Origin of the sequence: Catenibacterium sp. AM22-6LB, from assembly GCF_003435615.1 — a bacterium.
Classification (GTDB): domain Bacteria; phylum Bacillota_I; class Bacilli_A; order Erysipelotrichales; family Coprobacillaceae; genus Catenibacterium; species Catenibacterium mitsuoka_A.
This window is the reverse complement of sequence record NZ_QTUM01000002.1, coordinates 50,546-108,216: the sequence shown is the minus strand read 5'-3', so window position 1 is coordinate 108,216 and position 57,671 is coordinate 50,546. Positions and strand designations below refer to the sequence as shown.

47 protein-coding genes, 1 pseudogene and 1 other annotated feature (1 of these 49 cut by a window edge) are annotated in these 57,671 nt (G+C 34.5%); of the genes and pseudogenes, 5 read left to right on the top strand and 43 right to left on the bottom strand.

From position 1 onward, the window contains the following. From DW269_RS01365 to DW269_RS01350, 4 genes are all read right to left on the bottom strand, one after another. A protein-coding gene (locus DW269_RS01365; RefSeq protein WP_117458213.1) for a dihydropteridine reductase crosses the window boundary here: on the bottom strand, window positions 1-217 show its 5' portion. The gene continues 137 nt to the left of window position 1, outside the view; 217 of the gene's 354 nt are visible here — the first part of the coding sequence; the start codon lies at window positions 215-217; its stop codon lies off the left edge, out of view. A 345-nt stretch (window positions 218-562) separates the two neighbouring features. Next, a complete protein-coding gene (locus DW269_RS01360; protein WP_117458212.1) occupies window positions 563-3,070 on the bottom strand; it encodes a hypothetical protein in 2,508 nt (835 codons plus the stop codon). A 502-nt stretch (window positions 3,071-3,572) separates the two neighbouring features. Then, window positions 3,573-5,117 carry a glutamine-hydrolyzing GMP synthase gene (gene guaA / locus DW269_RS01355; RefSeq protein ID WP_117458211.1) on the bottom strand — a complete coding sequence of 515 codons (1,545 nt, stop codon included), beginning with the start codon at window positions 5,115-5,117 and terminating at the stop codon, window positions 3,573-3,575. 24 nt (window positions 5,118-5,141) lie between these two features. After that, window positions 5,142-6,410 (bottom strand): adenylosuccinate synthase, encoded by a 1,269-nt coding sequence (locus DW269_RS01350; protein WP_117458210.1) that lies wholly within the window; start codon window positions 6,408-6,410, stop codon window positions 5,142-5,144. 136 nt (window positions 6,411-6,546) lie between these two features. Here DW269_RS01350 and DW269_RS01345 point away from each other — a divergent pair, with 136 nt between their 5' ends. After that, window positions 6,547-7,110 carry an alpha/beta hydrolase gene (locus DW269_RS01345; RefSeq protein WP_117458209.1) on the top strand — a complete coding sequence of 188 codons (564 nt, stop codon included), beginning with the start codon at window positions 6,547-6,549 and terminating at the stop codon, window positions 7,108-7,110. Here the strand turns inward: DW269_RS01345 and DW269_RS01340 are convergent. From DW269_RS01340 to DW269_RS01165, 36 genes and pseudogenes are all read right to left on the bottom strand, one after another. Then, window positions 7,099-8,148 carry a molybdopterin-binding protein gene (locus tag DW269_RS01340; protein ID WP_117458208.1) on the bottom strand — a complete coding sequence of 350 codons (1,050 nt, stop codon included), beginning with the start codon at window positions 8,146-8,148 and terminating at the stop codon, window positions 7,099-7,101. The genes DW269_RS01345 and DW269_RS01340 overlap by 12 nt on opposite strands. Next, window positions 8,145-8,624: a GNAT family N-acetyltransferase gene (locus DW269_RS01335; protein ID WP_117458207.1), complete on the bottom strand. Its 480-nt coding sequence runs from the start codon at window positions 8,622-8,624 to the stop codon at window positions 8,145-8,147. Before DW269_RS01335 ends, DW269_RS01340 begins: the two co-directional genes overlap by 4 nt. Window positions 8,625-8,703: 79 nt before the next feature. Next, entirely contained in the window at window positions 8,704-10,536 is a 1,833-nt protein-coding gene (locus tag DW269_RS01330; RefSeq protein ID WP_117458206.1) for an ABC transporter ATP-binding protein, read from the bottom strand. Beyond that, window positions 10,529-13,234: an ATP-binding cassette domain-containing protein gene (locus DW269_RS01325; protein ID WP_233502404.1), complete on the bottom strand. Its 2,706-nt coding sequence runs from the start codon at window positions 13,232-13,234 to the stop codon at window positions 10,529-10,531. The genes DW269_RS01330 and DW269_RS01325 overlap by 8 nt, the downstream gene beginning before the upstream one ends. After that, window positions 13,227-13,673: a MarR family winged helix-turn-helix transcriptional regulator gene (locus tag DW269_RS01320; protein WP_117458205.1), complete on the bottom strand. Its 447-nt coding sequence runs from the start codon at window positions 13,671-13,673 to the stop codon at window positions 13,227-13,229. The genes DW269_RS01325 and DW269_RS01320 overlap by 8 nt, the downstream gene beginning before the upstream one ends. A 93-nt stretch (window positions 13,674-13,766) precedes the next feature. Further along, window positions 13,767-15,005, bottom strand: a complete 1,239-nt coding sequence (locus tag DW269_RS01315; RefSeq protein ID WP_117458204.1) for a glutamate-5-semialdehyde dehydrogenase — start codon at window positions 15,003-15,005, stop codon at window positions 13,767-13,769. Next, window positions 15,005-16,129: a glutamate 5-kinase gene (gene proB / locus DW269_RS01310; protein WP_117458203.1), complete on the bottom strand. Its 1,125-nt coding sequence runs from the start codon at window positions 16,127-16,129 to the stop codon at window positions 15,005-15,007. Before proB ends, DW269_RS01315 begins: the two co-directional genes overlap by 1 nt. Before the next feature lie 121 nt (window positions 16,130-16,250). Then, the gene (gene thrS / locus DW269_RS01305) at window positions 16,251-18,008 is read right to left on the bottom strand and encodes a threonine--tRNA ligase (RefSeq protein WP_117458202.1); all 1,758 of its coding nucleotides are present in this window, start codon (window positions 18,006-18,008) and stop codon (window positions 16,251-16,253) included. Window positions 18,009-18,316: 308 nt separating this feature from the next. Beyond that, a complete protein-coding gene (pyk, locus tag DW269_RS01300) occupies window positions 18,317-19,747 on the bottom strand; it encodes a pyruvate kinase (RefSeq protein WP_117458201.1) in 1,431 nt (476 codons plus the stop codon). Between the two features lie 68 nt (window positions 19,748-19,815). Then, window positions 19,816-20,775: a 6-phosphofructokinase gene (pfkA, locus tag DW269_RS01295; RefSeq protein ID WP_006504907.1), complete on the bottom strand. Its 960-nt coding sequence runs from the start codon at window positions 20,773-20,775 to the stop codon at window positions 19,816-19,818. A 95-nt stretch (window positions 20,776-20,870) separates the two neighbouring features. Further along, entirely contained in the window at window positions 20,871-21,767 is an 897-nt protein-coding gene (locus DW269_RS01290; protein WP_117458200.1) for a hypothetical protein, read from the bottom strand. Beyond that, complete coding sequence (locus tag DW269_RS01285) at window positions 21,764-23,002, bottom strand: DnaD domain protein (protein WP_117458199.1); 1,239 nt, start codon at window positions 23,000-23,002, stop codon at window positions 21,764-21,766. The genes DW269_RS01290 and DW269_RS01285 overlap by 4 nt, the downstream gene beginning before the upstream one ends. A gap of 1 nt (window position 23,003) precedes the next feature. Then, entirely contained in the window at window positions 23,004-23,576 is a 573-nt protein-coding gene (gene coaE / locus DW269_RS01280; protein WP_117458198.1) for a dephospho-CoA kinase, read from the bottom strand. Further along, window positions 23,564-24,517: a Gfo/Idh/MocA family protein gene (locus DW269_RS01275; RefSeq protein WP_117458197.1), complete on the bottom strand. Its 954-nt coding sequence runs from the start codon at window positions 24,515-24,517 to the stop codon at window positions 23,564-23,566. The genes coaE and DW269_RS01275 overlap by 13 nt, the downstream gene beginning before the upstream one ends. 2 nt (window positions 24,518-24,519) lie before the next feature. After that, complete coding sequence (gene mutM, locus DW269_RS01270; protein WP_117458196.1) at window positions 24,520-25,332, bottom strand: bifunctional DNA-formamidopyrimidine glycosylase/DNA-(apurinic or apyrimidinic site) lyase; 813 nt, start codon at window positions 25,330-25,332, stop codon at window positions 24,520-24,522. Beyond that, on the bottom strand, window positions 25,332-27,935 hold the full coding sequence (gene polA / locus DW269_RS01265) for a DNA polymerase I (protein WP_117458195.1): 2,604 nt from the start codon (window positions 27,933-27,935) through the stop codon (window positions 25,332-25,334). Before polA ends, mutM begins: the two co-directional genes overlap by 1 nt. 1 nt (window position 27,936) lies before the next feature. Beyond that, window positions 27,937-31,002, bottom strand: a complete 3,066-nt coding sequence (dnaE, locus tag DW269_RS01260; RefSeq protein WP_117458194.1) for a DNA polymerase III subunit alpha — start codon at window positions 31,000-31,002, stop codon at window positions 27,937-27,939. A gap of 78 nt (window positions 31,003-31,080) precedes the next feature. Continuing rightward, the gene (locus DW269_RS01255) at window positions 31,081-31,800 is read right to left on the bottom strand and encodes a 1-acyl-sn-glycerol-3-phosphate acyltransferase (protein WP_117458193.1); all 720 of its coding nucleotides are present in this window, start codon (window positions 31,798-31,800) and stop codon (window positions 31,081-31,083) included. Further along, entirely contained in the window at window positions 31,797-32,261 is a 465-nt protein-coding gene (locus DW269_RS01250) for a dihydrofolate reductase (RefSeq protein WP_117458192.1), read from the bottom strand. The genes DW269_RS01255 and DW269_RS01250 overlap by 4 nt, the downstream gene beginning before the upstream one ends. Next, a complete protein-coding gene (locus DW269_RS01245; RefSeq protein ID WP_199409879.1) occupies window positions 32,258-33,118 on the bottom strand; it encodes a thymidylate synthase in 861 nt (286 codons plus the stop codon). Before DW269_RS01245 ends, DW269_RS01250 begins: the two co-directional genes overlap by 4 nt. A 119-nt stretch (window positions 33,119-33,237) precedes the next feature. After that, window positions 33,238-33,927 (bottom strand): hypothetical protein, encoded by a 690-nt coding sequence (locus DW269_RS01240; RefSeq protein ID WP_006504896.1) that lies wholly within the window; start codon window positions 33,925-33,927, stop codon window positions 33,238-33,240. An 82-nt stretch (window positions 33,928-34,009) separates the two neighbouring features. Further along, window positions 34,010-35,329 (bottom strand): NCS2 family permease, encoded by a 1,320-nt coding sequence (locus DW269_RS01235; protein ID WP_117458190.1) that lies wholly within the window; start codon window positions 35,327-35,329, stop codon window positions 34,010-34,012. A gap of 73 nt (window positions 35,330-35,402) precedes the next feature. Continuing rightward, window positions 35,403-35,912 carry a shikimate kinase gene (locus DW269_RS01230; RefSeq protein ID WP_117458189.1) on the bottom strand — a complete coding sequence of 170 codons (510 nt, stop codon included), beginning with the start codon at window positions 35,910-35,912 and terminating at the stop codon, window positions 35,403-35,405. Then, the gene (locus DW269_RS01225; RefSeq protein ID WP_117458188.1) at window positions 35,909-37,024 is read right to left on the bottom strand and encodes a bifunctional chorismate mutase/prephenate dehydratase; all 1,116 of its coding nucleotides are present in this window, start codon (window positions 37,022-37,024) and stop codon (window positions 35,909-35,911) included. The genes DW269_RS01230 and DW269_RS01225 overlap by 4 nt, the downstream gene beginning before the upstream one ends. Next, the gene (gene aroC / locus DW269_RS01220) at window positions 37,021-38,097 is read right to left on the bottom strand and encodes a chorismate synthase (RefSeq protein WP_117458187.1); all 1,077 of its coding nucleotides are present in this window, start codon (window positions 38,095-38,097) and stop codon (window positions 37,021-37,023) included. The genes DW269_RS01225 and aroC overlap by 4 nt, the downstream gene beginning before the upstream one ends. Further along, the gene (aroA, locus tag DW269_RS01215) at window positions 38,087-39,358 is read right to left on the bottom strand and encodes a 3-phosphoshikimate 1-carboxyvinyltransferase (RefSeq protein ID WP_117458186.1); all 1,272 of its coding nucleotides are present in this window, start codon (window positions 39,356-39,358) and stop codon (window positions 38,087-38,089) included. The genes aroC and aroA overlap by 11 nt, the downstream gene beginning before the upstream one ends. After that, window positions 39,358-40,416: a 3-dehydroquinate synthase gene (gene aroB, locus DW269_RS01210; RefSeq protein ID WP_117458185.1), complete on the bottom strand. Its 1,059-nt coding sequence runs from the start codon at window positions 40,414-40,416 to the stop codon at window positions 39,358-39,360. Before aroB ends, aroA begins: the two co-directional genes overlap by 1 nt. A 1-nt stretch (window position 40,417) precedes the next feature. Further along, a complete protein-coding gene (gene aroF / locus DW269_RS01205) occupies window positions 40,418-41,434 on the bottom strand; it encodes a 3-deoxy-7-phosphoheptulonate synthase (protein ID WP_117458184.1) in 1,017 nt (338 codons plus the stop codon). Between the two features lie 50 nt (window positions 41,435-41,484). Next, window positions 41,485-41,719 (bottom strand) — a binding site (T-box leader). 111 nt (window positions 41,720-41,830) lie between these two features. Beyond that, complete coding sequence (locus DW269_RS01200) at window positions 41,831-42,310, bottom strand: hypothetical protein (protein ID WP_117458183.1); 480 nt, start codon at window positions 42,308-42,310, stop codon at window positions 41,831-41,833. 159 nt (window positions 42,311-42,469) lie between these two features. Continuing rightward, window positions 42,470-43,177: a Cna B-type domain-containing protein gene (locus DW269_RS01195; RefSeq protein WP_158546276.1), complete on the bottom strand. Its 708-nt coding sequence runs from the start codon at window positions 43,175-43,177 to the stop codon at window positions 42,470-42,472. Between the two features lie 14 nt (window positions 43,178-43,191). Next, window positions 43,192-43,995: a class C sortase gene (locus tag DW269_RS01190; RefSeq protein WP_117458181.1), complete on the bottom strand. Its 804-nt coding sequence runs from the start codon at window positions 43,993-43,995 to the stop codon at window positions 43,192-43,194. Window positions 43,996-44,022: 27 nt separating this feature from the next. Continuing rightward, the gene (locus DW269_RS01185) at window positions 44,023-44,403 is read right to left on the bottom strand and encodes a SpaA isopeptide-forming pilin-related protein (protein ID WP_255413812.1); all 381 of its coding nucleotides are present in this window, start codon (window positions 44,401-44,403) and stop codon (window positions 44,023-44,025) included. 3 nt (window positions 44,404-44,406) lie between these two features. Then, window positions 44,407-44,931 (bottom strand): annotated as a pseudogene (locus tag DW269_RS01180) (isopeptide-forming domain-containing fimbrial protein); the annotation flags it as partial. 286 nt (window positions 44,932-45,217) lie between these two features. Further along, complete coding sequence (gene lepB / locus DW269_RS01175; protein WP_117458178.1) at window positions 45,218-45,712, bottom strand: signal peptidase I; 495 nt, start codon at window positions 45,710-45,712, stop codon at window positions 45,218-45,220. Window positions 45,713-46,048: 336 nt separating this feature from the next. After that, the gene (locus DW269_RS01170; protein WP_158546275.1) at window positions 46,049-46,786 is read right to left on the bottom strand and encodes a MurR/RpiR family transcriptional regulator; all 738 of its coding nucleotides are present in this window, start codon (window positions 46,784-46,786) and stop codon (window positions 46,049-46,051) included. Between the two features lie 330 nt (window positions 46,787-47,116). Further along, window positions 47,117-48,514, bottom strand: a complete 1,398-nt coding sequence (locus DW269_RS01165) for an alpha-amylase (protein WP_117458176.1) — start codon at window positions 48,512-48,514, stop codon at window positions 47,117-47,119. Between the two features lie 164 nt (window positions 48,515-48,678). Between DW269_RS01165 and DW269_RS01160 the strand changes: the two genes are divergently transcribed. Together DW269_RS01160 and DW269_RS01155 are read left to right on the top strand one after the other, a co-directional pair. Beyond that, complete coding sequence (locus DW269_RS01160) at window positions 48,679-49,467, top strand: hypothetical protein (protein ID WP_117458175.1); 789 nt, start codon at window positions 48,679-48,681, stop codon at window positions 49,465-49,467. A gap of 471 nt (window positions 49,468-49,938) precedes the next feature. Next, window positions 49,939-51,153 (top strand): IS110 family transposase, encoded by a 1,215-nt coding sequence (locus DW269_RS01155; RefSeq protein WP_117458174.1) that lies wholly within the window; start codon window positions 49,939-49,941, stop codon window positions 51,151-51,153. 180 nt (window positions 51,154-51,333) lie between these two features. On the opposite strand, the gene DW269_RS01150 is transcribed toward DW269_RS01155, so the two are convergent. From DW269_RS01150 to DW269_RS01140, 3 genes are read right to left on the bottom strand one after another with little or no spacing between them, the layout of a single operon-like run. Beyond that, entirely contained in the window at window positions 51,334-52,545 is a 1,212-nt protein-coding gene (locus DW269_RS01150; RefSeq protein WP_117458173.1) for a MalY/PatB family protein, read from the bottom strand. Between the two features lie 42 nt (window positions 52,546-52,587). Next, a complete protein-coding gene (locus DW269_RS01145) occupies window positions 52,588-53,178 on the bottom strand; it encodes a histidine phosphatase family protein (protein WP_117458172.1) in 591 nt (196 codons plus the stop codon). Between the two features lie 3 nt (window positions 53,179-53,181). Then, window positions 53,182-56,106, bottom strand: coding sequence for a glycoside hydrolase family 2 TIM barrel-domain containing protein (locus tag DW269_RS01140; protein WP_117458171.1), 2,925 nt, complete (start codon window positions 56,104-56,106; stop codon window positions 53,182-53,184). 134 nt (window positions 56,107-56,240) lie between these two features. Here DW269_RS01140 and DW269_RS01135 point away from each other — a divergent pair, with 134 nt between their 5' ends. Then, window positions 56,241-57,062, top strand: coding sequence for a PocR ligand-binding domain-containing protein (locus DW269_RS01135; RefSeq protein ID WP_117458170.1), 822 nt, complete (start codon window positions 56,241-56,243; stop codon window positions 57,060-57,062). A 287-nt stretch (window positions 57,063-57,349) separates the two neighbouring features. Continuing rightward, window positions 57,350-57,671, top strand: a 322-nt coding sequence (locus tag DW269_RS01130) for a hypothetical protein (RefSeq protein WP_199412120.1), incomplete at its 3' end; no start/stop codon positions are given.

The following is a 57,671-nucleotide window of genomic DNA, read 5'->3' as shown; positions in this document are numbered from 1 at the left end:
AAACAAACATAAAGGTTGTACCATCGCCGATTACCTTCATAGACAGGCACATTCCAACACCGGCAATCAAGGATGTAATAATCCCGAAAGTATAGGTGAAAACAGTTACCGGCAACTTTGCTCTTGCGTCTAATTTGCGAAGTGCAACTACCTTTGATGTATCTTTTGGTGCATACTCATTTGCAAGCTGTTCAGCATAAATTTTGTCTGTATTCATATAACAAACCTCCTGTAATTTGATGGATTTATTATACAAAGATAAAAACTAAGACTGAACAACACAAATTCCATTTTGTGTTGTTTTCTACTGTATCAAATTGAGAAATTCAATCTTTTACATTTTTAGATTTCAGCATTCCCACAAACACAGGAGTGCTATACCGCAATTCACTTATAGGTAAATTAATTCCACTCGCACAATTTTCCCTCACCGAATTATTCTACATGTCTAGTATAGCATCTTTCAATATTATCACCAATCTGGTTGATGACCACAAACAAAAACAGCCTATTGGAATCCAACAAGCTGTTTTATATTTAGAATATTTTTTATAGCTAATTACTATGCTCTGACTTTCTTCTTACGAAGCACATATGCACAACCAACTAATAATGCAAGTGAGCCAATAGTAGCAATTAATGATGTAGCTACATCAGTTGAATCACCAGTCTTAGCGGTACCCTTCTTATCATCAGTCTTAGTTGTTACTGTTGTAGTGTCTTTTTTATCTGATTCAGATGGTTTCACTGTGATGTTTGGTTTATCTGTTTCAGATGGTTTTTCTGGTTCTGATGGGTTTGGTTTTTCTGGTTCAGTTGGTTTTGTTGGTTCAACTGTCTTAGTTGGAGATGTCATCTTCCATAACTGTGTTCCATAGAATGGGTTAGCTGTACCAATAGCCATCCAATCATCACCTGTTGCGAAAGCACGTAAACCATGGTTGTATGGATCACCAAAACCATTTGTAGTAATTGCTGTGAATGATTCACCATCAGCTGATGTATACATATCAAATCCACGCTGAGCTTTAGATAAGTATTTTAATACCTTACCAAATGCGATTAAGTTATCTTTTTTAGTGATTGTCATGAAATCTTCAAATAATTTCTTTAACTTTTCAGGAAGCTGAGAAGAAATCTGAGTGTAGTATTCATATACTTCAGCGTATTCATCTGCGAATTCCTGAGAGCCCTTTTCATCTAAAGAAGATGATAATGGATCTAATCCTGAAACCATAGTAATAACATCATTTGACGCTTCATCGCTTAAGCTATTTGCTTTAATAGAACCATCTTCAAGACCATTCACTAAAGCCTTTACCTGATCATCAGAAAGTGTAACAGCTTCTGCATCACCATTATCTAAAGAATATGCTGATGTGCTATATCTTTCATTTGCAGTTTCAATTGCTTTCTGTACCTTTTCAGATGCAGTTAAGTTACTGTCATCTTCTTCATCAGAATCTGTTTCAGCAATCGGCTGAGTTGGATATTTAGAGTTCTTACTTAATACTAATTCAATGAAGACCTTAAGGTAATTCATCTGTGACTTCCATTCTTCTTTAGACATCTTTAATAAATCACCATTTGTAAACTGTCCAATAGGCTGCAACAAACTGCTGCTATCAAATGTACCAAAGTACATTTTGCCATCAAATACAGTAGACTGCCAGATATACTGGTTTTCATGATGTCCAAATCCAGAGCCAAGTCCTGAAATACCACCATTAGGGAACATCTTAGTTGCATCACCTACAACTAATTCCATGTTTTCATCCTTATCCATACGATAAAGACTTACAGACTGTTCTAAGTTCTTTGCTAAGAATTCTACATTCTTTTTGAATACTAAATCTTCTAATGCGATTTCGATATCTTCATATTCACCAATATAAAGATGATCATTGTATACTAACATATTACATGCACCAGCACGTGTACGTTCAGGATCGATACCAAATGTATATTTAGCACCATCTGCTTTATCACCTACAACTGGTCTCCATGTCCAAGAACCATCCGCTTTTTCTTCACCACACACAATCGCAAATGACTGCATTGTATGTTCATCAGGCTTGTTTTCCTGTGTACCAGTACATAAAGCAACATAAAGCTTGTTATTGAATTCTACCATTTCCCAGATAGAACCACCATAGATACTATCTGAATAATGATATGCAGGATAGTTAAATAAATCCTTCTTAGTTGCAATCTTCTTAAATGAAGACTGACCTGCTGATGGGTCTTTAGACTTTAAGATATAAGGTCCATCAACACCAACACAGCTTGCAATGAATTCACCATTGAATTCTGTCATACCACGGATACCAGTACTGATACCTTCTTTGTATGCAGCACCTAGTTCCTGTGGAGTGATACCAGTGTAGACACACTTGATATCATCTGTCTTAGGATCGATGCAGTAAATGCTAGGTAAACCAGCTTTTGCTCCTTTATTACGTACAGAACCGCAGAAATAAAGTTTATCCTTATAACGCATAGCGTTTCTGAAAAGTGGTCCTTTACCATTTAAAGACTTAGACATTAATAATTTAGTTTCACCAGTCTTAACGTTTACTTTTATAAGAATACCATCAGAATCTTCATCTGCAGTGCCATCTTCTTTTTCATGTCCATAGAAAAATGTTCCATTGAACATTGCTTTAAGTGCAGCAGTCATAACTTCCTTATCGAACTTATCACCAAGAGTAGTATCCATTAATGTTAATGTATTCCCCATTGCTGCATAACAAGTACCAACATACATCCAATCACCATAAGATGCTGCAGACCAAGCATAACTCTGTCCCTGATCACCTTGACCTGTTGCACCATCTTCTCCAGTGACACCAACATTTCCACCACCTAGATAATCAACAATACCATCAGGTGTAGATACTGCTTTGTCTGGGTGAGATAACTTGGCAAAAGTATAATTACCGTTGCTGTAAGTTACCTTTGGTTGAAATTCAGAAGTATCTCCAGCAGCACTTACTGCAGAAGTACAAGAAAATGCGAGTGTAAGTGCAACAAAAGAAGCCCCAAATTTCTTAAATAGGCTATGTTTCATAAATTCCCTCCTCAATATATATTGTTTGCCATTCCGTTCAATCTTGAATTTTATCACCATTCCTTCAAGTTGTAAAGCGTTTGCAAAAAATACAAATTATACAAAATGGCCAATTTGTACAAATAGTTACTTATAATTATATCGTTAATACATGTTAATATTTTTAAATCAATATTTATTTTGTGTATTTTTATGAAAAAGAGCGTTTATTTCATCTAAAATCACTGATATTTGTTATATTATTCCAGTAATACTCAATCATCTTCATTAGTGTATCTCTTTTATTCATTTTACTCTTTTTATGCTAGTATTATTTAGCAACAAATTCATTCACTTTTTTTAGCATTATCAGAAAGTTCCAGGATTATTATTGACCCTACACACTTATATTACATATCAAACAAATCTGAATGTCTTCCAGTATCGAAAAACGTAAGTACAAGAACATCTTTTTCTTTCATACAAATAAAAAAGAAGCGATAGTATCGCTTCTTCTAATGGTTTATTCAAACTCAATAGTTCCAGGTGGCTTAGATGTAATATCATACATTACTCTATTCACACCACGTACTTCATTGATAATTCTATTCATAGTCTTATTTAAGACTTCATAAGGGATTTCAGCTGCTTCTGCAGTCATGAAATCAATAGTATTAACGGCTCTTAATGCAACAGCATAGTCATAAGTTCTTTCATCACCCATAACACCTACTGACTGCATATTAGTTAATGCTGCAAAATACTGACCGATAGAACGATCTAATCCAGCATTCGCAATTTCTTCTCTATAAATCGCATCTGCATCCTGTACCATACGTACCTTTTCTGCAGTAACTTCACCAATGATTCTAATACCAAGACCTGGTCCTGGGAATGGCTGTCTGAATACTAAATATTCTGGAATACCAAGTTCAAGACCTACTTTTCTTACTTCATCCTTGAATAAGTCTCTTAATGGTTCAATAATTTCTTTGAAATCTACACAATCAGGTAATCCACCAACATTATGGTGAGACTTGATGACTGCAGATTCTCCTCCAAGACCGCTTTCTACAACGTCTGGATAAATAGTACCCTGTACTAAGAAATCAACGGCACCAATCTTCTTTGCTTCTTCTTCAAAGACTCTGATGAATTCTTCACCGATGATTTTTCTCTTGCTTTCAGGTTCAGTTACACCCTTAAGCTTAGAATAATATCTTTCCTGTGCATTCACTCTGATAAAGTTTAAGTCATAGCAGCCATCTTTACCAAATACAGCTTCAACTTCATCACCTTCGTTTTTACGAAGTAAACCATGATCTACAAATACACAAGTTAACTGATTTCCGATAGCCTTAGATAATAAGACTGCTGCAACAGAAGAGTCAACACCTCCAGATAAAGCACATAATACTTTACCATCGCCAACTTTTTCTCTGATTGCTTTAATAGATTCTTCTACGAAAGAATCCATCTTCCAGTCACCAGAACATCCACATACATCGATTACGAAGTTTCTTAACATCTTCTTACCTTCTGCTGTATGTAATACTTCTGGATGGAACTGAATACCATAAAGGTTCTTTTCTCTGTTTTCACATGCTGCAACTGGACATTCATCAGAATGTGCTACAGATTTGAAGCCAGGAGCTAGAGCTGAAATATAGTCATTATGACTCATCCAGCATACTGTCTTTTCAGATACATTTGAGAATAATGGTGAAGTTGTATCAACAACGATTTCTGTCTTTCCATATTCTCTAGTAGGTGCAGCTTCTACATTTCCACCTAATACATATTGCATTAGCTGAGCACCATAACATAAGCCAAGTACAGGAACACCACATTCGAAAAGTTCTTTTTCGCATGTTGCAGCTCCTTCTTCATAGCAGCTATTAGGACCACCTGTTAAGATGATTCCCTTAGGGTTGAGTTCTTTAATTTTCTGCATTGCAACTTTATATGAATAGATTTCACAATATACGTTGCTTTCACGAACTCTACGCGCTACGAGCTGATTGTATTGGCCACCAAAATCAATAACCAGTACTAATTCTCTCTTCATAAGTTCTCCTTTACTATTTATTTATTAAAATACTTCCTTAAGCACAATTGTCTGAGTACGATCAGGTCCAACTGAGAACATTATCACTGGGCAGTGAATAAGTTCTTCAATCTTCTTGATATAGTTCTGAGCATTGACAGGAAGTTCTTCAAATGAAGTGACATTTGTGATATCTTCCTTCCAGCCTGGTAATTCTACATAAACTGGTTCTACTCTTTCTAATTCTTCAATAGTAGAAGGTAAACCATGGATTTCTTTACCATCTAACATGTAAGCAGTACAAATCTTAATAGTATCTAAACCACTTAATACATCTAACAACATTAATGAACATCCAGTTAATGAAGCCATTCTTCTTGACTGGTTAACGACAACTGCATCGAACCATCCAATTCTTCTAGGTCTCTTAGTTACTGTACCAAATTCATGACCTGCATTTCTGATATAATCACCTAATTCACCTTCAATTTCAGTAGGGAAAGCACCAGAACCAACACGAGTAGTATAAGCCTTAATAACACCTACTACATCAGTTAAATAAAGAGGACCAATGCTTGCACCAGATGGTACACCATTAGCACCTGGGTTAGAACTTGTTACATATGGATAAGTACCATAATCAATATCAAGCATAGTACCCTGAGCACCTTCAAATAAGATTTTCTTCTTTGCCTGGAATGCTTCATCTAATAAGATACCAGTATCACAAACCATAGGTTTGATTACTTTAGCATATTCCTTATATTCTTCAAAGATTTCTTCTGCAGTACACTGTAATCCAGGATACTGTTTCTTCTTGAATGCTAATGTTTCTTCAAGTCTCTTCTTGAATAATGGTTCATTAATGAATTCACCAACACGAATACCGATACGGTCATATTTGTCTACATAAGTAGGTCCAATACCCTTCTTAGTTGTACCGATACTTGCAGCACCACGCATTTCTTCTTCTAATTCGTCAATTTCAATATGATAAGGTAAAGTGACATGTGCACGATCTGAGATGTGCATCTTATCAGTCTTGATACCTGCATCATTTAAATACTTCATTTCTTCAAGTAAAGCTTTAGGATTGATAACCATTCCGTTACCTAATACAACTTCACCAGTTGTAAAGATTCCGCTAGGAATAAGTCTTAAGGCAAATTTCTGGCCATTAAACTTAATAGTATGACCTGCATTATTACCTCCAGAATATCTCACTACTAGATCTGCCTGCTGTGCAAGATAATCTGTAACCTTTCCTTTTCCTTCGTCGCCCCACTGGCTTCCAACAACAACGACTCCTGCCATTTATGTTCATCCTTTCTTTCATTAAAATACAACTATATTATAGAGGATAAAGAACATTATGTAAAACATAAAACTATCGTTAAATCAATGAAATTATGTGAATAAGTGCTATAATCAAATCACACGAGGTGATTTGATGAAAAAACTAGCGGTTCTGTTTCCTGGAATTGGTTATCATTGTGATAAGCCACTCCTCTACTACTCTAAAAAATGTTTATCAGCCTATGGCTATGAGATCATTGAAGTGAACTATAAACACTTTCCTCATATGAAAGATAAAGATGAATTAATTAAGCAGGCTGAAGATATTGGTTATGCGCAGACTGAAGAAATTCTCAAAGATATTCCATTTTCTACTTATGATGAAATCCTATTTGTATCAAAAAGTATTGGTACTGCCATTAGTGCACGTTTTAATGAAGAACATCATGTGAATGCATATTCTATTTATTTCACACCACTTGTTGCGACTTTCAAGTATAGTTTAAATGGTATTGCCTTCCATGGTACAAATGACTCATGGGCCAAAACGAATCTCATTCAATGTGCATGTGACGAAGCACATATTCCACTTATTCTCTATCGTGATGCAAATCACTCATTAGAGTGTGGAGATGTGCTTGTTGATATTTCTAATCTTCATGACATCTTTCTTCATGTCATAGAAGCAATTCAAACAGTTTATCCACTACATAGGTAAACCTTTTTTTAAATAACGATAAAGATAAAGCTGTAATTTGCTTGTCAAACGATTCATTGAAAGATGATAATCCTTCAACATCCCATCTGTAAATCCTTTATCGTTATTCACATGGATAGTGACCTGATCACCTAAAGAGACATGCTCCACCTTAGAATAAATAACTAAGTCAGCATCTTCTTTTACATAAGGCTTAAACCATGTGGGGACATCTATATCCCCTATGAATTGAATAGGGACCATGATGTCTTTGAGGGCTTTTTCTATAGAACCTCCTGGAATCAGATAGCCTTTTAATAGTGTTTCTATCTCATTCCTCATTGGGGTCATATGTTGATATGCTTCTTCTTTTGTTTTGGCTTTATTCGCTATGCGTACTCTTACATAGCCTTCTCCTGCATACATCGCAAGAGTGACATCTGTCTGTTTATATTGGGTTTCTGTCAGTTTTTCATCAATCATACTTTCCCCAATACCCATCACTAGAAAGTCTTCTGTATAGATTTGTTCCTGGCGATAGTGTTCTAGATAGGGTTTTAAAGAATGTTCTACGACATAATTGAATTCCTTAGGTGGACCAGGAAGATTAATGATCATCTTACCATCCTTGCTCATCACACAGCCATTGGCTGTTCCTACATCGTTCTCTAATATATAAGCATTTTCCGGGAAATAAGCCTGTTTAAAGTTGTTGTCAGAAACAACATCGAGTCCTGTCACAAAGCGACATTTTTCATCCACCTTACGAGCTTCTTCTTCGTTATAGACAAGTTCTAGTCCTAAATATTCTGCTGAGAGTTCCTTAGTTAAATCATCCTGCGTTGGACCAAGTCCTGCAGTCGTGATGACACAATCTGTCCCTCTTTTAAACGCAATATCGAGACATTCCAATAAACGTTGTGGATTATCACCCACAGTCGTCTGATGATAAATATCAAATCCTAATTCTTTACACATCTTAAAGAGTACCGGAGCTTCTGTGTTGATGATTTCACCAAGAAGAAGTTCTGTCCCTACATTAATCACTTCTACATTCATATATCCATATACATATCATTCCATTTTGCTTCTCCATGAGTAGAAGAAGAGACACCAAGATGCTTATAGCCAAAACTTTCATAAAAGCCAATCAAGTGATCCTTGCATGTGAGAAATATTCCTTTTTTATTTCGCTCCTTCGCAAGAGTGATATAGCCATTCATAAGCATGTGTGCTAAGCCTTGATGCTGATAATCAGGATGTACATCTAAGCCAAAAACTGTCATATAATCACCACTAGGATCATGTAATGAAGCATCTTCATAGAATGCATCTGGTAAGCCTTTAATATTCGATGTATTCCCATTAATAAAGCCAATAACATCTTTATCTTCTAATACAAGAAAGTTCTCTGAAAAGGCATTAAAGCGTTCTTTAAACTGCTCATAAGTCGCTGCTTCAGCTTTAGGAAAACAAAGAGACTCTATACGAGAGATAGCTTCTATATCACCTATAACTGCTTGTCTTAATCTCATGACATGTTCCTCCTTTCAAAATATTTTTTGTATCTTATACAAAAAAGACTTGATAGTCAAGTGGCTATCAAGCTTTTTACTATCCATTTTCAAATTGTGAACGATAAAGTGTTGCATAGAAACCATTTTCTTTAAGTAGTCCTTCATGATTACCGATTTCTACAATATCACCATCACGCATAACAATAATTGTATCTGCATCTCTAATAGTAGAAAGACGATGCGCAATAACAAATGATGTTCTATTCTTCATTAATTCATCCATCCCCTGCTGAATTAATACTTCTGTTCTTGTATCAACTGAAGATGTCGCTTCATCAAGAATCAAAATCTTAGGATCCTTTAAGAAAGCACGGGCAATAGTCAATAACTGCTTCTGACCTGCACTGATATTAGAAGATTCTTCATTGATCATAGTGTTATAGCCATCAGATAATGTATGAATAAAGTGATCTACATGCGCACTCACGCATGCTTTTTTGACTTCTTCATCAGTGGCATCTAATCGACCATATTTTAAGTTATCCATGATAGTACCATTAAATAACCATGTATCCTGTAATACCATACCAAATAATGAACGAAGATCACTACGTTTCATTTGAGTGATATCTTCACCATCAATCATGATAGAACCACCATTGAGTTCATAGAAACGCATCAACAATTTAATAATAGTTGTTTTACCTGCACCAGTCGGACCAACAATGGCTACCTTCTGACCGGCATGAACATGGAGTGAGAAGTCATTGATGATGATCTTATCTGGATTATAACCAAAGTGAACATCCGCAAAAGTGACAGCACCCTTCATATTCTGTACTTCTTCAGTTGTAAGAGTAGCTGAATCTTCTGTCAATTCTTCTTCCTCTAAGAATTCAAAGACACGTTCTGCAGCTGCACCAGTACTTTGTAATAAGTTAGCCGCCTGAGCAATCTGAGAGATTGGCTGGTTGAACTGTCTAACATACTGGATAAATGCCTGGATATCACCAATAGTGATTGTTTTAGAACCTGCTAGAATACCACCAATAATACAAACACCTACATAACCGATATTACCGATAAAGTTACTAATTGGCATCATGAGTGATCCAAAGAATTGTGATTTCCATGCTGATGTATAAAGTGATTCATTATATTGTTCAAACTGTTCTACAGATTTTTCTTCACCATTGAACGCTTTGACGACCTGATGTCCACCATACATTTCTTCAATATGACCATTGACATCACCAAGTGAGTTCTGCTGCTGAGTGAAGTATTTCTGTGAATGCTTCATAACTAAACGCATCAAGGTCATTGATACAGGTAATACTACAACTGCAATTAAAGTCATCTGCCAGCTGATTGTAAGCATCATAATAAAGATACCTACAAGAGTAACTACGTTAGAAATAAGTGTAGATAAAGACTGGTTTAATGACTGAGCGATTGTATCAATATCGTTAGTCACACGAGAAAGAATATCACCACTTGTATGCTTATCAAAATAAGAAAGTGGTAAACGGTTCATCTTTTCAGAAATATCTTTTCTAAGTGAGAAGGCTGCATCCTGTGATACGCCAGAGATGATCCAGCTCATAATATAACTAAATAGAGAACTAGCTGCATATAACACGACAAGAATCAATAAAATCTTGACGATATAATTAAAATCAATACCACCGGTATTGGCTACTTTAGCCATGATACCTTCTGATAGTTTATCTGTTGCTTTCGCAAGAACCTTAGGACCTATAATATTAAAGATAGTAGAACATACCGCAAATACCATCACAAAACAAATCTTGAAATGATATGGTTTTAAGTATGCGAGTAACTTCTTTAATGTACCACCTAAATCCTTCGCTTTTTCATTATTACCACGGCCTCTGCCCATACCCATTGGAGCGCGACGATTTTTATTCATTGTCTAATTCCTCCTTTGATAACTGAGATAAGGCGATTTCCTGATAGACAGAACATGTTTTCATTAATTCTTCATGTGTGCCTTTTCCTACAATCTTACCTTCATCAAGTACGATGATCTGATCTGCATGCATGATAGATGCAATACGCTGTCCAACGATCAAGACAGTGTTATGAGTCTTGGCAGTCATTTCTCCTAGACGTTTTCTAAGTGTTGCATCAGTCTTGAAGTCAAGTGCTGAGAAGCTGTCATCAAAGATAAGAATTTCAGGATTTTTTGCAAGTGCTCTTGCAATTGCGAGACGCTGTTTCTGTCCACCTGATACGTTTGTACCACCCTGAGAAATAGGTTCTTTAACACCTAATGGTTTTGTTTCAATGAATTCTTTTGCCTGTGCAACATCAATCACTTCAGCCAATTCTTCATCAGATAAATCAGGGGCACCATATTTAATATTTGATTCAATTGTACCTGAGAATAATAATCCCTTTTGAGGTACGACACCAATACGGTCTCTTAAATCATGCATAGAGACATGTCTTACGTCCACACCATCTACTGTGACTTCACCTTCAGTTACATCGTAAAAACGAGGAATAAGGTTAATAAGCGTTGATTTACCTGAACCTGTTGATCCAATAAAGGCTGTTGTTTCACCAGGACGGGCTGTAAAGTCAATATCAGTTAAAACTGGTTCATCAGCACCAGGATACTTAAATGATACATGTTTGAATTCTATTAAACCTTTCTTGTCTTCATCAAAAGAAGTGCTCTGTTCTGGATTTTCAATTGTAGGTTCAGTATTTAATACTTCAGCTACACGGTTTGCGGCAACACTTGCACGAGGTAACATAACTGCAATCATTGCGACCATTAAGAAACTCATAACGATAATCATGGCATACTGTAAGAAGGCCATCATTTCACCAATCGCAATATTACCTAAATCAACCTGCTTTGCTCCAAAGTAGATAATGAGTAAAGTCATCCCCTGCATGATAAACATCATGATAGGCATTAATGAAACCATCACTCTATTAACAAATAAGTTTGTCCCTGTTAAATCTTTGTTAGCCTGATCAAAACGTTTTTCAGATTCTTCTTCATTTCCAAATGCACGAATGACAAGAATACCTGAAAGGTTTTCTCTCATTGCTAAGTTAAGTTTATCAATTAATTGCTGGATAATCTTGAATTTAGGCATTGCGATAGAGAAAGTGACACCAAGTACTCCAAAGATAATAATGACAACTAAGAAGATCATCCAAGTCATAGATGGTGAGTTCTTAACAGCCTTCATAATACCACCAATACCATTGATTGGGGCAAGCATACACATTCTTACGATTATCACAAGAACCATCTGGATCTGAACGATATCGTTTGTACTACGAGTAATTAAAGAGGCTGTAGAAAACTTATTGAATTCAGTATTAGAGAAGCTTTCAACCTTCTTAAATACAGCTAAACGTAAGTCTCTTGCCACTGATGCACCAAGTTTTGATGCTAAGAATGCAACACAGATAGAAGCCACAGCACCAAGTAAGGCAATAGCTAACATCTGAATACCTTTATGGGCAATATACTGGTTCTGTACTTTATTGATATCAGCACCAAGTTTCTTATATTCAGCTTTGACACCTTCACCAGCTGCAATCTTCATTGTAGATTCACCCATAGTCTTCATCTGCTTATCGACGCTTTCAAACATCTTATTACGTTCATCTTCACCCATTGAACCGATGAAATAATAAATATCTCCATTGTTTAAATGTGTTTCCATGTCATCAATCTGTGCTTTTGCATCATCTAGTTTCTTCTTAGATTCATCTAATTGAGGTTTTGCAGAAGCGACTTTTTCTTTAGCCTGATCAAGCTGTTTCTTGATTGTTGAAGACTGGCTCTTCATTTGTGCCATCTGACCTGCTGAAGCATTGAGTTTTTCATAACCAGCAACTGCCTGAGAAATACCAGCTAATTGAGCCTGAAACTTTGTTTTTGCGTCACCTTCAGGTAATGCATTATATTGTGCTGTTAAAGTGTTCTGCATTTCTTTGGCTTTTTCATATGAACCAAACTGAGTGTTTAATGTATTTAGTGCACTATCATATTGCTTAATTGCAGTCTGCATCTGTTCATACTGCTTCACACCCTGATTGTATTTAGCCATGCCAGCATTATACTGTTCTAAACCTTTATTATAGCCATCTAAGCCTTTTTGATAGCCTTCCTTAGCAGAATTAATAGCTGAATCAATCTTTGTCTCAAATGACTTATACTGCTTTGTACCAGGTTTCATTTTATTCATAGAATAAACAATCAACATAGGCTTAGTTAATACTTTATTGAGTTTTTCTTCATCTACATCTTTCTTTAAGATATATAAAGTCTGATTCTTTGCTTTTTTGAATGTCTTATAATAAGACTTGTCCACATCCTTTGCAGGAGTTTTCTTATACGCATTTTCTAATACTTTTTGATCTTTTGAAGAGACAAATAATAATAAATGATTATAAGTTTCTTCACTTAATACAGGAGATATAGCTGAATCGAAACCTCCTGCCTGAATACCGCTAGATACGATATCAGACATATAATCAGGAAGTGTTAATTCAGTATAGGCCTGTCCAAATATACAAACGATGGCTAATACAAACAATAACCAATATTTCTTAAAATATTTCTTAAGTTTAAGCATCGTCTTCCTCCTTTAATTCATCTTCCATATTCTTAATAATCATATCAATCATATGTAATACGGCATCATGATCTTCTTTTGTGAGTCCTCTGCTGCATACTTCTTCCATATGTCTCATCTTATCCTTACAGATTTCTAAATACTCTTCACCCAATTTACTTAAACGCACTGTAGAATGACGTTTATCTTGAGGATTCTGTTCACGAATAATATAGCCTGCTTCTTCTAGACGCTTGATTCTTACTGAAAGTGTTGCATCAGAAATATGAAGATATTGTGCCACTTCTTTTTGAGAATGACCATGTTCTTTAATCACAAATAACAAGCGTGATTGATCACCTGTTAAAGGCATATCCTTAAAGTTACGCATCATATACTTTCCTACTACTTTTCTAAGTACTGCGACCTTATCTATCATCACTTTGACATTCTCTTGCATGTCCGTTGTACACCTCCTTACTATTAGTTAGTATGCTAAATATTATAGTTAGGGTGCTAACTATTGTCAATAAAAAAAGAGTAGTATTTTTTACTACTCTCTAATCTGGCCATTTCCTTCAATTTTGTATTGGTAAGAACACATTTCTTTTAAACCCAGTGGACCTCTGGCATGAAGTTTCTGTGTACTGATTCCAAGTTCTGCCCCAAAACCAAATTCTCCACCATCTGAGAATCTTGTAGAAGCATTATGATACACACAGGCACTATCTAAGCTATTCATAAATAATACAGCTGTTTCATTATTTTCAGTAATAATGGATTCTGAATGTTTTGTAGAATATGTATAAATATGATTGATTGCTTCTTCTACTGAGTCAACAACTCTAATATTCACAATATAATCATCATATTCTGTTGCATAACTGTCATCAGTGACATGTTCACAGTGAATGATCTGACATGCTACATCATCCCCTTTGATTTCTACTTTTTCAAAGGCTTTTTTTAGTTCAGGTAAGAACTTGTCTGCAACATCCTTATGTACAAGTATTGTTTCTATCGCATTACATACTGAAGGTCTTTGAATCTTTGCATTGACTGCAATAGTTAATGCTTTATTAAGGTCTGCATCCTTATCAACATATAGATGGCAGATACCAGCGCCTGTTTCAATAACAGGTACTGTTGCATTCTTAACAACAAACTGAATGAGTCCAGCACCACCTCTAGGTACAATAACATCTACATATTCATTGGCATGGATGAGTTCTCCTACGATGGCGTGATCTAGTTCTGTAATCAGTTCAATCGCACCTTCTGGTAAGATGTCTTTAGTGGCATCCTTCATGATTTCTACTAATTTCTTATTTGTATGAATGGCTTCTTTACCACCTCTTAAAACACATGCATTGCCTGATTTTAAGCAAAGAGAGGCAATATCTACAGTGACATTAGGACGGGCTTCATAGATAATTCCAAAGACACCAATAGGCACTCTCACTTTAGAAATTTCTAGACCATTTGGTCTTGTCCAGGATTCCATCACTTCACCAATAGGATCAGGTAATATAGCCACTTTCTTGACTCCATCACTTACTCCTACAATACGTTCATGAGTAAATAAGAGTCTATCCTGCATTGCTTTAGTCATATTGACTTCCTGTGCATGTTTCATATCTTTTTTATTGGCTTCTAATATTTCTTCACTATGTGCAATTAATGCGTCAGCAATTTTATCTAGTGCCTGATTCTTTGTGCAAGTAGGCATATTCTTTAAAAGACGTGCAGCAACTTTAGCACGCTTTAATTGTGTTTCTAATAATGTATTCATTATCTTTCCTCCAATACAACCATGTTATTCGCATGTACTACTTCATCATAGTCATGACGATGTAATACTTCGTCTATTTCAGAAGACTGGTGTCCTTTAATAAGTCTGATTTCATCACTGGCATAATTGACAACACCCTTCGCAATTGTATTTAACTCTTCATCCTTGATATCAACAACCTGTCCTTCTAGGAATCTACCTTCTACATCTTTAATACCTGTAGGTAAAAGACTGACATGTTTATCAACAATCGCTTTTCTACATCCTGCATCAACTATAATTGTTCCTCTTGGTTTAGTACGATAGGCAATCCAATGTCTTCTAGCATTCATATTTGTGCCAGAAGCACCATTGAACCAAGTCCCTTCATTATCTAAAGCATTTAATATACTGTTTTCTTTCTGTCCATTCACAATACACATATGACTACCTAATGCATTGACCATTTGAGCTGCTTTTAGTTTAGTCGCCATGCCACCTGTACCTAAACCACTGACTGCATCTCCTGCATAGCTTAAAATAGTATCATCAATCTTATCTACATAGTGGATAAGCACAGCATCAGGATCAGTATGAGGATTGCCTGTATAAAGACCATCAATATCACTGACAAGAATTAATAATTGTGCCTCTACTAGAGGAACAATAAGTGAAGCCAATGTATCATTGTCTCCTACCTTGATTTCATCTACTGCCAAAGCATCATTTTCATTAATAATAGGAACAACACCATAATTGAGTAATGCATTAATTGTATGGTTTAAGTTCATTAAACGATGACGATCATCAAAGTCATCATGGTTTAATAAGATCTGAGAACATTTCATATTAAAGACCTGGAATATTTCTTCATAGATTTCCATTAGTCTTGCCTGCCCAATCGCAGCTAATGCCTGTTTTTCCGGTAGTGTTTTCGGTTTACTGTCTAGTCCTAATGCGTCCATACCCGCTGCGATGGCTCCTGAAGAGACTAGAACAACAATATAACCTTCTCTTTTAAGTTTGGCAATCTGCCATGTTAACATCAATATTTTTTCTTTATTGATTTTTCCATCTTTGTCACAAAGTGAGCTTGAGCCTACCTTAATGACAATTTTCTTTACTTCTTCTATTCTACGTTTCATCGAAAACACTCCTTTATTGTTTAGTCTATTATAGAGGGTAAAACACTTTAAAAGCAAACAAAAACATACTGATTTTTGTCTTTTTACAAAAAAAGACTCCCAGCAAAGGGAGTCAAATGTATTAGTGGCTTAAAGTTTTATTTTCTACTTCTGTATTTAATAATTCTACGAATTCTTCAAAAGTTACTGTAGTCTGTTTCTTTTCACCATGTTTACGATAAGTCACAGTACCATTATCTCTTTCGTTATCACCAAGTACTAACTGATAAGGGATCTTCTTTAACTGTGCTTCTCTGATACGATAACCAAGCTTTTCATCTCTATTATCGTTATTTACTCTGAAGTGTGCTTTTCTTAACTTAGCCACAACTTCTTTTGCGTATTCATCATGATATTCAAGTTTAACTGGAATAACCTGAACCTGAGTAGGTGCTAACCATAGAGGAAGATTACCTTTTGTTTCTTCTAATAAGAAGGCAACGAAACGGTCTAATGAACCTAAGATTGCTCTATGAATAACAACTGGTCTTACCTTATCACCATTTTCATCAACATAAGTTAATTCGAATCTTTCTGGTAACTGGTAGTCTAACTGGATTGTAGATAAAGTAACATCATGTCCTAATGCACTCTTTACCTGTACGTCAAGTTTAGGACCATAGAATGCTGCTTCGCCTTCTGCTTCATAGAATTCTACATTCATTTCTTTTAATACTTCACGTAATTCGTTTTCACTCTTTTCCCATAATTCATCATTACCGAAATACTTTTCTTTGTTGTTCTTATCTCTTAATGATAAACGGAATGAGTAATCTTTGAAACCAAAGTCCTTATACACATCTAAGATTAAGTGTGCTACATTCTTGAATTCCTGAGCAATCTGGTCTGGACGACAGAAGATATGTGAATCGTTCTGTGTAAATGCTCTTGCACGTTCAATACCAGTTAAAGCACCACTTGCTTCAAAACGGAAATCGTTCGCAATTTCCGCAATTCTAACTGGAAGATCACGATATGAATGTAATGTAGATTTATACATAACCATATGGTGTGGACAGTTCATAGGTCTTAATACATATGCTTCATCATCTAATTCCATAGCTGGGAACATATCATCTTTATAATGAGCCCAATGTCCAGATTTCTTGTATAACTTAACGTTACCAAGAGAAGGTGTCATAACATGTTCATAACCTAATTCTAATTCTTTGTTCATGATGTAATCAGATAATAAACGTCTGACAGTGAAACCATTTGGTAACCACATTGGTAAACCTTTACCTACGATATCTGCAAACATGAAGATACCTAATTCTTTACCAAGTCTTCTGTGATCTCTTTCCTTTGCTTCTTCTAATAACTGAAGATGTGCTTCTAATTCTTCTTTAGTTGGGAAACATACACCATAAATTCTCTGAAGAACCTTGTTGTTCTTATCACCTTTCCAGTATGCACCAGAATGTTTGATTAACTTGAAGTTCTTACATAGTTTAACTGTTTCTACATGTGGACCACGACATAAGTCAGTGAAATCACCCTGTGAATAAGTAGTGATTGTACCATCTTCTAAACCATTGATTAAGTCTAGCTTATATTCATCATCCTTGAATTCTTCTAAAGCTTCTTCTTTAGAGACTTCATGTCTAACGATTCTCTTACCATCTTTACAGATTTTCTTCATTTCTTTTTCAATCTTAGGTAAGTCATCATCAGAAATAGTCTGATCACCTAAATCGATATCATAATAGAATCCTTCTTCTACTACTGGACCTACCCAGAATTTAGCCTGTGGGTAAAGATGTTTAACTGCCTGTGCTAATACATGTGCACATGAATGATTTAAAGTATTTAAATCTTTGTCATTTAAAAAATCGCTCATATTCTCCTCCTATAAATAAAAAGAGACCTCATCAAAGGACGAAGTCTCGTGTTACCACCTTTATTCGTTATGCAATGCATAACCTCTCATCTCTTAACGCGAGTTACGGAATCTCTTTCGAGTTCAGCATCACAGGGAGTACCTTTAAGTAAATATCATGGAAGTTTCCACCATTTCTTCCTCTCTAGTAAGCTTTTATCTTAAAGACATATCCTGTTTCGTAGCTTGTGCCTTTATTGTACACCACTTCAGTTAATTGTCAATAAAGAAAAAAAGGAATAGGTCACCCTATTCCTAATTATCAAAAATTATTTGATTGTAACGATTTCTAAGTAACTTGTTAAACCAGAAACACCTGGAGTACCACCAGTTACGATTACCTGTTCACCAGCTGAAATTCCGTTTTCCTTAGCGATAACCATTGCAAGATCCATTAAACCTTCTCTTGATTTCATAGATTTGCAAAGTACAGGCTTAACACCCCAGTTAAGAGCTAATTTCTTAACTGTATCATCAGATGGAGTTGGAGCGATGATTGGGCAATGTGGTCTATAACGTGACATACGCTTAGCAGTAGCACCTGTTTCAGTGAATGCGATGATAGCTGAAACGTTGAAGTTAGCAGCAATTTCAGCAACTGACATACAGATAGCTTCTGAAGAGTTAGAGTTATCAGCAGTTCTGATAGCTCTTCTTAAGATTGAAGCATAGTCTAAGCTTTCTTCGATCTTATGAGCAATCTTGTTCATAGTTAATACTGCTTCTTCAGGATATTTACCCTGAGCAGATTCACCAGATAACATGATAGCATCAGTACCATCATAGATAGCGTTAGCTACGTCAGATACTTCAGCTCTTGTTGGTCTTGGGTTTTCCTGCATAGATTCAAGCATCTGAGTTGCAGTAATAACGATCTTACCAGCAGCATTACATTTCTTGATGATTGACTTCTGGATTAGAGGTACATCTTCAGCAGGTACTTCTACACCTAAGTCACCACGAGCAACCATGATACCATCAGCTACTTCGATGATTTCGTCGATGTTTTCAACACCTTCAACACATTCGATCTTTGGTAATACTTTGATATCTGGCTTACCGTTTTCAGCAATTAATTTCTTAATATCTAATACATCCTGTTTTCTTCTTACGAATGAAGCAGCGATGAAGTTTACATCCTGTTTGCAACCGAAGATTAAGTCGTTCTTATCTTTTTCTGATAAGAATTCGAACTGTAACTTAGTACCAGGAACGTTGATACCACGAGTGTTCTTAACTCTACCATCGTTAGCAGCTACACAATAGATATCCTTACCTTCAACGTGGTCAACTAATAATGCAACCTGACCATCGTTAACTAAGATATAAGCACCAGGCTTAACATCCTTGTATAATTCCTTATAAGAAATTGTGAAACGATCTGAAGAACCAACAATTTCTTCTGGAGTGATTACTGAAACCTGACCTTTCTTGAATTCAGTGAATCCACCTTCGAAAGCACCAGTACGGATTTCAGGACCTTTAGTATCAAGCATGATAGCTACATCAGTACCTAATTCCTTGTTTACTTCTCTTAAAGTATCCATCTTTCCAGCATGTTCTTCATAGTCACCATGTGAGAAGTTACAACGCATTACGTTCATACCAGCTTTAATAAGCTTCTTTAACATTTCTTTATCCTGTGAAGCAGGACCAATAGTACAAACAATTTTTGTTTTTTTCATTTTTTCTTTAACCATTTTAGACTCCTTAATCAACCAAATAAATTTACACTCCGTTATATATATTTAACAAATCCACCAAGAAATTAACGTAACTTCTTAGCGTCTTCGTAAATACCAGCATCAGCTACATGCTTATGACTTAATACTTCTGTGATAGGGAAAGCAGTAATCTGACCATGTACTTCACCTACGCAAAGTCCACCTTTACCTTCTTCAAGAAGTTCTACAGCCTTAACACCCATACGGCTAGCTAAGACACGGTCTCTTGCAGTTGGTCTACCACCACGCTGTAAATGACCTAAGACATTTGCACGAGTTTCGAAACCTGTTGCAGCTTCGACTTTCTTTGCAAGTTCATTGACATCAGTGATATGTTCAGTAATAACCACGATTGCATGGTCCTTATCAGATGCCTTTGACTGTTTTAATCTTTCGATGATCTTATCTTCATCATAACCAGTATCAGAAGTGATTACTAGTTCAGCACCAGCTGCGATACCTGCATTAATCGCAAGGTCACCACATCTTCTACCCATAACTTCAAGGATAGTACATCTCTGATGTGAAGAAGAAGTATCTCTTAATCTGTCTAATGCTTCAACAATTGTATTTAATGCAGTATCAAATCCAATTGTGAAATCAGTATCAGGAATATCATTGTCAATTGTTCCTGGAAGACCAATACAATTAACTCCCATTTCTGTAAGTTTTAAAGCACCATTGTATGAGCCGTCACCACCGATGACTACTAATGCTTCCATACCTACTTTTTTCATCTGTTCGATTGCTTCTTTTCTGATTTCAGGATCTTTGAATTCAGGGAAACGAGCAGATTTTAAAATAGTACCACCATTATTGATGATGTTACGAGTACTATGACGATCGAATTTCATGAACTTACCTTCATGAAGACCTTTATAGCCAAGTCTAACGCCATAAACTTCGATACCCTTGTTAAGACAAGTTCTAGCTACTGCACGAATTGCAGCGTTCATTCCAGGAGCATCTCCCCCAGAAGTTAAAACACCAATACACTTAACCATTTTTTTCTCCTCTCAACTTATGCATTATATTTAATAACCATTCTAGCATAATTGTTCGTTCCTTACCATCAACAATTCTATTCCAATCAATTTTTTTAGTCAATAATTATTTCACAACATAGCGCTTTCATTTTAGAAACAATATTCTTTGCACGTAGCTGTTCACGTTTATCATTATATTTATTCGTGTAAATCGTTTCCAAGTCTTCAAAACCATATGCAGAAGTCATGAAAGTAGGTAATTCATTTAAGATACGATAGTCTAAAATCATCGCAAGAACTTCATCTCTAGACCAGTTAGTAACATTTTCTTCACCTACACTATCTAAGAGTAAATAAGGAATGTTTTTTACTAGATCCACTAAAGATGTATCTTCGTTTGAATTAAAGCTTGCTTTGACATCTGCCATAAGTGTAGGTACATGACATAAGCCTACTTCATAGCCACGTCTAGCTAATTCATTCATCATACCTGCCATGATTCTTGTACGATTTGGTCCGCCACATACTAAGAAGCCTTTTGTTTGTGGTCGATTGACATATTCAATCAATTGCTTAGTTAAAATCATCATACTTGCATCTTTTTTATTCATTGCTTCAGCTGCCATATCTTTCAAGCTAATAAGTGCAAGTCTTGTAGACATATTGTTGTAATGAAAGCGAGAAAGAAGCTGATCATTTTCATGCTTTTCAAGACCATATTGACAGCTTTTAACATCACGATGGACGTAAGTTTCATAGCTTAAAGTAATCTGCTGTCCTTTATTCATCTTAGGGCATTCATTGATACCATGGCAATGTAAACAAGGTTCATGATCATCTACATAGGCAAGTAAATCTACCCAAGCATCTTCTAGAGCCTTTTTAGTTAAATGATTCTTTTCTACGAATTCTCTAATATCCTGTCTTTTGATTAATTCCTGCAAGCTTTGATTTCTTGTATTTTCTAATTCTTTATCAAAAGAAAGAATCTGTCCTGCTTTTATCATCATAGATCACCTCCTAGACCTTCCATTAATCGTCTTAATTCTTCTTGATCCTGCGCACTGACTTCTACAGGTTTATTTTCTTTTTTCTTTGTAGTCTTCTTGATTGGTTTTTGAGTTTTCGTATTATGAACCTCCTGATACGCATCACGAGCTGTCTTTAACCCTTTTCTCACCCATGAAGCACCAATTGTTTCACAATAGTTCTTGTCTAGTCGTCCATTACTTCTACCTAAAACATATTCTATCAACATATTAGTGACTGCAGGAGTAAGTCCCATAGCCATCAATGATTCCGCAATATTGAGATCATGAAGAGCTGGTTCTTTTCCTCCCTGCTTATTCTTTAATAGCTGATAAGGTGAGATTGTCTCTAGATATCTAAAGTGCTTGTTTAAGTTATCATCATCAGTTTGTGGTGAAACATGCTGAATGGGCTGAGTGTGATAGACCTCTTTAAGTGAACTTGCTGAATCAGCACTATAGTAACGTTTAGCCTGTTCTACTAAAGCTTTACGATTAAACTTACCTTCCACAATCGCATCCTTAACCATTAAAGCAAGAGATAATTGATCTATCGCATAAAGAGTCGCAATCTGCTTAATTGTATCTTCATTACGATTCACTATTTTCATAGGAACCTGATAATCCTTCAATGTTTCATAGAAGAGAGTGAGATCATAATTAATAATTGGACGTTCACTTTCTTCTTCTTGATATCCTGATTCATGTTTCAATGGTTTGTTTTGTGATAAATCAATCGTAAAGACATCTTCAAAGCGTGATGTGACTTCCTCATATTCAGTGAGCTTTTCTAGTCCTGAACGGAAGTAATTCTTTGTTTTAGTATATTCTTCTACACCGATTGTCTTCTGTAATAAACCTGCAAGTATCTGGTTTCTAAAGAAGGCATTGACAGAAAGTGGTGTCATTAAGTGAAAGACATAGACTCCCTGCCCTTCTGATTCTTTATAGTAGGATTTAAGCAGGCTTAAACCTTCTAATGTCTTTCTTGCCTGGTCTAATTCTTCCAAGTCTAGATTTAAAGCCATAGTCAAGCGACTGATTGCACAAGGCTGATGGAAATGACGCATACGCATGGATTCTACATTCAAATACATATAAAGACTATAAGCCTGTGTTTTAAGTAATGGGGCATACAAATAAGTGAGAATATCACAATCATTAAGACTTAATGGTAATGAACGTTCACTTAAATAAACATCTGTCGCATATAACATCTTATTCCACCTTCTTTAATACTCTTAGTATTTCTTTTTCTAAATCATAATAGTTTGTATTGTTTCTAATGATATAGTCTGCACGTTGTTCTTTGTCTTCTAAAGACATCTGATTTCTAATACGGTCTAATGCCTGCGTACGTGTACAATGGTCACGGGATAAGACTCTTTGAATCTGTGTTTCTTTGTCACAACTGACCACTATTGTAGAGTCACATAAATCATCCCAGCCTGCCTCAAAGAGTAATGGTACATCAATAAAGACAATGTTGTTTTTAGATTGTTTAATTTTTTGTACAATAACACTTCTAATATAGGGATGTAAGATGCCTTCTAGATAGTTCTTTTCATTCGGATTATTAAAGATGATATCTGCAAGTTTTTGTCTATTGATAATGCCATCAGTAAGTACAGGAAAATGTTCAATGACCTGTTTAAAAGCCTCTGTACCTGGTTCTAAGGCATGACGTGAGATATCATCTGCATCAATGACTTCATAACCATGAGTGATCAAATAATAACTGACAGTACTTTTACCACTCGCAATACCACCAGTGAGTCCTATGACCTGCATATTGTTTCTCCAATACGTTCCATAAGTTCAATACAATCAATACTATCTTGATGACTCATACGATTACTTTCTACCTTAATATACGCAATAGCTTCATGACAGGCTTCTATTTCAGTATGGAAATCATCAATATCATAAGGGATTTCTCCTGTAAAAGATTCACCATTAAATGAAATAACTGCTTTTGTAGGACGATAGAATGGATCTAGTATGATAGTTCCTTTAGTACCTGTAATAGTCATATCTTTTCTTACTGGTCCATCAAGTGACGCTTCCATAAAAGCTTTGACACCATTTTCAAATTCTAGAGTAATCGAATCATGAACATCTACACCATGTTCTACTTTCACATCATTAGAAATAGAAACAACAGGACTCTTCACAAAATCTAAGACAGTCGCAATATTATAAATACCTGTATCATATAATGCACCACCTTGTTTTGGATCATAAATATAAGAATGTTCATCATAAGGTACAATGGATTGGAAATGGTTTTCTATAGAAACAATATCTCCAATAATACCTTTTTCTATTTCTTTATGTACTTGATTGATCATTGGAATAAATCTAGATTTCATGGCTTCCATAAAGAAGACATGATTCTTTTCTGAATATTCACAGAGTGTTCTTATTTCTTTGCTTGTTAAGGTAGCTGGTTTTTCTACTAAAACAGCTTTATGATGTTTCATTGCTTCTAATGCATACTTGTAATGAGAGGCATGTGGCAATGCGATATAGACAATGTCTACATTCTCATCTTCTAGTAACTTCATATAATCGTCATAGAGTTTTTCTGGATGATAGAGTTCTTTAAATTGTTGTCTTTTTTCTGGATTATGAGAAGCCCCTGCATAAAAGCATGCTTCATCAAAATGAGAGAGACTCTCACAGAATCTCTGGGCAATTCTTCCTAATCCTATGACACCCCAATTCAACATATTTAATACCTCCGTTTCTGACAGTGAGGACAATAATATGTTCCTCTTCCTGTAATTGTGATTTTCTTTATAGGTCCCTTGCATTTTGAACATGTTGTTTGTGCATGAACAGATAAAGTAACCTGAAATAAGCCATGGATACCATTGGCATCAAATGAATGGATGGTTGTCCCACCCTGGGCAATGGCTTCCTTTAAAATAGTACTGGATACTTCTATTAATTCTAAAATACGTTTCTTTGAAAGTCTATCTCCTCTTGTACGAGGATCCATACCCATTCTAAAACATATTTCATTCGCATAGATATTTCCTATACCAGTAAAAATAGATTGGTCTAGTAATAATTGTTTAATAGGTAAATGACTTTGATGAATACGTGGATAGATATAGTCAAATGTCGCTTCCATCGGTTCCTGTCCTAAACGACTCAGTGGTGGTATTTCATGATAGTGTTCTTTGTCTACTAACTGCATACGGCCAAACTTTCTTGTATCGTTATAACGAAGATCTGTGCCATCTGTCATATGAAAGATAATATGATCATGTTTATCATAAGGTTCATCTTTCATTTTTATATTATATTTCCCTTCCATTCTTAGATGAGAAATAAATGCATCATGATCTAAAATAAAGATCAAATATTTACCATATCTGTCTATATCACAAATAGATTGATGAATGAGTGTAGAGACAAATGTCTCTACATCTCCATCAATAATACGTGGATAGCGTACTTCTATAGAGTCTATTGTTTTATGAAGTACAAAGTTCTTTAAGGTTCTTCGTACTGTTTCTACTTCTGGTAATTCAGGCATTATTTTAATTCACACCAATTCTTGGCATAGTTGCCTTCTACAATAAGAGGGACATCCATCTTAATGCAGTGTTCCATCTTCTCTTTGACTAAAGACATAACTTCTTCTAATTCATCTTCAAATACATCAAAAATCAGTTCATCGTGTACCTGTAAGATCATCTGTGATTTAAGATTCTTTTCTTTAAGGGCTTTATCCACTTCAATCATCGCAAGTTTCAAAATATCCGCACCTGTTCCCTGGATTGGTGTATTCATTGCATATCTTTGCGCCTGCTGGCGTACCATGAAGTTCTTATCATTGATTGTAGGAATATATCTTTTTCTATTAAGTAGTGTAGAGACATAACCCTGTTTCTTACATGTTTCTACAACTTCATCCATATATGTTTTTACTTCTGGATATGTTTCAAAATATTTATTAATAAAGTCTCTTGCTTCAGAAATAGACATACCAATATCTTTAGACAGTCTAAATTCACTCATACCATAAATAATACCAAAGTTAACGGCTTTTGCCTGTGAACGCATTTGTGGAGTAACTTCTTCATCCTTTACGCCAAATACTAAAGCTGCAGTATGTCTATGGATATCTTTGCCTTGATTAAAGGCATCAATCAAATTAGTGACATGAGCCATATGTGCAAGTATTCTTAATTCAATCTGTGAATAGTCAAAAGATACAAGATAGCCATTATGTGATACAAAGGCTTTTCTAATGAGTTTTCCTTCTTCACTTCTAACTGGAATATTCTGTAAATTTGGATCTACAGAAGAGAGACGTCCTGTATGAGTAAGAGTCTGTTTATAGATTGTATGAATCTTGTTGTCTGGGAATACCTGCTCCTGTAGTCCTTTTAAGTATGTAGAAGAAAGTTTAGTCAACATTCTATATTCTAGTACTAATGGAACAACGGGATGGGCATCAATAATTTTTTCTAAGACATCCTGACTTGTAGAATAACCAGTCTTTGTTTTCTTGCCACCCTTTAATCCTAGATCTTCAAATAAGACCTGACCTAATTGTTTAGGTGAAGAAATATTGAATGTAGTACCTGAGATACGATAGATATCGTTGGCTAGTTTTTCAATTGTTTCATCAAAAGCTGTATCCATTTCCTTTAATACATCTAAATCTATTTCAGTACCTGCAAATTCCATTTCTCCTAAGATTCGTGTGACAGGAAGTTCAATGTTTTCATATAGTTCATACTGATTTTTATCTTTTAATTCTTTAGTGACAACATCTTTAAGTTCATAGATGGCTTTGGCTTTAGAGACAATATGACTCGCTAAGATGTCATCTTCTGGAATATGCTTCTTTGCACCTTTTCCAAATACTTCTTCATCATATTGCACACCTTCATAATCAAAATGTGTACAAACATATTTGAGTTCTTCTTTAATAGCTGGTTCTAAGACATAAGAAGCAAGTGATAAGTCAAATGTATAACCATTGATTTCTATTCCATTCCATCTAGAACCAATGACTGCACTCTTGATATCATAGCCATACTTTTTCTTATTTTCATCCTTTAAGTAAGCTAAGAATGATTCATCCTTTAATGCATTTTCATAAGAGATAAAATAAGCCTGTTCATCATTATAAATACCATATCCTAGAATAATAGAACGATGATAGTTTGTATCATAGATAGAAGGATAAACAGCACTGTCCTTTGTGATTTCAGGCATATGATCTACTATTTCTAGTTTCAATTCCTTTTTAGGTGCTGCTTCAGTCGTCATAGATTTAATCAAAGAATTCATATCATATTTTTCATAGAATGACTTGAGTGTTTCATAGTCATAACCCTGATATGTAGCTTTTTCTAAATCTACATCTATTGGTATATCTCTTAGTATTGTGGCTACTTTTTTACTCATCAAGGCATCTTCCATACCTGCTCTGATTTTTTCACCCATCTTACCTTTGATTTCATCCTGATGTTCCTGTAATCCTTCAATAGTGCCATATTGATGTAATAGTTTTAAGGCAGTCTTTTCACCTACACCTTTAATACCTGGGATATTATCAGAACTATCACCCATGAGTCCTAAGAAATCTCTAAACTGATCTGGCTTTAAACCATATTTATCAAGTAAAGTCTGTTCATTATAAATATCAAGTTCAGTGACACCTTTAACGGTACGATAGATTGTCGTTTGAGGTGAAATCAACTGATTGGCATCCTTATCTCCTGTATAAACAGATACTTTTAAGTTATTCTTTTCACCAAAGTCTACAAGTGTACCAATGATATCATCCCCTTCATAGCCTTCTACTTCATACCAAGTGATGTTATGAGCAGTTAGGTATTCTCTTGCAAGCGCAAATTGAGGAACAAGTTCCTGTGGTGTTTCTTTTCGTGTAGCTTTATATGTATCTAATAGTTCATTACGGAATGTTTTTGTACCATAGTCAAAAGCGACAATGACATATTTAGGATTGGTACTGATGATCTTCTCCACCATACGTGCAAAGCCATAGACACCATTAGTGGGAATACCATTACGATTGACCATATAGTTACCTGTATAGCTAGTAGCATAGAATGCCTTAAACAGTAATGAGTTCCCATCTATTAATATTAATTCTTCCATTTTATAACTCCTTTACTTGATTAATAATAAGAGATAAGCGATCACGGTATTGAACACGGACATTCATTTCCACAGTCTTACCTCTTTCTAATATATTCTTATAACGTTCATATTGGTTAGAGAAACAGACAAATTCTACCTGTCCTGTTTCATCCTGTCCTTCAATAAAAGCCATTTCTCTTCCTTTCTTATCTACAATAGCACGTACTGAACTAATAGAACATACAACTGGTATTGTACGATCCATATAGTTTTCTACATCTACGAGATTAACTAAAGGATGTTTGATCTTCTGTTTTACATAGACAATAGGATGTGTAGATATATAAAGTCCGAGTACTTCTTTTTCTCTTTCTAAACGTTCAAATTTATTTTCTCTTACTTCTTCAAAGATTGGTTTTTCATCAACCCCTAATTGTATATACTCCATCATGAGTGAAATATTCTTACGTAAATAGGCACGATTTTTATTAAATTCATCAAAAGCCCCTGCATCTATTAAACTTTCTAACATCTTAGATGAAAGAGAAGGTATACGAGCTAAGAAATCATACATATCTTTAAAGAGACCTTTTTCTCTTTCTTTAAGTATCATCTTATAACCTGCAGAACCTACATTCTTAATAGAGACTAAAGAATAACGAATACCACCTTCTTCTACCATAAAGCGTGAATAAGAGTAATTGATAGAAGGTGGGAGAATCTTAACTCCATAGCGTTTAGATTCTTCAATTGTACGCATCTTACTAGAAGCAGAACCTGATTCATTGGAAAGAATGGCTGCAAAGAAATAGAGTGGATAATTAGCCTTTAAGTAAGCTAATTGATAAGCCACATACCCATAAGCAACAGAATGACTCTTATTAAATCCATAGTTCGCAAACTTTTCTATCATCTGATAAAGCCTTGTGGCAACATCTTCTTTAAAGCCTTTTTTAATAGCCCCTTGAATAAATTCTTCCTTCATACCTGCCATCATGCTTTCATCTTTGCTAGACACAGCTTTTCTTAATATATCTGCACGACCTAAAGAGAATCCAGCAATAACCTGGGCAATCTGCATAATCTGTTCCTGATAGATCATAATACCATAGGTAGATTTCAAAATAGGTTCTAGTTCTTTAAGCAAGTAAGTAATATTGTTTTTATTCTTTCTACCCTCTAGATAAAGGGGAATATTTTCCATTGGACCTGGTCTATATAAGGCAATGGCTGCAACGATATCATCAAAGCATTCAGGTTTCATCTTCATAAGTAATGAGCGCATACCACTTGATTCTAATTGGAAGACACCTGTTGTATCTCCACGAGAAATAAGATGATAAGTACGTGCATCATTAAGAGGTATTGTGTTAATAGAGAATGTTTTTCCTAATTTTCTTTCAATATCCTTCATAATATAGTCTATCATAGTGAGGTTCTTTAAGCCTAAGAAGTCCATCTTAAGGAGTCCTGTTTTTTCAATATAATCCTTAGAGTACTGACTCATGATCATATCACTAGGACCAATAACTAAAGGAACTACATCTCTTAATGGTTCATAGGATAAGACAACACCAGCTGCATGCATAGTAATATTACGTGGTAAATATTCTACTAAGCTCATAGGCGCAATAAGACGTGAAAGAACTGGATCTTTTTGAATCATATCCTGAAATGAAGCACTTGTAGAATAGACTTCAGTAATACTTTTACGATGTTTAGGGGCAGTAGGAACCATCTTCGCAATCATTTCTAGTCTTGGTAAGGGGATTCCCATCACTTTTCCTATATCTTTTATCGCAACACGAGGACCATAGGTAGAAAAAGCGACAATCTGAGCCACATGATCATGTCCATATTTATCGCATACATATTGAATGACTTCATCACGACGGTCATCCTGGAAGTCTACATCAATATCTGGCATGGATACTCTTTCTGGATTTAAGAAACGTTCAAAGAGCAGATCATATTTTAATGGATCAATATTTGTGATACCTAAACAATAGGCAACAAGTGAACCTGCGGCAGATCCTCTTCCAGGTCCAACGAGTATACCATGTTTTTTTGCATATTGTACATAATCAAATACAATTAAGAAATAATCATCATACCCCATTGTATGAATAGTTTTTAATTCATAGAGTAAACGATCTTTATAGTCATCTGTGATAGGCTGATTTTTAAAGCGTTGTTTAAGTCCTTTAATACATAAATGTCTTAAATATGCCCCACTATCACCTGTAGGTGTTTTGTAGTGAGGAAGACCGTTTTCTGTCTTTTGGATAGACCCATAACAGTTATCAATGATTTCTTCTGTGTTTTTAATAATATCAGGATAACGACTAAAGAGTTCTCTGATTTCTTTTTCTGATTTTAAGTAACGGTCAGTTGTAAGTGGTTCATGATTCTTATTCAAAACTTCTCCTTTTTTAGAAGCTTGTAATAAATCTAATGTGAAAGCATCATGAGAATGCAAGTAACGCACATCATTTCCCCAGATACAGGGAATATCTAAGAACTGAGCATATTTAATAAGTGTTTGGTTACGAAGTGAATGTCCTTTAATCCCATCTTCTACAATCATAATACGATAAGAGGCACCAAAAAGACTCTTCATAGTCTTCATAAAGCTCATGACTGGTCGTTCTGTTTGTGCATGTGTTAATAAATCTTCTTTACTTGTTGCTTCTTGTTCGATGAGTCTATCTTCATATTCATGAGAAACTATATAAAGATGATCACGATAGTTGGATAAAGCTTTCAATGTGATAGCTTTATTCTCATTGAGATTAATATCACTCACAATACGTACTAAATCTTTATAACCAACATCATCACGTGCATAAAGTAATAAATGTATTAAATCATCATTAAACATAATAGAGGCGTTCACACCTAGTATTGGTTTAATTGAAGCTTTTGTACATGCTTCATAGAATTCATAGGCCCCATACATGTTATTATCATCTGTTAAGGCAAGAGCCTGGATATGTTTTGATTTTGCGTTATCTATAAGAGATTGAATAAGTATTGTACTCTCCTGAAAGCTATAAGCACTTTTAATCTGTAAGTGTCCAAACATAGGATCCTCTCCTTCCTTGTTCACCCATTATACCAAATTATCCCTTCTATTTATAGTTTCATAAAAAAAAGAACATGCCTAAGCACGTTCTTCGAGTTCATCCATTTTAGTCTGTATTCTTGATTGTACAAGATTAGCTACTTCTACGCTGTTCATATCCTTATATTCTTCATAAGGAATTGGTGATAGATAATGAATACCACAATCAACTCTCTTAATAGAGTTACTGTCTAATACTTTAAAACAGTTATGCATGACACATGGAATAATTGGCACCTGTGCATCCATAGCTGGTTTAAATGAACCACCCTTGAATTCTAATAATTCATTTCCCTTTTTAGAACGTGTCCCTTCAGGGAAGATGACATAAGGAATCCCTTCAGACATTTCCTTTTTAACCTGTCTCATAAGCTTCATAGAGGCTCTTAAGTTTGTACGATCAATGGCAGGATATTCCATGAATTCAGCCACATCTCTTAAAAAGATAACATCTAATAGTTCTTTTTTAAAGACAATCTTGAAAGGGCGTTCAATACTGTCAAATAATGCAAGGATATCAAATAATCCCTGATGGTTTGGAGCTACAAAGAAACCATCTGTTTCAGGAAGATATTCTGTACCTGTAATAGTTAGATTAACACGTGCTCTTTTAGTTGCTTTCTTTAAAAGTCTTCTTGTCCAGTCAATTCGTTCATCAAAAGGAATCGTATCCTTATGCTTCTTGATATGTTTTAACTGGAAAATCAGTACTGGTAATTCAAAGAAGAAACGAAGCACAATTAATATAAGTCTTTTCATTTTTGATAGATTTCTAGTGTAAATGTCTCAAATGGCTTTTCTTCTACGAGACGATAGTTATATTCAGAAAAGTCAGGGAAATATGTTTCTCCTGTATAATCACCAGGAATACGTGATAAAAGAATTTGATCACAATATGGAAGCGCCTGTTTATATACAGAAGCACCACCAGAAATAAAGAGGTCTTCACCACGTTCTTTAAAAGCTTTAATAGTGCCTACTAAATCATCTACCACTTCTACTCTATCATCTTCAAAATTATGAGAAAGGACAATAGTATGACGTTTAGGTAATGGTTTACCTATTGCCTGGTAAGTTGTTTTCCCCATTAATAATGTATGATTGAGCGTTGTACTTCTAAAGTGTTTAAAGTCTTCACTATTGTGCCATGGCATCCCATTGTCTGTTCCCTTTTTCCCAATGAGATTATTTTGATCAGCTGCGACAATAATAGTAATCATACACTGACCTTACCTTTCAATGGACCATGAGACTGATAACCTTCTAGCTTGATATCTTCAATCTTGAAATCAAATAGATTATCAATGTCTTTATTTAATACAAGATGAGGAAGAGGAAGTGGTTCTCTTTCAATCTGTGTCTTGACTACATCAAAGTGATCCTTATAAATATGCGCATCACCAATAGTATGAATGAATTCTTTTGGTTCATAACCACATACTTGTGCAAGCATACATGTAAGTAAGGCATATGATGCAATATTAAATGGAACACCCAAGAATGTATCAGCACTTCTCTGGTATAACTGACAGCTTAAATATTTCTTATCACTAGATACATAAAACTGCATAAGTGTATGACATGGTGGTAAAGCCATCTCATCTACCTGACTAGGATTCCATGCAGAAATAATATGTCTTCTAGAGAATGGGTTATTCTTTAAAGAATCAATAAGCTTCATTAACTGGTCAGTGCCTTCATTATTGAAGTTACGCCACTGTGCACCATAAACTGGACCTAAATTACCATGTGTCTTCGCAAATTCATCATCATTTTTGATCTTTTCTACGAATTCTTCTAATGTTTCACCATTGAAGTCTTCACTCTTCTTAAAGTCTTCATAAGGCCATTCATTCCATATTTTCACATTACGGTCTACAAGATATTTAATATTTGTATCACCTTTGATAAACCATAATAGTTCTTCCGCAATAGGACGTAAATACATCTTCTTAGTAGTAAGAAGAGGAAATCCTTCACGTAAATCATAGCGTGTCTGATATCCAAATACAGAACATGTACCAGTCCCTGTGCGGTCAGGACGGTCTTCACCATGTTCTAGGATATAGCGACACATATCTAGATATTGTTTCAAATTTTATTCCTCCTTTTATGCATTTGACCTCATGATAACACAAATAATCATAAATGGGATATACAAATACTTCTTCTTTGTATAAAAAAGAAGAAGTATTTCTACTTCTTCATCTGTTCACGGTAGTTTTCCATCATACCCTTGAATATTTCAGCACTTGTAGGAGGGGTAAATGTCACTGCGTTCGCACCTGCTTCAATGACTTCTTTAATTGTGTCTTCTGTTGGTCCACCTGTCGCAATAATTGGGAAATCCTTATCAATAGCGCGTAGTGCCTTAACGATTTCTACTGTTTGTTTTCCACCAGATACATTAATGATTTTAGCACCACTATGTAACATACGTTCTTCTAAGTCTTCATCTAGTGATACTACAGTGAGGACAATAGGAATATCAACTAAACGTGATAATTCTCTGATCATTTCTGTATGTACGGGAGCATTGAGTACAACAGCTGCTGCACCATGTAATTCTGCATCTAAGGCAATCTTGAATACTCTTGCACCATTAGTAGTTCCTCCACCTACTCCTACAAAGACTGGTTGTCTTGCGACACCAATAATCGCATTGGTGATCTGAATAGTAGGCGTAAAAGGATAAACAGAGAGAATGGCATCCGCGTTATTATTCGCAATGAGTGCGACATCCGTACTAAATAGTAAGCTTTTTATACGTCTACCATTCACATTAATACCACTGGCTTTGTACATCACTTCTGGCACTTCTACAGTATGTTTTAATGTAGATTGGATTCTTGGGGTCATTTTAGGGGTTTTCATTAAATCATTCATACATCTCACTCCTTTGAGTATTATTATACTCAAGTTATAAAAACAGTATATGAACAAAAGAAAAAAACCAGCAATGCTGGTTTTAGATTAAGAATGCGAAATAAGCGATAAATAATAAGAATAGTACCCAAACCATCTTATTGATATCTTTAGCCTGACCTGTCGCAATCATGCTGATGACATAAACGATGAATCCTAATGCGATACCATTACTGATTGAATATCCAAGAATCATAAAGATGATAGTCACAAAACCACTTGCCGCAAAGATCAAGTTATCCCACTTGATATCCTTTAACTGTGACGCCATTAAGATACCAACGATAACTAAAGCTGGGGCAGTGACTGCATCAGTAATCATAGATAATACTGGATAGAAGAATACTGTTAATAAGAAACAGATACCTGTTGTACATGCAGTTAAACCAGTACGTCCACCTACGCCTACACCTGAAGTAGATTCTACGAAAGATGTCACTGTAGAAGTACCGATCATTGAACCAAATACAGTACCTACTGCATCTGCAAGTAATGCACGTTCAACATTCACTAATTCACCATTTTCATCAATAAGATCAGCTTTAGATGCAACAGCTACTAATGTACCGGCTGTATCAAAGAAATCTACGAATAATAATGAGAAAATTGCAACGATACACTGTGGATGAGTGAACATTTCGTTGAACCCTCTTGCAAAAGCACCTACTAAACTGAAATCAAAGTTCACTGATACAAGTTTAGTTGGTAACTGTGGCATTCCTTTTAGTCCAAAGAATGAACCAAATACAACACCCACTACTGCAGTAATGATTAAGCCATAAAATACGGCTGCAGGCTTATTCTTTACTAATAATACTAATGTGATGATGATACCAAATAAAGCAAGTAATACTGTTGGATTCTTAAAGTTTCCTAGTGATACAAATGTAGATTCACTTGCCACTACGATACCTGCATTCTTTAAACCTACGAATGCGACAAAGAAACCAATACCTGCACCAATCGCAAGTTTTAACTGTGCAGGAATCGCATTAATAATCATACGACGGATGTTTGTCACTGTAATGATGACAAAGATGATACCTGACACGAATACACAGGCAAGTGCGCCTTCAGGTGATAATCCCATCTGTCCTACAATTGTATAAGTGAATAATGCATTAACCCCCATTCCTGGCGCAAGAGAAACAGGGTAGTTTGCCATTAATCCCATAAAGATGCTTGCGGCACCTGCAGAGATTGCAGTTGCTAAAAAAACACCCTGATGACTCATGTGTGCCTGTCCTAGAATGGCAGGGTTGACTGCAAGAATATAGGCCATTGCTAAGAAAGTTGTAATACCAGCTAGTATTTCAGTCTTAACATTTGTCCCATGTTCTTTTAAGTGAAATAATTTTTCCATTGTTTTCTCCTCTCAAAACAAAGCCCCATTATAGTACATAATTACATTTTATGCAAATATAAAAAAAATCCCCTTATAATGGGGATTTATCGTATTTCTTCATGATATCTAGAATGGTATCTATGACTTTTTCAAGTGAACCATCATTTATAATATGATAGTCACATGAGGACATATATTTATCTCTACGTTCTTTATCTAAGGCATAGAGTTTATCTGGGCCATCCTTTAATAGAGGTCTGCCACTTGGATTGACATCCTTCACAATATCTTCAATTGGACGGTCAATATAGAAAACAACACCATTCTTCTTTAAATATCCAATATTTTCAGGTCTTTTAATCACTCCACCACCAGTAGAGATGATTTTACCTTCAAGTTCTGATACTTCCTGACAACATATTGTTTCATTGTTTCTGAAGTAGTCTTCAGAAATTTGAAACATATCAGGAATGGACATATTAAAGCGATTCACAAGATAATCATCAAGGTCAATCATTTCATGACCTGTTTTTTGTGAAAGAATTTTTCCAAACGTTGTTTTACCACTTCCCATAATTCCAATTAAAACGATATTTTTCATGATTCCTTCCTTTCATAGTTACCAATCATTCTGAATGTATTGGTATATGTTTTGATTTCCTGTAAAGCACGCTGAACATGATCTTGATTCAAGTTACCATCTACATCTAAATAGAAATAGTATTCCCATGGAGATAATGGGAGTGGTCTTGATTCAATGCGAGCCATGTTGATGTTGTGTTCTTTAACGACTCTCATGACTTCATAAAGAGCACCGACTTCATGATTGACTGTGAAGACCATGCTGATACGATTGGCAGATGGTCTGATTTCATATTGTCTTGCGATAATGATAAAGCGTGTATGATTGCTTTGATCATTTTGTATTGCCTTGGCAATAATATCAAGATTATAGAGTTTAGCTGCTTCACTAGAGGCAATGGCACCGATATGTCTATCCTGTGCTTCACTGATATACTTAGCAGCTGCAGCTGTATTGAGATACTCATGACCTTCAATATGATGTGCATTTAAGAATTCAGATGTTTGTTTTAAGCCTTGTATATGACTATAGACATCTTTGATATCTTCTAGAGTGGCTCCTTTGATACCAAGTAGATTCTGATCTATTGTGATAGATTGCTCACCTACAATATAAAAGCCATATTGAGTCAGTAAGTCATAGTTATCATTAATGGCACCTGTAGAAGAGTTTTCTAAAGGGAGTACACCATAGTCTATTTCACCTTTTTCTAATGCCTGATAGACATCTTCAAAATGAGGGTAGTTGATGCCTTCAATGTCTCCAAACCAGCTTTTCATAGCCTGATTAGAAAAAGATCCTGGAACACCTTGGTAACCTACTTTAAAGTTTTCTTTAATTTCAGTTGCTTCATATTTCTTTAAAGGAATAAAAGTAGACTGATAGCTTTTAGAAAGATTCATTGTATCCTGGACAAATGTTTTTGCGTAAGATTCTAGAGATTTATCTTCTAAACGATCTACATTCTTCTGGATAACTTCTTTTTCTCTATCTTTCTGGAAGATCTGCATATCATGCGCTAATTTATATGTAATAACATCCTTAGCTACATGCATACGTTTTTCAAATAAAGCAATGATTTCCTTATCGATTGCATCTATTTCTTCTCGACATGTTTTTAAATCTTTCATAGTTCCTCCAGCATATCTAATACACCTAGTGCCGCCATAGCTTCTACAACGACAATCGCACGAGGAATGATACATGGGTCATGTCTTCCTACGATTTCTAATTCTGTATTTTCATGTGTTTTCACATTGATTGTATTCTGTTTTAAAGAAATAGATGGGGTTGGTTTAATACCTACTGTAAAAAGTAATGGCATACCATTAGAAATACCACCTGTAATACCACCATTATGGTTTGTAGAAGTTTTCACTTCTTCTCCTTCATAATAGTAGGCATCATTCGCTTCTGATCCTTTAAGTAAAGTGATATCATCTAGATCACCAAATGAAACTGACTTAACTGCAGGAATACTAAAGAGTAATGGTGATAAATGGGCTTCAATACTATCAAAGAATGGATTTCCAACTCCTGCTGGTAGCCCAGTGACAGCACATTCAATCTTTCCACCTACACTATTGCCTTCTTTTCTAGCTTCTTCGATTGTTTCCTGCATTAAAGCATAGACATCATCATGAATAACAGGATAGTCTTTCTGGTTGAGTTCTTCTAAGTAAGATGGAGTAATATCTAGTGGATAATGCGTATCCTTCACATCTTTAATAGATAGAATATGTGCGCCGACATGAATACCTTTTTCTTTTAAGATTTGTTTGGCGATAGCACCTGCAAAAACGATTGGTGCTGTAAGTCTTCCAGAAAAGTGTCCTCCTCCTCTCACATCATTAAAGCCTTTATATTTAATATAAGCAGGATAATCTGAATGTCCTGGACGCATATTATCCTTTAAATAAGAATAGTCTTTAGAATGCTGGGATGTATTTTTAATAATTCCACATAGTGGTGCACCTGTTGTATAACCATCTAATACACCACTGAGTATTTCTACTTCGTCTGCTTCTTTTCTTTGTGTACTCATTAGGTTTTTACCTGGAGCACGTCTTTGCATATCCTTATTGATGGCATCCATATCTAGCTTAATACCAGCAGGAAGATTACCTATTGTGATTCCAATAGCCTTCCCATGGCTTTCACCAAATAAAGATAATTCGATATGATGTCCCCAATTAGCACTCATGATATTCACCACCTAGAGATGTGAAGTCTTCAAAGAAACCTGGATAGCTCTTCTTAACACAATCCTTATCATCAATAGTAATTGGACCATTGGCACGTGTAGATAAAATAGCTTCAGCCATACACATACGATGATCATTAGAACTTGTTACTTCTGCTTTGTTATAAGAAGTCGATCCAGTAATAGTCATACTGTCTTCTTCTTCAACTGCATCAATACCGGCAGCTTTTAATAGTTCTACAGAAGCAGTCAAACGATCACATTCTTTAATACGTAAACGTGATGCATTGATGATGTGTGATGTCCCTTCCGCAAGACCACAAGCCACTGATACAACAGGCATCAAATCTGGACATTGTGAAGCATCAATAGTGGCAGGTTTGATTTTGTCGCAGACTACTTTAATACCCGCACTTGTTTCTACAATTTCTCCACCCATCTGTTCCATAATATCTAAAATAGCTCTATCACCTTGTGATGAGTGCATATTAAGATTAGTAAGTGTAATATCACTTCCTAGTAAATCAGCAACTAGATAGAAAGCAGCCTGTGAGAAGTCTGCTTCTACATTATAATCACATGGCTTATAGTTCTGATTACCACGGATCTGGAATGCCTGATAATCATGATTAATAATCTCAATACCAAACTTTTCTAACATATCAAGTGTTAAGTCAATATAGCCTTTAGATTCTAATGGTGTAGTAATTTTAATTAAAGAATCGCCCTTTAATAAAGGTAAAGTGAATAATAAACCACTGATAAATTGTGAAGAAACATTACCTGGTACTTCAAATATATCTGAATGAAGCTGACCATCTAGAATAACATCTAAACGTTCTGAGTCTTTTCTAAGGTATGCAATCTTTTGTTTATCAAAGATATCATAGTATACATCAAGTGGTCTTTGTCCAAGTTTTCCTTTACCTACAAAATGTACACGAGAAAAGTTAACTAATGATAAAGGCATTAAGAAACGTAATGTAGAACCTGATTCATGGGCATCTATTTCTACTCTTCCTAGTCCTAAAGTAATAGAACCATCAATAATTAAAGTATCGCCTTCCTGCTTAATAATAGCACCTAAGGCTTTCATACCTTCTATTGTAGCTTCAATGTCTTCTGAGTAATCAATACCGCTAATACGACTCATACCTGGTGCGAGGGCTGCACAGATAATAGCACGATGGGCTAATGATTTAGAAGGGGGAACCGCAATTGTTCCTTGAAGTGTTTTTGGTGTAATAGTGATTTTTGTCATTATATGTCCTCTACTTCCAGAATCATCTCTTTTTGATCCTTATGTACATAATACTCTCCTATTGTTTTAAGTAAAACAAAAGATAGTGTTGAATTGATGTTTTTCTTATCTAGATCAATCGCTTTAAGTAGTTCTTTTGTAGGGACATTGGCATGAGTAGGAAGGTTATAGTGACTTAAGGCTTCTTCTATACGTTTAGTAGTGCCTTGTTCACATAAACCTTTAAGTTCTGCAATACGTGTGATAGCTACCATACCGATTCCTACTGCTTCACCATGAGAATATTTTTCATAATGGAAATATTGCTCGATTGAGTGTCCAATAGTATGACCAAAGTTCAAGCATAAACGATCACCAAAGTCATATAAGTCCTTTTCTACAACATCTCTTTTGATATCTACACATTTATAGATAATTTCATCAATGTCTTTATAAAGATCATCAAAGTCTCTATAACAAGCTAATTGATCAAATAAAGCTTTATCCTTGATACAGCCATATTTAATGACTTCTCCCATACCATCTGTAATGAAATGAGGATCCAATGTTTTAAGAGTGAGTGGATCAATAAGAACAAGTAATGGATGTTTAAAAGCACCGACTAAGTTCTTTCCTTCAGGTAAATCTACAGCCACTTTACCACCTACTGAAGAGTCAACCTGTGATAATAATGAAGTAGGAATCTGTACAAACTTAATACCACGCATATAAGTACTTGCCACAAATCCAGCTAAATCACCAATAACACCTCCACCTAGCGCAATAAGTAAATCAGTTCTTGTAATCTTAGCTTCTAGTAATTGTGAATAGATAGAAGGAAGAATATCAAATCTCTTAGATGGTTCTCCATGAGGAATGACTACTGTAGAGACTTCATAAGTATCTTTTAACTGATTGACTAACTGTTCTCCATAAAGTGGAAAAACGTTATCATCAGAGACAATAACGATTTTCGCACCTGTGAAGACCTGGGAAATTAGTTCTTTTGTTTTATTTAAGATACCTTGTTCAATATATATAGGATAACTGTCTTTTCCTAAGTTCACATTTAATTTCATTTTAGATTTCCTTTCCAACAACCTTGCCGATTTCTCTTAATTCTTCAATAAGTTTTGTATATTTTTTAGGCTTTAATGACTGAGCCCCATCACATAATGCATGTTCTGGATCATTATGTACTTCAATAAGTAATCCATCACATCCTGCTGCCACACTTGCCTTAGCCATTGGTTCTACTAACCACCATTTACCACCAGCATGTGATGGGTCAATGATTACAGGTAGATGAGTCATTTTTCTAAGTACTGGAATAGCCTGTAAGTCTAGAGTGTTTCTTGTATATGTTTCGAATGTTCTTACACCTCTTTCACATAGGATGACATTCTCATTACCACTTGCCATGATATATTCTGCACTCATGATCCATTCCTGATATGTTGCGCTTAATCCTCTCTTTAATAGGATAGGCTTCTTAACTCTTGCACCTACTTCCTTAAGTAAAGTGAAGTTCTGCATGTTTCTAGCACCAATCTGAACTAAGTCTACCTTTTCATTGAATTCATCAATATCATCAGCACTCATAAGTTCTGATACGATTGGTAAACCTGTTTCCTTCTTAGCAGCTACTAAGTAATCTAGACCAGTAGAACCTAATCCCTGGAATGCATATGGAGATGTTCTAGGCTTGAATGCACCACCTCTAAGCATATTAGCACCAGCTGCTTTTACTTCCTTGGCAATCTCAATAACCTGTTCTTCTGATTCTACAGAACAAGGACCAGCAATAAGAGCCATATGGCCTCCACCTACTTTAACACCATCTACATCCACAATAGTATCTTCAGGATGGAATGCACGGTTAGCTAATTTATAAGGCTGTTCAACTCTCATTACTTTTTCTACAGAAGGTGAAACTTCAATATCTCTAGGATCTACTTTAGTAGTATCACCAATTACACCACAGATAGTCACATCATGACCTACAACTAAATGAGTTTCTAATCCTTTTTCTTCTACCTTAGCCTGGATCTTCTTTACATCTTCTTCACTCGTTTTTGGTTTGAATACAATAATCATAATCTTTTCTCCTCTTATCTTCTACCTGTATAAATAAAAGACTCTCATCCTATAAGGACGAGAGTGTATCTTCGTGTTACCACCTTATTTTATATATCTATCACTAGATATATCTCAACGAGTACTATCATACTCTGACAATATAACGGTTGTGACCGGAAACGCCTAATTCATTCAACGCTCTACTCCAAGATGAATTCAATATCCCTCAAACATCCTTTTACACCAACCAAGGATTCTCTATGCTTCTTTGAGATATCTACTATTTCTTTTCACTGTATTTATACTTAGTAGTTCTTAATTTGTGAACTCATCATACTGAATAATCACACTCATGTCAACTGCTTTTTCTATTTTTCTTATACTTTCATATAATATTTATGTATTATCTAAATATTACACTTTAATTAGATTGATACAATAATAACTAGAACCATTCTTACAATACAAGGCAGGCATACTTTTTGAGAGTTGATCTACTTTACCAATGACTTCTACTTGATATTTTATTGTTTCACCAGATACAGCATGAATAGTAAGTATATCCCTATTCTTTAATGACTGCACCTGTTTCAATAATGATTCTGGAATGATTATATTCTTATTCTTATAATGTGGAAGGCTTTCTTCATGACTTATAACCCACTTGATATCATTGACTTGAAGTATCGCATATATATCATGTCCATCTATATCTAAATAAGCACCTTCAGATGAAACATATGAATCGGGGATTAATTGTTTTGTTTGATTATATAGTATTTGTATATCCTTTATTTCTTTATTCTGTCGATAGAGCGAATAACCAAATAAAGCACAAGACACTAGGATGCAGATACATCCTAGTGTCATTAATAATTGACTAATCTTTTTCATACCTAAATAGAGTTCCTACTATAAGTAAAAATAATCCTGATAAAGCCATTAATGTGACCCAGTGATTGATTCTTGTAGTATCCCCTGTTTTTACATGAGAACCAGTACTAGATGTACTTGTATTAGTAATAACATATTCTGTTTTTGCATCATTACTACTTACTGATACAATACCCTTATACCCTTTGACATTCTTTCTTTAATACTGTAGTTCATTACTTGTTCAGTTTTCCATGAATAAGCATAGTTATGAGCCGCATCTAAAGTGATTGTCTTAACAAACGTATTTCCATCATAAAGTTCTACTTCTATTGAGTTAGGATGAGTTGAGCCATTGTCTTTCCACTGTTTAATCATTTTATATTCATGAGAATGAGCTTCTGAATATTTCACAAAATTAATAGATACATCATACTTAGTACCTTGTGGCAAAGAAATAAGATAGGGTAAATAAGTATATGTCTTACCATCTATTACTAAATTATCTGCCACGACCAAATAAAGACCTGTATTTAAGTTTGAATAAGTTAAAGTAGAAGAAGCTGTTGTCTTAGTCACACCTTCTTTGTTTGCAGCATATCCTTTTAAAGTCATAGCTGCATTTTTTAATTCTTCACTTGTTTCTAGCTTATTTAAATCAATAGAAGTATTTCCTGCATCTTTAAATTCATCGGTATATTCATAACTGCCATCTTTAGAAACACTTGCGACACGATATAAATGAACATTTAGTCCTGATAAACATTCATTAAGTGTAAGTGAACAATTCTTGTTCACATCAACAGCAGTTACCTGGAATAAATTGAATACAGCAACTGATAATATAACTGTAAAACATAATATAATTTTCTTTAAGCTTTTATCCATAATAATTGCTGTCATCACCTTTCTTTATGTTTCTTTGATGTGAGATACCAGATAAATGCAATAATAATTGCGAGAGCAATCCAGAATATATCTAGAATAACTGGATCTGTTTTTACTAGATCTCTTCTAATTCTTAGATTTGTCTTATTGATACGATGCCCTCTGACAAGTAGTCTATGGGTATTAACACCATAAGGTGTACAAGTCATAAGCGTACAATAATCCTGTCCTTCTACAATCTTCAAATCATCTTTTTCTGTAGGAAGAACAGTTTTTATTTGATCAACCTCATAATAAAGAGTTTGATCCAATATCTGAAGCATGAATGTATCACCTATCTTTAACTGATCAATATCAGTGAAAAGCTGTGCACTTGGTAATCCTCTATGTCCAGATATAACACAATGAGTACTTTCTCCTCCTACTGGTAAGGATGTACCTGGGATATGTCCTATCGCAATCTGTAAGATTTCAGCATCTGTTCCATGATAAATAGGAAGTGACACGTTGATCTTAGTGATTTCTACATAACCCATCATACCAGTCGAAGTAACATCTAGAGTCTCATTATATATTTTTTTCTCGTCATCATTTAAGGCATACATTGTATGTCTTAGATTTTTGTTGTATAAAGTAGCATCATTCCAGAGCTTTTCATACTGTTTTTCAGTCAGGTCTTCGACCTTTTCTTCATATCCAGCTATAGCCCTAGTCTGATGTCTTTGGTTCCAATAATTACTAAAGCTTGGATAAATAAGCAAGGAGAGTCCTGCAATAAAAAGTATTCCGATAAATAGATTAATTATCTTCTTTTTCATTATAGAATATCTCCTTTCTATTTTAAATTATTTATTTTCAGCTTTTTTCTGCATTACTAAGAATGCCCCTGCTGCAAGAATTAAGATTATACCAGCAGCATATAGAATTGTAGTACCCATACCGCCAGTATTTGGAAGTTCAGAACCTTTGTAGTTTACTACATTTGCAGTTAATGACCCTTCATCTTTGTCGGCAGTAAATATAATTTGACCATCAACTAGATCACCATTTAAATAAGTTAACTTTGGAACAGCAGAAGCTATATCATGAGATGTAGCAATAGAGAATTTTATTGGATGCATTGTGTTATATCCATCTGGAGCAACTGTTTCTGTAAGAATATATACACCATGATCTAATGCTGTAAATTCAAAAGCTGTTTTGTCACGATCTTCTTCATCTGTAATTTTTTATTCTTTTACTAATTTCTTTGAGCCATTTTTAAATACTTTTTCTAATTTGAAGACTGCACCTATTAAAGGCTTTTTCTCAGAATTTATCTTATTAATTACTGTCTTATAAGTAAATACGATTACTTTATCTACTGGTGTCTGACCTTTAGATCCACCCTGAGTACTATTTGGGTTGTTAGAGAATTCCATATACATTGTATTTGGATTACCTGCAGAACCAATGACTGCATTTTCATTTAATGTTGCAGTATATTCAACTCTTACTTTTGATACATCATCACCTAAAACTTTTACATCCTTAATAGTTACAGTGAAGTGCTTGTCATCTGTGATATTCACTTCATATTGATTTGATTCAAGTACTTCGTTGCTATCATTTTTATAAACTTTAAATGAATCTCTGTCAAGCGTCAAGCCATTAGATAAAGTATCATGGAACACTAACTGATAAACACTTTTGTAATCATTATAATCCTGAGCTACAGTACCAGTTAACTGGAATGATACCTGATCACCAATATCATAGTCTGCAGAATCCTGCCATCATGTTTTTGTACCTTCAGTATCATTTGTATCCTTTACTTTCTTTTCTGAAGTAGGAACACTTGATTTTACTTTTGCAGATACATCATTACCTACAACTTCTCAAATAAACTTAGTATAAGAATCCTGTCCAGATACTGAACCATCTTTATCCTTTACTAAATAATAGCCTGGTGTCAAATTGTTAATCTTATAGTTTTTACCATTTACTTCTTTCTGCCAGGCTTATTTAAAATATTAAAATCTGTCATATTCTCTCCTTTATTTAATAAATAGAAAAGCGTGTAATCGGATAAACCCTCATGACAACTTTTCCAATAATTTGTTTTTGATCAATACATCCTAAATCTCGCATTCTAGAATCTATAGATTGCCTTCTATTGTCTCCAAGTACAAAGACTTTTCCATTAGGCACGATATAAGGAAAGACTTCATCACGTAATGGATTGTCTTTTCTACTTGATAGATAGTCTTCTTCTAGTTTCTTATCATTCACAAATACATAGCCATTTGTATCAATATTGACCTCATCATTACTTAGGGCGATAACTCTTCTTACAAGAAGCTTATTGTTGTATTCAAAAGCGATTAAGTCTCCCTGTTTAAAAGATTTTGTTTTTTTAATACATACATAATCATTATTCTTTAATGTAGGGCTCATAGAGTTTCCTTCTACCTTATAAATTGGACAGAAAGTAGTAATCAGAAACATTATGATACAAATGATAATTAAACTAATAAAAGTTATTTTCTTCTTCATATAAGCACCTTTTTTAAGTTATTGTTAATGTTTGGAAAAAACCATGCAAAAAAATATCATAGAAATAATTTAAAAACAATTAATTTGAAACATAATGTAACATGTAACACTCACTCGAAACATTTGTTATACTTATATTTTTCTTGTATTTTACTTCTAACAGAATTTATTTATAATACATACCAATTATAACAATAGCTTTATCTCTTATATAACTAAAAATTGAAAAAAGTAACTATTTACTTTGAAATAGTTACTCGTTACATATATACGTAACACTAATTGTTATTTGTGTTGGTGGTCCAATTAAAAAAATAACCGTTACTAGAGGAACGGTTATTCTTCAATCTCATCTTTTGTAAGTATACCAACAATTCTCTCAACTGCTAGTAACATAGGAACACCAGAAGTAAGCGCCCCATGCTTCACTTTTCCATCTGCCACATAAATCACATCATCACATAGATGTTCCATAGAACCAACATTTTCACTTGAAAGCATGATGACCTGATAATGTTTAGTTTTGTATTTTCTAATTTCTTCAAAAATCAGATTTTCTAGAGCTTTGTCATAGATGATCATGATAACTGAAGTTTCTCCTTCAGGAATATCCTGTGCGGGATAAAGATTATCCACAAACCCATAGCAGTAATATCCAATATGAGAAAATGTGCGCGCTATATATTTTGAAAACTCTGCGCAATGTCTAAGTCCTAATACAAAAAAATTATCTGCACTCTGAATAATTTCTGCAGCTCTTTGAATACCATCTTGATATTGTTTAGTATTTGTATAAGCTACAAAACTCATGAAATTAGTACTATCTTGTTTTGCTTTAATTGATTGAGTGTGGATATGATCTTTTAATTTGTATTTTAATTCTAAGAACCCTGAACATCCCATCTTCTTACAAAATCGTATAACTGTTGCTGTAGAGACATGTGTATCATGTGCCAATTCACGAATACTTTCATCCATGACTTTATCCCTATTCATCATGACATAATTGTATACCTGCGCTTCTGTCTCATTTAAACTACTGACTTGAGCATATGTAAAATCCAAAATACTCACCCCTATACCCTCCATGATATTATTATATACCTAAATTTATTCGAAATCATTTAAATCTGATAGTAAACTCACGAATCGCAAAACAATGACATCTAACACGTGATTTAAAAGTAAAATTTATATTTTTTCTATGTACATTAAAGATTAATACAAACTATCAATAAATATTTAGTAGTATGCTACAAATAAGGATGCTTATTAGTGCGACGGTATTAAATTAAACGACTAAATACTAAAAACCTCTTTGATTTTAAAATAAGCTATCCTCGTATATTCATCACATACTCAAACAAATGTAAATACAACATTAACCAATATATTCAATAATTTCTATTTTTGCGCAATATACAGATTAAGAGATGCTTCATCACATATGAATTCACCATAGCCATCAATAATATCAATAATATGATTTCCATCTGTCATATGTTTATACTTCTTACCTACAAACATACGTTTTGTGCCACCTTTACTATTAGTGAGTATGACTGCAAGCCCTGTTTCATAAGTCCATCCTATCACATCTGGATCATCTATATAATCATGTCTTATTCCTTCTACATATTGTTTTCTTAGCTTCAACATATAATCTAATATGTCTTTTTTGGGATTGATATGATCATGAGGGATTCCATAATAGTCACCATAGAAGATACATGGATAGCCTTGTTCTCTTAGCAAGATGCAGGCATAAGCCTGTGGTTTAAACCAATCTTCTATGAATGAAGTTAAGGATTGTCCTGGTTGTGTATCATGGTTATCCACAAATGTGACAGCATACTTGTCATATCTTTGTACTAACGTATTATTGAAGAGTTCTCGCATATCATAATAACCATTAGAATGACTGGCATCATAGAAATGATAGTGTAATGGTACATCAAATAGACTCATACAGAAGTGTGTAGATTCTAGATAATGACATAAATGGTTAATATCACCCCAGTATTCTCCTACAGTAAAGAGTTCTTTTTTAGAATGTTTACGCATTATAGTGATCCAATGTTCATAGAAAGATGAGTCTATATGCTTAATGGCATCACATCTAAAGCCATCTAGATGAGTAATGTCTTTATACCAAAGTCCCCATTGAATAGCTTCTTCGACTACTTCAGGATTATTGTAGTCTAAATCTGCACCCATTAAATAATCATAATTTTCATATTCATCATCAACATTCTCACTGAAGTGTTTTCCCTTAAAAAGATAAAGACCATGTTGATGTTTAGATGCATCATAATCTACACTCGTGAAATGTTTTGAATTATATATAAAGTCAGAATATTTATCTCTAGATGGAAATGAGAAGTATGTAGAGGCACGAATGACTCTTTTTCTTTTAGATACTTTATGTCTATGATAAGCATCTACCTTATAGGCAATGACTTGTTCCATGGCATCGGCACCCATGAGATGATTCAATACAATATCTGCATAGACATCTATTCCAAATAGATGAAACATCTTAATACACCAGAGATATTCCTTCTGTGTGCCATATTTGGTACGTATTGTATTCTTGCTTTTAAATTCCCCTAAGTCATAATGATCATATACACCATATCCTGTATCATTGACTCCATATGCACCTTTATAAGCAGGAGGAAACCAGATAGCTGTAATACCTGCTTTTTTAAGCTTAAAGGCATTGATTCTTAAGATTTTCCACAAATGTGGACTAGATGGAAGATACCATTCAAAGCCCTGCATCATGACACCCTTCTTCATATCATCACCCCCCTTTATACATTATAACCTATTGATTTACGTTGTGCACAAAGGGAATAATCTAAATGTACACAAAATGTATTGACAATAAGAACCGCTTACATTCAATATGTAATTGTATAACGATATAAAAGAACTATAATAGTGCATAAGGGAGTGGTGTTATGAAAAAGAAGTATGAAGCATTGGCTATTAGCTTCTTATTTGTGAATTTAGTATATAGTCATGGTGTGATTCATTTACAGCCTTCTATTGGGGATGAGATTGTAGGCATGTTGTATAATTTGTTTCATTTGTTTGAATATAATACGGTTATTGTACCTTTTGGGTTGAGTGCCTTCTGTTTTCTTATTGGCATGGCTGGTTCTTTTGTGATGGCTATATGTGGTATTCATTCACATAGTTCTATTTCTATATTTCAGGGAATATTAAGTTTAATACAAGGGTTACTTGGAGCTATTGTGATGACACTATTTATTCATGATCGTCATTTGATAGAAAAAGAATTAGTTGGTTCTTTAGGAACACTTACTACTATTACAATACTCGTTGTATTATCTAATGCGATACTTAGTGTTCTAGTAGAGATGGATGTAAGAAATCATATACATCTATTTGATCATGCTTTATTAAATCCTTTAATGAGTAATTTACCACTTTCTACACTATTTCTAGTAATTACTTTAATAGCATATGCAATCATGTATTTGTTGCCAGTAAATAGTATTTGTTATATGTTTGGATTAAATCTTGTACTATTGACAGGTGTACTTGGATGTTTTTCTATTGGTATGAGCGCATTATTGAGAAGAGTGAATACTCTTTATATGATATGTGGTAGTCTTATGGTTCTTATATGTTTAGTAAGCTTTATGAGATTTCATATTATTGCCTGTATATTAGCTGTCATCTGTCTTATTATATGTATAAGAAATAAACCTATTAATGTATAGAGGAGATCATCTCCTTTCGTATTATAGAACTAGAAGTTATTCAAGTAATAATTCTAGTTTTTTATTTTATCTAGAAGTGATATCATATCACTGAAGAGAAGTTAATCATTATAACTTGAGACATCCATAAGGTAAGCTCGTAAACAACGATTGATAGCTACGACTATTAATGTATCGTTCTTCTCTTCACTAAATAAACATACTGACTAGAGGTTACTTAAATTTAACTTCTAGTCTTTTATTTTGTAGGCATACATTATAATAGACTTAAGAAAGCAGAGAGAACGGCCCTTGGAAACACTGTTGTGATTTCGTAAACAAAAAATTCTCTGCTTCCTTTTATGACATGAGTCAATTTATATCCAAATAGGCCTTTTGATTTATTGACAGAGCCTGCATATAAGACGAAAATAGATAGTCATAAATCGGGAAGTTATGCTTTCAAATATTAAAGGAAAGAAGAAATGATCTATGAAAGGTCCAATAGTATCCATTGATGTCCCTAAGGGTAAATCAGATTATCAGGCATTCAAGGATCTGAATGTGAAGTATACAGGTTCACGTTCAATAAAGCACACAAAAGAAGGATTTGATGAGATAGTGAATCTTGTCAGGGAGATGGAAAAGAAGCTGGAAACAGAAGTATGTGTTGTTTATGAAGCAACAGGAGTTTACCATCGTGTCCTTAAGAAAGTGCTTGAAGACAACGATATTAAGCAGTTTATCATCAATCCACTATTATCAGCCAAAACAAGAAAGAATGATTCACTAAGATGTCCAAAGACAGATAAGCTTGATCCTAAATCAATCGCTAAAACATATTACAGCCATAGTCTTCATAACAGTCATAAACAAGAAACGATATATCATGAACTGAGGGAATTATCACGCTATTATGAGGATATATTGGTTCATATAAGAAAGGATAAGGTTGCATTCAGAGCTCAGCTGGATATCGTATTTCCAGGCTATGATACGCTGTATGATGATCTGTATGGTCCTGTCGCTTTAGCTGTCATTGAAAAATATCCACATCCAGAAATGCTTCAGAAAAAGAAGATTAACACAGTATCTAAAGTGATTCAAAGTAAAACATGTCATCGTCAGGCAGTGAGTGATACAATGGCTGACAAGGCAATAGAGTATTCTAAAACCATCTATTCAGGATGTGATAAGGATGATATTGAAGTATTAATACTTCAAAGACTTATCAAAAAATTAAATGAAGATATGGCAGAAGCTGAAAGAACAATTGGCGAAATGATTAAGCTAGCACAGGAACTACCTGACTTTAGTATAATCAAGTCTATTCCAGGTATTGGAGATAACCTAGCTGCACGTATCATTGCAGAACTAGGTGATATGACAAGATTCAAAAAGAAGAATGAGCTAGTAGCCTTTGCCGGACTGGATCCAAGAATCAGTGAAAGTGGACAGAATGACGGGGATCATATGCACATTACTAAAAAGGGTAATAAACGATTAAGGTGTTTATTATATCTGGCTGTAACGTGTTCTATAAGGCTTAAGAGAGATGATAATAGTATTAAGGATTTCTATATAAAGAAAAAGCAGCAATCAAACCCGATGTGTTCGAAAGCTGCCAAGACTGCATGTGCCAGTAAATTAGTACGAATAATTTATAGCATGTGCAAAACTGGTGAGTTATACCAGTACAACAAATAACAACGAGATTATACACCTAAACCACCCTGAAAAAAAGCGTTTTTTCTTCAGTGGTTTTCAGCATGCAATAAAAACCATGAAAAATTACTGATTATTTTTTTGAATTTTTACTTGATTTCTATTATCCAATTTTTTTACCTATTATTAAAGGACAGCCGTTTAGAGGCTGTCCTTTTCACGTTAGAATACGTATTCTTTTAATCTTTGCATAGCTTCCTGTAATAATTCATGTGGTAATGCAATGTTGAGTCTTATACCCCATGGATCATGGAACTGAACACCACTTTGCCAGTCTACACCTACATCCCATCCTTTTTGAATAAGTTCATCAATAGTCAGATGATTCTTTAGACAGTAGTCTTCACAATGTAGGAACACCATATAAGTACCCTGTGTTTGAGATACTTCAATACCTTCTACATTGTTTTTAATAAAGTCATAGGTATATTTCATATTCTGTTCAAGTACCTGATTTAATTCATCCACCCATTCAATAGATTCTTCACGATAGGCACCTATTAAAGCATGCATGGATAAAACGTTCATACTATTGTAATGTGTTGAAGTAGCTACTTTGTTGAGCTGTTCTCTTAAATAGTCATCACAAATAATATGATAGCTGCCAATAAGTCCTGCTAAGTTAAATGTCTTACTCGGTGCATAAATAGAGATTGTGCGTCTTTTAGCATCTTCACTAATACTATAAGTAGGAATATGCTTATATCCCGTAAATACAATGTCTGACCATATTTCATCTGATACGACAATGACATCATTTTCTTTAAAAACATTCATCGCCTGTTCAAGTTCTTCTTTTTCCCATACACGTCCACATGGATTATGAGGAGAACAGAGAACCGCTAAGCGAATGTTATTGTCTTTGATACGCTTGTCCATATCCTGATAATCCATGCGCCACACACCCTCTTTATCCTTTACAAGAGGACTTAATTCAGCCACTCGTTCTGTATCATTTAACACTGTGGAAAAACCTACATAAGTAGGACTATGGAAGAGAATCTTGTCTCCCGGCTTTGTAAAGGCATGAATGGCACTTGCTAGACATCCTAAAACACCATTCTCGTAACCAATATACTCTTTCTTTAAATCATGAATGTTATTTCTTGTCTTCTGCCAATACATGATGGCTTCATAATAATCATCAGATGGATAAAAATAACCAAATAGTGGATGTGCGATACGTTTATTGAGAGCATCCATCACACTTGGTGCTGTCGCAAAATTCATATCAGCCACCCACATTGGAATAATACTAAAACCTTCTTTAGGGAAAGTAGGTTTCTTGACATGACCTTTTTGAGATCCTACTGCATCCAAGGCCATGGCATCTTTTCCTTTTCTATCAATGACTGTCGTAAAATCGTACTTCATATTATCTCCTTATCATTATAATAGGATGACTTGAAATGTTACTTAATAGACGGCATTTAGAATAGTATCGAGTGAATAATGTCCTTCTTTATAATCCACTATGATTGCTGTCGCATTATCTGGAAATCTTAAACGTTCATCATGAGGTATAAGTGTTTTAACTAATCCATAAAGTGAACAGCCATGTCCAACAATTAGTACTGTATCATCTTCTTTACTTGATGCAATGATGTCATTAATGGATTCTATATGTTTATTAATCACATCATGGAGATCTTCTCCCTCATATGGTCGATAATCCATTTCGAGCGTATCCATCCAATTAGGTGCATCTATATGCAATTCTTTAACAAATAATGTGTTAATACCTTCTAAGATTCCAAAATTCACTTCTTTTAAACGTTTGTCAGAAATAGGCGCAATATTATGACCTTGAAGTATAATCTCTGATGTTTCTACCGCTCTTCCAAGTGGTGATGTATAAGCCTTGTTTATACTATAGTCCTTTAATTGCAGAGACATGTTTTCTACCTGTTTAACGCCTAATTTTGATAAAGGTGAATCACACCATCCCTGTGTTAAATTGATTTCATTAAAGTGTGTTTTACCATGTCTTACAAATATAAACTTCATTGATTATTCTCCTTTAAATGCAAAGTGTAGATGATGCTTATTCTTATCTAATAAGAATTCTTCATGTGTCTTAGCACCCCATGTATCATCTCCTGCAACACCCATCTGCTTCTCATTAATACATAATACTGTCTGATATGCTTCAGATAATTCATCATGATGACGTGCATTTTCTAATTCATAAGGTGTGTAATGTAAAGCTGACATTTCAAAATCATCGCCCTCTAATAATAATACCTTATTTTCACCATGAATCAATACTTCCTTAACATGTGTTCTATTGCCACATTCCTGTGGGTAGAGATAAGGTGTACAGTTGTCTGTGACATTATAATCATATCTTCCAAGCATTGCCCCTTTATTTCTATCTATATAGTTTTCTTCTGGACCAAATCCATAATATGAGACACGCTCCATATCCTTATATAACTGGAATAATAGGCCGAATGCAGGCATTTCAATATTGGATGCAAGAGGCTGATAAGACATATCTACTTCTACTTTTCCATCACCATATACAGTATATGTAAGATAAAGTAGTTCATCTCCTAAATGAGGTAAATCATATGTATATTCAATCTTGCATGATGTTTCTTCTTTAACTACTCTCACAAATTGACATTTAGCATATAAACTTGCAGTTAACCATTCCCCATAGCGATAGCCATATTTATTTTCCACATCATTATTTGTAGAAGCTCTAAAAAAGTTTGGTTTTACAGGCACACGAATGTATTCTTCTTGATGATAACGATAAGACACTAATCCCTTCTGTTTTGAGAAGATGACATTGAAATCCTTCCCTACTACACCAACATTTAAATAGTCTTCTACCACCTTAACTGGTAAAGAAGATTTCTTCGCTGTTTGAGGTTCATAGTTATAAATATACTGTTCATATGCATACACTTGATTATCTTTCTTTAGATAAATATTCAATGCATATTCTTTGTTATCTTCAACCACAAAAGGATTCTTGATTGTAGTTGTGTGTTGTGGTGCACATGCAACAATAATATTCTGTGATTGAATGACATAGCCGTCACATAACAAATCAATCTGTAAAGTGTATTCATTCAAATCAGTAAATAAGTATCTATTATCTAATTTGATTTCCTGTTCATTGATTGTGAAATCTACATATTGATAACAATACTTTACTTCCTGCATTTTAGGAGTATTCTTACGATTCGCAAAGACTAATCCATTGCCACAGAAATCATAATCACTTGGTCTTTCTTTAAAATCTCCTCCATAACAGAGTTTTCCATCATGATATAATGCCTGATCGATATAATCCCAGATAAAACCTCCCTGATAAAGAGGATATTTCTTTTCTAAATCAATATACTTAAATAAAGCACCATTACTATTACCCATTGAGTGCGCATATTCACATAGAATGAACGGTTTGTCCTGATGTGTAGTTAAGTACTTTTCTATATCTTTCACATATGTATACATCTGACTTTCAATATCACTTGTCTCATTGTAAGAACGATCATGGAAGATACCTTCATAATGAATGACACGTGATTGGTCTTTGTTTCTTAAGAATTGAGACATTTCATAGAGATTCTTACCTCCGTGAGATTCATTACCTAAAGACCATATAATAATAGAAGGATGATTCTTATCTCTTTCATACATTGAATTTGCACGATCTAGAATAATATCTAACCATTCAGGCTTATTATCAGGAATAATATGTTCCTTGTCAAAGTACTCACTCCATGTACCATGTGTTTCTAGGTTCACTTCATCAATGACATAAAGTCCATATTCATCACATAGATCATAGACGAAAGATTGATTAGGATAGTGTGATGTACGCAATGCATTGATATTGTGTGCCTTCATATTTAAGATATCCTGTTTTGTTTCTTCATAAGATACATATCTACCTGTATAAGCAGAAAATTCATGTCTATTAACACCGTGGAAAATGATTCTCTGACCATTGATACACATAATACCATTTATGATTTTAAATTCTCTCACACCGACCTGCTGGCTTATACATTCTACTAAACCTTCTTCATCCATTACTTCAATAATCAATGTATAAAGGTGTGGTTTTTCTGCAGACCATAAATGAGGATGCTCTAATTCAAATTGAAGTGATGTACTATCCTCTTTTATTTGACTCGCAATAATTTCATCATTATATTTTAAAGTATAAATAACCTTTGTAGGGTGAATAACAGTTGGATTCACTTCTACGACTGCATGATCATATGTATCATTAAGATGTGTAAGTATCTTTACATCTTCCAAGTGTGTATGAGGTACCATTTCTAGTTCTACATCCCTAAATATTCCTGAAAAACGCCAGAAATCCTGGTCCTCCAGCCAGCTACCGCTACTAAAACGATAGACACTCACTGCAATCTTGTTGTTTCCTTCCTCTATTAAAGAAGTAATATTAAAGCGTGATGGTGTAAAAGTATCTTCACTATAGCCTACAAAAATTCCATTAACCCATAAAGCCATTGCGGATTCTACACCTTTAAAAGTAATATAAACATCCGTGTTATCTTTAATAACTGAATTATCAAAATAAGTAATATAGCTGCCAATTGGATTATGTTCTGGAATCTCTCCTGGTATAATTTGTTCTGTGGCAGACCAAGGATAGATCTGATTGACATACATAGGTGTTCCATAACCCTGTAACTGAATATGTCCAGGAACATTGATTTCATCCCAGTTATCACTGTTGTAATCCTTGTTAGAAAAATCTTTAATCAATTGATTAAACCCATTAGCATAATGAAATTTCCATTTACCATTTAAAGAATAGATATAACTACTCTTATTTGTATGCATCTCCTCTAGAGAGGCATAGCGATGTATTGAGGCATGTGCCTTTTCACGATTGATATTAAATACCTTTGGGTCTTTGACCCATTCATTGTTCATTTCCATATGTTTTATCCTCCAAATATAATTATAAAAATATGAGAACAAATAGAAATGGAATGGAGTACAATATAGGGTAATATAGTATAATATTGTATTTTTTTACTTTGTTGAGATATAATGGTTGTGAGGTGATTTACATGGAAGACTTAGAAAAAATACTCAAACAGCTCTATCTTGTCTCAGGATTAAATATGTCCATCTTTGATATTAATCAGAAACTACTGGCTGCTTACCCTCATGAGAAATCCAAATTCTGCCATGAGATAGAGAAGAGCAAAGCTTCTGATCATTGTTTTATATGTGATATAAATGCGATGAATCATGTAAAAGAGACTGGCGAACTTTATGTCTATCAATGTCATTTTGGACTCAGTGAAGCAATTATGCCTTTATATTCTTATGGTGCTTTAACTGGTTATCTAATGATGGGACAAGCGGTTATAGGAACATATAGAAACTATTCTGAAATCATCAATAAATCTAAGCCCTATTTTGAAAATGAAAAAGAATTAAGACAACTTGTCACAAATATTACTATATTAGATGAAGATCAGATATATGCTTTTGCACATGTATGTGATATCTGCGCAAAATACATTTCTCTCACCAATCGCATTCAGGCCAAGAATGATCATCTTGCCCAGGAAATAAAACAGTACTTAATTGCGAATTATAGTAAACCTATTACGATTGATCAGCTATGTGATTATTTCTTCTGCAGCAGAGGAACATTGTTAACTCATTTTAAATCTAAATACAATACAACTATCCACAAATTCTTATTAGATTACCGATTAAAGAAGGCTGCAGAACTATTAACAAATAAGAAACAAACCGTTAAAGAGATTGCTTATCAATGTGGCTTTGAAGACCCTAATTACTTCTGCAAAGTATTCAAAAAGGAGTACCAATGCTCCCCTCTAGAATTCAGAAACGAAGGGGCTGTAATGAATAGATAGTATTTACTACTACCTTGAGCGTTACAGTTCTTTTTCGTATATACAAACCCAAAAAGGTTATTCACTACTTCATATGTGTCGCCCTTTTTCAAGCACAGATATAAAAAGATGCTCATTCGAGCATCATTTTTTATCTAAAAAACAGGCAGAAACCCCCCACCTCAATATAGAATATAGTTGGGGGATGAATGCCGTTAATGCATCTGATAGAGAAATTTGGAGTAAGAAATAGTATAATACATATAGGAAACTTCTTTTCCTAAATCTACAGAAAGGAGGCTAAATATATGTATCTTACAGTCAAGCAGCAGGTAAAGCATCTGTCCAAGGAAGACTATCGTTCCATCAAGGAATTATGTCATATTGCAAAGAATCTTACTAATCAGGCAATCTATAACATCAGACAGCATTACTTTGCAGAAGGCAAGTATCTCAATTATGAGAAGAATTATGCTCTTTTAAAGTCATCTGATAACTATAGAACGCTTAATTCCAATATGGCACAGCAGATACTGAAGGAAGTAGATGGTTCATTTAAATCATTTTTCGGTCTTCTTAAAAAGGCAAAGCAGGGAGAGCATGCACTTAAGGACTGCAGACTTCCACGCT

Excerpts from the sequence above, each read along its gene's own strand:
- dnaE (WP_117458194.1), bottom strand. The coding sequence starts at position 31,002 with ATGTTTGGACACTTACAGATTAAAAGTGCTTATAGCTTTCAGGAGAGT.
- DW269_RS01290 (WP_117458200.1), bottom strand. The coding sequence starts at position 21,767 with ATGATGATAAAAGCAGGACAGATTCTTTCTTTTGATAAAGAATTAGAA.
- DW269_RS01190 (WP_117458181.1), bottom strand. The coding sequence starts at position 43,995 with ATGAAAAAGAAGATAATTAATCTATTTATCGGAATACTTTTTATTGCA.
- thrS (WP_117458202.1), bottom strand. The coding sequence starts at position 18,008 with ATGAGCGATTTTTTAAATGACAAAGATTTAAATACTTTAAATCATTCA.
- DW269_RS01140 (WP_117458171.1), bottom strand. The coding sequence starts at position 56,106 with ATGGAAATGAACAATGAATGGGTCAAAGACCCAAAGGTATTTAATATC.
- DW269_RS01200 (WP_117458183.1), bottom strand. The coding sequence starts at position 42,310 with ATGAAAAAGATTAGTCAATTATTAATGACACTAGGATGTATCTGCATC.
- DW269_RS01360 (WP_117458212.1), bottom strand. The coding sequence starts at position 3,070 with ATGAAACATAGCCTATTTAAGAAATTTGGGGCTTCTTTTGTTGCACTT.
- DW269_RS01145 (WP_117458172.1), bottom strand. The coding sequence starts at position 53,178 with ATGAAGTTTATATTTGTAAGACATGGTAAAACACACTTTAATGAAATC.
- DW269_RS01235 (WP_117458190.1), bottom strand. The coding sequence starts at position 35,329 with ATGGAAAAATTATTTCACTTAAAAGAACATGGGACAAATGTTAAGACT.
- DW269_RS01230 (WP_117458189.1), bottom strand. The coding sequence starts at position 35,912 with ATGAAAAATATCGTTTTAATTGGAATTATGGGAAGTGGTAAAACAACG.
- DW269_RS01340 (WP_117458208.1), bottom strand. The coding sequence starts at position 8,148 with ATGAATGTAGAAGTGATTAATGTAGGGACAGAACTTCTTCTTGGTGAA.
- DW269_RS01155 (WP_117458174.1), top strand. The coding sequence starts at position 49,939 with ATGAAAGGTCCAATAGTATCCATTGATGTCCCTAAGGGTAAATCAGAT.
- DW269_RS01195 (WP_158546276.1), bottom strand. The coding sequence starts at position 43,177 with ATGGATAAAAGCTTAAAGAAAATTATATTATGTTTTACAGTTATATTA.
- DW269_RS01350 (WP_117458210.1), bottom strand. The coding sequence starts at position 6,410 with ATGGCAGGAGTCGTTGTTGTTGGAAGCCAGTGGGGCGACGAAGGAAAA.
- aroF (WP_117458184.1), bottom strand. The coding sequence starts at position 41,434 with ATGATTATTGTATTCAAACCAAAAACGAGTGAAGAAGATGTAAAGAAG.
- DW269_RS01165 (WP_117458176.1), bottom strand. The coding sequence starts at position 48,514 with ATGAAGAAGGGTGTCATGATGCAGGGCTTTGAATGGTATCTTCCATCT.
- DW269_RS01345 (WP_117458209.1), top strand. The coding sequence starts at position 6,547 with ATGAAAAAACTAGCGGTTCTGTTTCCTGGAATTGGTTATCATTGTGAT.
- DW269_RS01160 (WP_117458175.1), top strand. The coding sequence starts at position 48,679 with ATGAAAAAGAAGTATGAAGCATTGGCTATTAGCTTCTTATTTGTGAAT.
- DW269_RS01320 (WP_117458205.1), bottom strand. The coding sequence starts at position 13,673 with ATGCAAGAGAATGTCAAAGTGATGATAGATAAGGTCGCAGTACTTAGA.
- coaE (WP_117458198.1), bottom strand. The coding sequence starts at position 23,576 with ATGCAGGTCATAGGACTCACTGGTGGTATTGCGAGTGGTAAAAGTACT.
- DW269_RS01255 (WP_117458193.1), bottom strand. The coding sequence starts at position 31,800 with ATGAAAAGACTTATATTAATTGTGCTTCGTTTCTTCTTTGAATTACCA.
- DW269_RS01250 (WP_117458192.1), bottom strand. The coding sequence starts at position 32,261 with ATGATTACTATTATTGTCGCAGCTGATCAAAATAATCTCATTGGGAAA.
- DW269_RS01335 (WP_117458207.1), bottom strand. The coding sequence starts at position 8,624 with ATGAGATTAAGACAAGCAGTTATAGGTGATATAGAAGCTATCTCTCGT.
- DW269_RS01285 (WP_117458199.1), bottom strand. The coding sequence starts at position 23,002 with ATGTTATATGCGACAGATGTTTATTTAAGTGAACGTTCATTACCATTA.
- DW269_RS01135 (WP_117458170.1), top strand. The coding sequence starts at position 56,241 with ATGGAAGACTTAGAAAAAATACTCAAACAGCTCTATCTTGTCTCAGGA.
- DW269_RS01240 (WP_006504896.1), bottom strand. The coding sequence starts at position 33,927 with ATGAATGATTTAATGAAAACCCCTAAAATGACCCCAAGAATCCAATCT.
- pfkA (WP_006504907.1), bottom strand. The coding sequence starts at position 20,775 with ATGGTTAAGTGTATTGGTGTTTTAACTTCTGGGGGAGATGCTCCTGGA.
- DW269_RS01275 (WP_117458197.1), bottom strand. The coding sequence starts at position 24,517 with ATGTTGAATTGGGGTGTCATAGGATTAGGAAGAATTGCCCAGAGATTC.
- guaA (WP_117458211.1), bottom strand. The coding sequence starts at position 5,117 with ATGAAGAGAGAATTAGTACTGGTTATTGATTTTGGTGGCCAATACAAT.
- mutM (WP_117458196.1), bottom strand. The coding sequence starts at position 25,332 with ATGCCTGAATTACCAGAAGTAGAAACAGTACGAAGAACCTTAAAGAAC.
- lepB (WP_117458178.1), bottom strand. The coding sequence starts at position 45,712 with ATGAAGAAGAAAATAACTTTTATTAGTTTAATTATCATTTGTATCATA.
- aroA (WP_117458186.1), bottom strand. The coding sequence starts at position 39,358 with ATGACAAAAATCACTATTACACCAAAAACACTTCAAGGAACAATTGCG.
- DW269_RS01245 (WP_199409879.1), bottom strand. The coding sequence starts at position 33,118 with ATGTGTCGCTATATCCTAGAACATGGTGAAGACCGTCCTGACCGCACA.
- DW269_RS01225 (WP_117458188.1), bottom strand. The coding sequence starts at position 37,024 with ATGAAAGATTTAAAAACATGTCGAGAAGAAATAGATGCAATCGATAAG.
- DW269_RS01315 (WP_117458204.1), bottom strand. The coding sequence starts at position 15,005 with ATGAATACATTATTAGAAACACAATTAAAGCGTGCTAAAGTTGCTGCA.
- DW269_RS01330 (WP_117458206.1), bottom strand. The coding sequence starts at position 10,536 with ATGAATAAAAATCGTCGCGCTCCAATGGGTATGGGCAGAGGCCGTGGT.
- proB (WP_117458203.1), bottom strand. The coding sequence starts at position 16,129 with ATGAAACGTAGAATAGAAGAAGTAAAGAAAATTGTCATTAAGGTAGGC.
- DW269_RS01150 (WP_117458173.1), bottom strand. The coding sequence starts at position 52,545 with ATGAAGTACGATTTTACGACAGTCATTGATAGAAAAGGAAAAGATGCC.
- DW269_RS01325 (WP_233502404.1), bottom strand. The coding sequence starts at position 13,234 with ATGCTTAAACTTAAGAAATATTTTAAGAAATATTGGTTATTGTTTGTA.
- aroB (WP_117458185.1), bottom strand. The coding sequence starts at position 40,416 with ATGAAATTAAATGTGAACTTAGGAAAAGACAGTTATCCTATATATATT.
- pyk (WP_117458201.1), bottom strand. The coding sequence starts at position 19,747 with ATGGTTAAAGAAAAAATGAAAAAAACAAAAATTGTTTGTACTATTGGT.
- aroC (WP_117458187.1), bottom strand. The coding sequence starts at position 38,097 with ATGAGTGCTAATTGGGGACATCATATCGAATTATCTTTATTTGGTGAA.
- polA (WP_117458195.1), bottom strand. The coding sequence starts at position 27,935 with ATGGAAGAATTAATATTAATAGATGGGAACTCATTACTGTTTAAGGCA.